Raw genomic sequence first — 54,806 nt, 5'->3', positions numbered from 1 at the left:
GCGGTTCAATCGTCAGTGTGCGCATGCTGGTCTTCTTTTCGTTGAGTTCTGTGTTGTTGGTTCTGCCGCCTTCGCGAGCAAGCCCGCTCCCACATTCGACCGCATTCCCCTGTGGGAGCGGGCTTGCTCGCGAAGGGCGCGCCGCTTATTTGGCGACCTTGCCCAAAACGCGCAGGCGGCTCACACCACCATCCGGGAACACGTTCAGGCGGATGTGGGTGATCGGGCCCAGTGCCTTGATCTGCTCGGCGAAGGTGTGTTCGGCGTGCATTTCCAGCTTCTGGCTTGGCAGCAGTTCGCGCCAGAACAGCGACTGGGTTTCGATCTGGCTGTCGGTACCGCCCTTCACGAACGCGCCCTGGATCGAGCAGCTGTCCGGGTAGTTGCCCTTGAAGTGCAGGGTGTCGACGACGACTTTCTCGACTTCACCGGCATGGCCCAGCGCGACGATCACCCAGTCATTGCCCGGGGTACGACGACGTGCGGTTTCCCAACCGTCGCCCATGTTGATGCCACGGCCCGGGTTGAGGATGTTGCTCATGCGGCCGAAGTGTTCGTCGGAGCAGGCGAGGGCGCGGCCGCCGTTGAGGGCTGCAGCCAGGTCGACTTGCTCGTTGTCGCCGATGGCCGACCAGTCGCGGAACGGCACGCCGTACACGCGCAGACGGGCCACGCCGCCATCCGGGTAGATGTTGAAGCGCAGGTGGCTGAAGGCCTGGTCGTTGCTGATTTCGTGGTAGTGGTGGCTGTTACCTTGCAGCTCGACGGCCGACAGCACTTCAGTCCACTGGGTGTTTTCGTCCGGCTCGCCCGAGGCCAGGAAGCAGGCTTCCAGGGAGGCCGACGGCGGGAAGTTGCCGGTGAAGAATGAAGTGTCGATGTCGACGCCCTTGATCGAACCGGGCACGCCCAGGCGAATCACTGCGCTGTCGAAGCCTTCGAAGCGCTTGCGACGCGATTCCCAGCCGTCCATCCACTTGCCGTTGTCATCGAACACGCCCTCCTTCCATACGGCCGGGGTCGGTTGGAACAGACGGTTGGCGTCTGCGAACCAGTCATCGGTGACCGAGATGATTTTGGTGCCCAGGCGGGCATCGGCCAGGTTGACGAACTTCTCGAAAGGTACGGCGTAAGCTTTCATTCTTCTTGTCTGCCTTTAAATAAGTGGCTTGGGATGCTCTCGGGGCCCTGGGCGTGTTCGGCGTTCTTGAGCGCGCTCGGGCCAGGATCGCTATAGGGTCAGTAATCGGAACAGGGCGATCTTGTTGATCTGCGCCAGCGCGCACTTGAACTCGGTGTCGACCGGGTTGTGGATGCGCGTTTCGAACGCTGCGAGGATCTGATGCCGGTTGCTGCCTTTTACCGCCATGATGAAGGGAAACTTGAACTTGGCCTTGTAGGCGTCGTTCAGCTCGGTGAAGCGAGAAAACTCTTCGGCCGTGCATTGGTGAATACCGGCGCCAGCCTGTTCATGGGTGCTGGCTTCGGTCAACTGGCCCTGGACGGCGGCTTTACCGGCCAGGTCCGGGTGAGCGTTGATCAGGGCCAGCTGGCTGGCGTGATCGGCGCTCAACAGGATGTCGCTCATGCGCTGGTGCAGGGTTTCGATCTCGTCGATCGAAGCGTCCTGGCCCAGGTCGAAGGCCTTCTCGGCCACCCATGGCGAATGTTCGTAGATGTCGGCGAAAGCGGCGACGAAAGCATCGCGGCTCAGGGTCGAGGGTTTGACGGTTTGAAAGGTGCTCATTTGGCAGCCCCTTGGTACGGGTGGGTTTCTTGCCAGTGGCGCGCGATGTCGACGCGACGGCTGAACCACACCTGTTCATGACTTTTAGCGTATTCGATAAAGCGCTTGAGCGAAGCCAGGCGCGCCGGACGGCCGATCAGGCGGCAGTGCAGACCGATCGACAGCATCTTTGGTGCTTCGGCGCCCTCGGCGTAGAGCACGTCGAACGCATCCTTGAGGTATTCGAAGAAGTCGTCGCCCTTGTTGAAGCCCTGGACTTGGGTGAAGCGCATGTCGTTGGTGTCCAGGGTGTACGGGATCACCAGGTGCGGCTTGCCGGTCGGGTTGTTCGGTTCCCAGTAGGGCAGGTCGTCGTCGTAGGTGTCGCTGTCGTAGAGGAAACCGCCTTCTTCCATCACCAGGCGACGGGTGTTCGGGCCGGTGCGGCCGGTGTACCAGCCCAGCGGGCGTTCACCGGTGATTTCGGTGAGGACGCGGATCGCTTCGAGCATGTGCTCGCGTTCCTGGGCCTCATCCATGTATTGGTAGTCGATCCAGCGATAGCCGTGGCTGCAGATCTCGTGGCCGGCATCGACCATGGCGCGGATCACGTCCGGGTGACGCTGGGCGGCCATGGCCACGGCGAAGATGGTCAGCGGAATGTCGAATTCCTTGAACAGCTTGAGGATCCGCCATACGCCGGCACGGCTGCCATACTCGTAAAGGGATTCCATGCTCATGTTGCGCGCGCCTTGCAGCGGTTGGGCAGAAACCATTTCCGAGAGGAACGCTTCGGACTCTTTGTCGCCGTGCAGGATGTTGCGCTCGCCACCTTCTTCGTAATTGAGTACGAACGACAGGGCAATGCGGGCATTGCCCGGCCAGTGTGGGTGCGGAGGGTTACTGCCGTAACCGACCAGTTCGCGTGGGTAGTCAGCGCTCACTGCGGGCTTCCTTCTTGTTCGATGATGACGGTGGGTGCGACGCAGCTGAAAATGGGTGGCAGGCTTGCGTCACAGCGATGGGCTGATTGTATACAACTTTATATTCACTTTGTAAGCCTGAATTTTCGCATTTTTCACCGACTGTCACCTTTTACTGCGATTGGCGTGCGTCTGCAAGAAATCTGCCTGATCGGTCAGTAATTTGGCGAGAGGGGCATAGGCTGTGCGGTTTGGCCGGAAATCGATGGCAAATTCGCTGGTGGCGGGGATTAAGCGAAAAATGTCGTTTTTATTGTGTACAATTTTTTTGAAAAGTGTCTTAATCAATCGCTCGCCGCAGCTTTTCGTGTTCCGAATCGGTGCGGTCTCCTTTTCAACTGACTTCGGGAGGCGCGAAGTCTGACTGCTCCATGCAGGCAGGCGCGCAGAATCAATGGGACGTTTGACTACACACGTTTTGGACGCAGCACACGGTTGCCCGGGCAGCTCGATCAAGGTCGAGTTGTACCGCGTTGAAGGTTCGCAGCTGGAATTGGTCGCCACTGCAGTCACCAACAGCGATGGCCGTGTCGATGCACCGCTGCTGCAAGGCGATGACTACCGCACCGGGGTCTATCAGGTTCAGTTTCATGCCGGCGATTACTACCGCGCCCGTGGCGTCAAGCTGCCGGAACCTGCCTTCCTGGATGTCGTGGTACTGCGTTTCGGCATCTCCGCCGAGCAGGATCACTACCATGTGCCGCTGCTGATTTCGCCTTACAGCTATTCGACATACCGCGGCAGCTGATCCCCCAAGCAGCTGCTGCACCCTGGAAGCGACTGCGCATATAGCTTCTTTGGTCTTTCGCCCGCTCACACTGCGGGCTTTTTTTCGTCTGTAGGAACAGCCGGTCGACGCTCGATTGCTCGCGATGGAGGTCCAGACAACGCGGTAATTCATATTGCACGCGTTATCGTTGACGACCATCGCGAGCAAGCTCGCTCCTACAGTTGTTAGCGGCTCAGCAGGGACGCAGCACCCGCACCACTGAACAACCCGGCACTGATCCGGTTGAACCAGCTCTGGCCCTTGCCGCTGCGCAGATACCGCGCCGCGCCATGGGCGCCGAGGCCATAGGCCAATTTGCACAGCAGGTCGAGGAGGGTCCAGGTCGCAATCATCACCAACAGTTGCGGCAGGAACGGCTGTTCGGCACTCAGGAACTGCGGCAGGAAGGCGGCGAAGAACAGAATGTCTTTCGGGTTGCTCGCGCCCAACATGAACGCACGCCCGAACAGTGCACGAAAGCGTGGCACCGCGGCTGCCTGTGGCACTTCGGCGCCGTGGGACGGCTGGCGCGACTGCTGCCAGCTCTGCCAGGCGAGGTAGAAGAGGTAAAGCGCGCCAAGGATCTTCAGGGCACTGAACAACTGTTCCGAGGCCAGCAACAACGCACCCAGGCCCAACGCTGAAGCGCTCAACAGGCAGATCGAGGCCGATACGCCGCCAAGAAAGGCCGGGTAAGAGCGGCGCAGGCCGTAATTCAGACTGTTGCTGATCATCAGCAACGACAGCGGCCCCGGGATCAGGATCACTATCAGCGCAGCGCCGCTGAACAGCAGCCAGGTTTCCAGACTCATCACTTTCCTCCATTTGCACAAAAGCCCCACCCGACGGGGTGAGGCTGTTTTCAAGCCTGTACGGCGTGTGGGTTTACAAGAAGATGAACTTGGCGATGAAGATCGCGCAGAGCACCCACAGGCTGGCCGAGATTTCCTTGTACTTGCCGGTGCCGGCCTTCAGCGCCACGTAGGTGATGAAGCCCAGCGCGATACCGTCGGCGACCGAGAAGGTCAGGGGCATCATGATTGCAGTGACGATCGCCGGAATGCTGTCGGTCGCTTCGTCCCATTCGATGTGGGCCATGCCGCCCATCATCAGCATTGCCACATAAATCAGAGCGCCAGCGGTGGCATAGGCGGGAATCATGCCAGCCAGTGGTGCGAAAAACATTGCTGCAATAAATAGCACACCGACGGTGACTGCGGTAAGACCAGTCCGACCACCAGCGGCCACACCGGCAGCACTTTCCACATAGCTTGTCACCGGTGGAACACCCACCACTGCGCCGAATACGCTGGAAGCACTGTCGGCTTTCATGGCGCGGGAAAGGTTTTCGATCCGGCCGTCAGCACCCACCAGGTTGGCGCGCTGGGCAACCCCCATCAAGGTGCCGGCGGTGTCGAACATGTGCACGAAAAGGAACGCCAGGACCACGCTGATCATGCTGACGTTGAACACGCCGGCGACGTTCATGGCCATGAAGGTCGGAGCCAGGCTCGGCGGGGCCGACATGATGCCCTCGTAGTGCACCAGCCCAAGACCCCAGCCAGCGAGGGTCACGGTGATGATGCTGATGAGGATCGCGCCGAACACCTTGTGGTAGCTGAGGATGGCGATCATCAGGAAGCACACGGCGGCGAGCAGCGGGCCGGGTTCGCGCAGGGAGCCGAGCTTGATCAGCGTGGCCGGGCTATCAACGACGATACCCGCGGTTTTCAGGCCGATCAGCCCCAGGAACAGCCCCACGCCGGCGCCCATGGCGAAGCGCAGGCTGACCGGGATGCTGTTGAGCAACCATTCACGGATCCGCGAGAAGGTCAGGATCATGAACAACACACCGGAAACGAACACCGCACCGAGGGCGGTTTCCCAGTTGTAGCCCATGGTGCCGACCACGGTGTAGGTGAAGAAGGCGTTCAGGCCCATGCCCGGTGCCAGGCCGACCGGCCAGTTGGCGTACAGGCCCATCAACAGGCAGCCGAGTGCGGCGGCGATGCAGGTGGCGACGAACGCGGCACCGTGATCGATCCCGGCGTCCGCCATGATGTTGGGGTTGACGAAAATGATGTAAGCCATCGTGATGAAGGTTGTCAGACCGGCAATCAGCTCGGTCTTCACCGTGGTGCCATGCAAGCTGAGTTTAAAGATGCGCTCCAGCCAGCCATTGCGTAAAGGCGGCGAGAGATCCAGCGTCGATGCTTCGGATTTGCGGCTTTCCACAGCGAGTACTCCTCAAGAGTTTTATTTTTATTTCCAGGGCCGGACCCATGAGGGTGGCAGCGGCCCTTTGAGGTACTTGCGAATTTGTTGACCGCTTGGTCAGGAACTCGCACGAAGTGGATTATGCTTTTGTATACAAAGAAAGCAAATAATGTTTTTGATTTTGTCGACGATTTTTTTGCAGAAGGGGATATATCGTCTATTCGGACGCCTTCGCGAGCAGGCTCGCTCCCACAGAGAAATGCGCTCAACTGTGGGAGCGAGCCTGCTCGCGAAGGTTTTGAGGTATCAGATTTTTTGTTGGTTCTCGCCTAGTGCCAGGTTCACCGCCAACCAGCCATTCACCGCCGTCTCCCCAGCCTCGGCGAACACCCGCTCCAGCAATTTCACCTGCTCATGGCGCAATGACTGTTCGAAACGGGCGCCGTCCTCGGTCAGCTCCAGCAGTCGCTTACGCTTGTCTGACGCGGAAGCGACGCTGTCCACCAGATGCATTTCCACCAACTGACGCAACGGCATGTTCAGTGCCTGCTTGCTCACCCCGAGCAATGCCAGCAGCTCCTTGACGCTCAGGTTCGGATAGCGGGCGATGAAAAACACGATGCGTTGATGCACCCGACTCAGGCCGCGACGTTCGAGCATTTCATCGGCCTTGGCGGTGAAGGCCTGGTAGCCGAAGAAAAACGCTTCCATGGCCTGTTGTTGGGAAAGTGGGCTTTTAAGGTCAAGCATATTGACGTATCCATTCGATCAGGCGTAATTTCGGTCAACAAGTTTGACTCATTTCCCTCATGCCTTGCTACCGGTGATCCCATGGCTTTTTCCGAACGTGTCTCGCGCCTTAAAAGTTCCTTGATCCGTGAAATCCTCGCCGCGGCCCAGCGCCCGCAGATGATGTCGTTTGCCGGAGGCCTGCCAGCCGAAGCGGTGTTGCCGAAGGTCGAATGGGCCGAGATGCCGTTGTCTATCGGCCAGTACGGCATGAGCGAAGGGGAACCGGCGCTGCGCGAAGCGTTGGCCGGCGAAGCGCGAGCGTTGGGTGTGCCGTGCGAGGCCAGCCAGGTGCTGGTGGTCAGCGGCTCACAGCAAACGCTCGATCTGGCGGCCAAGCTGTACATCGACAAAGGCACGCGGATCCTGCTCGAAGCGCCGACCTATCTTGCGGCGTTGCAGATCTTCCAGCTGTTTGGCGCCGATTGCCTGACCGTGCCACTGCAGGCTGATGGTCCAGATCTGGTGCAACTGCGTGCGCAACTGGAGCAACACCGCCCGGCATTCATTTACCTGATTCCAACGTTCCAGAACCCGTCAGCGGTGCGCTACAGCGAAGCCAGGCGCGATGCGGTGGCGGCGTTGCTGGATGAATTCGGCGTGACGCTGATTGAAGACGAGCCTTACCGCGAACTGACCTTCGACGGCGGCAGCGCCACGCCGATTGTCAGTCGCTTGAAAAAAGCCAGCTGGATCTACACCGGCACCGTGTCGAAAACCCTGCTGCCGGGGTTGCGCGTCGGCTTTCTGATCGCTAGCCCCGACCTGTTTCCCCACCTGTTGAAGCTCAAGCAATCGGCGGACCTGCATACCAATCGGGTTGGTCAGTGGCAGGCACTGCAATGGATCGGCAGCGAAAAGTACCGGCAACACCGCAGTGAGTTGCGCGACTTTTACCGTGGGCGTCGGGATGCGTTTCAGGCAGCACTGATCACGCATTTCTCCGATCTGGCGGACTGGAACGTGCCGCAGGGCGGGCTGTTTTTCTGGCTGAAACTCAAGCAGCCGCAGGACACCCGCACCTTGCTCGACGCCGCGCTGGCCAATGACGTGGCGTTCATGCCGGGCGAACCGTTCTTCCCCGAGCCGGATGAGCATCCGGGGTATCTGCGGTTGAACTTCAGCCACATCGATCCGGCACGGCTGGATGAGGGGCTCAAGCGGTTGGCGGCGGTGGTGCGTGCGGCCCAGGCTGTAAAGGCAGCCTAGAAACAAATAAACCGGCCAATGGGCCGGTTTATTTTTGTCTGAAGTTTGCGGTGCCTGTGCCGGCCTCTTCGCGAGCAAGCCCGCTCCCACAGTTGATCGCATTCCCCCTGTGGGAGCGGGCTTGCTCGCGAAAGCGTCCGTCAGAGCACTACATAACCATCAGGCTGCAGCGAAACGCTTATCCAGATAATCAATGATCACCTTGGACTCATACATCCAGGTGGTCTGGCCATTTTCTTCGATACGCAGGCACGGCACCTTGATCTTGCCGCCTTGCTCCAGCAGGGTCTGGCGATCCTGTTCGTTGTTCTTCGCATCGCGAAGGGCCACCGGCACATTCAGGCGGCGCAGGGTGCGGCGGGTCTTCACGCAGAACGGGCAGGCGTGGAATTGATACAGGGTCAGGCCCTTGGCGGCGGATTCGACCTGGGCCTGAGCGGCGGCAGGGCGCTTTTTCTTGCTCGGGCGCGTGATGAAGTCGATGAAGATGATCAGTTGGCCAAGGCCGACACGAAGCGCTTTTACGAACACGTTGAAAGCCTCACGGTGCAAATGAATAAGGGCGCGCAGCTTACCTGATTTTTTGCGGGCGAAAAAAAACCGGCGATGAACGCCGGTTTTCTTCGTGCCGCGAATTACTTGATGAGGCTGAGGAATTCGCTGCGGGTGGCTGCATTTTCGCGGAACTCACCGAGCATCACCGAGGTGATCATCGACGAATTCTGCTTTTCCACACCGCGCATCATCATGCACATGTGCTTGGCCTCGATCACCACTGCAACGCCCAGGGCGCCGGTGACTTGCTGGACCGCATCGGCGATCTGGCGGCTGAGGTTTTCCTGGATCTGCAGGCGACGGGCGTACATGTCGACGATGCGCGCCACCTTCGACAGGCCCAGGACCTTGCCGCTCGGGATGTAGGCGACGTGAGCCTTGCCGATGAACGGCAGCAGGTGGTGTTCGCACAACGAGTACAACTCGATGTCCTTGACCAGCACCATTTCGCTGTTGTCGGAGCTGAACAGGGCACCGTTGGTGACCTCTTCGAGTGTCTGTTCATAGCCGCGGCAGAGGTACTGCATGGCTTTGGCGGCACGCTTGGGCGTGTCGAGCAGGCCCTCGCGGGAGACGTCCTCGCCCAGTTGGCCAAGGATCGCGGTGTAATTCTGTTCCAGGGACATGAAACTACCTGTGGGATTTTACGCAAAGGGCAAGGGTACGGTGGCGGACACGACGCTGCAAGCGTGGCGCATCAGCTTTACTCGTCGCGACCTTCCATCATGGTGCGTTTGAGCATGACGTAAACCGCTCCGGCACCGCCGTGTTTCGCCTGGCAGGAGGTGAAGCCGAGCACTTGCGGATGCTGGCGCAGCCAGGTGTTGACGTGGCTCTTGATCATCGGCCGCTTGCCGTCCAGGCGTACCGCCTTGCCATGGGTGACGCGCACGCAGCGGATTTCGAAGCGGGTTGCCTCGGCCAGGAACGCCCAGAGGGTTTCCCGGGCCTTTTCCACGTTCATGCCGTGCAGGTCGAGGCTGCCTTCGAACGGAATCTGTCCGGTCTTGAGCTTGCGCATCTGGCTTTCCTGCACGCCATCACGGGCCCACATCAACTCGTCTTCAGGGCCGACGTCGATGACGAACTGATCGGACAGCCCGTCGACGGTGGTGGATTCGGTGCGCACAGTGGCCGCTAGACGCAGCTTGGCGATCTGCGCGCGGTCAGCCTTGGGTTTGCCGGTTTCGGCGCGATCGTGCTTGATCGGCTTGACGCCTTGGATCGCGCTTTTGAACAGGGAAAAATCGTCGTCTTGCATGTCAGCCTCCGCGAAGGGCGGCCAGTTTACCCAACTCGAAGCGAATCGGGCGCGACAAAAACGCGCGCGACACTTGGCTCAGTCGTGTTTTTTCATCAGGTGCGGGGACATGGCCAGTTCTTGCGACTGCCGCGAGCGACGACGGCAACGGCGCCATAGCCACACGCCGAGGTACAGCACGAACAGGCCAATCGCCAGAATCACTGCCGCGCCGGCCCGGTTGGTGTTCAACTCGCCCAGGGCAGGTGCATGGCCGAACAGGGCGGCGGCACCGGCCATGGCGAGCAGCACACCACTCATTGCCAGCAACGCAGCGAATGCGGCGCCGATTCTAAAACGCCAGTTGCGTTGGCCTTTGGGCCGCAAGCGGCGAGCGTCAAAACCATCGGATAACTTCATTCCGACCTTCCTCAATGGGTATCGGCCCTTCGACCGGGAGTTGACCGGGATGTTCCTGAGGCTATGACATTTACGGGGAATGAGAGGTTTTTGCGGATGAGCGGCGGTCTAGACCGCTCATTGAGCGTCGATCAGACCAGTTCGCGGGTCAGCGCGAGGGTGGCGAAGTTGTCGCCCATGATCGCCATTTCGGTCTGGTGAACGTGCGCGGCGCTCAGGACTCCGCCCTTGTAGGGCAAGTCGCGTGTGGCGCAGGCATCTTCAATAAGTGTGCATCGGAAACCCAGGTTCTTCGCTGCGCGCACCGTGGTGCTGACACTGGAGTGGCTCATGAAGCCACAGACGATCAGGTCGAGGGCGCCGAGGTCTTCCAGGCGTTTGGCCAGTTCGGTGCCGTGGAACGCGCTTGGCAGCAATTTGCCGATGACGGTTTCGTCGCTCTGTGGCTCCAGGCCCGGGATGAATTCACCACCGACGCCTTGCGGGTTGAACATCCCACCGAGCGTTCCGAGGTGACGCACATGCACGATCGGCCGGCCAGCGGCACGGGCGGCGGCGAGTAACTGCTTGATGTTCGCGACGGCCTCATCCATGCCGCTGAGGGCCAGCGGCCCGCTCAAATACTCTTTCTGGGCATCGATGATGATAAGGGTCGCTTGACTCAGTTTGGCTGCCGGATAACCGCGGCCGCTGAGTTGAAACATCGTTTTTGGAACGGACATTCTGGGGCTCCTTGGAGTGGGGCTTTTGCGACATTGTCCTCTGGCTGAGCGGTTCTGTGAATCGCTACGATCGTAGGTGCCGTCGTTGCTGGCCTGTAGCCTTGTCAATAGTCGCATTTTGTTCAATAGCCTGGCGAAAAAACGGATAACTCCTACATTTGCATCGGTAGTTTTCCCGCGTCGTCGTGGCGTCGTTTGACTGGTAGAATCCCCCGTCGATTTTTCTGGAGTTTGCCGTCGTGATCACTTCCCGCCTTCGCACCCTGCGTGACCATATCCGTTGGGCTGTCAGCCGCTTCCATGGGGAGGATCTGTTTTTTGGCCATGGTACCGACAACGCCTGGGACGAAGCCCGTCAACTGGTGTTGGGTGCGTTGCACTTGCCTTGGGAAATCGCCGACAGTTACCTCGACTGCAATCTGGAAGACGACGAACTGGTCCACCTGCAGAACTTGCTCAAACGCCGTATCGAAGAACGGGTGCCTACCGCGTATCTGCTGGGCGAGGCCTGGTTCTGTGGCATGTCGTTCATCGTCGATGAGCGCGTGCTGATCCCGCGCTCACCCATTGGCGAACTGATCGAAAATCGTTTTACGCCGTGGCTGGCTGCCGAGCCGGCGCGGATTCTCGACCTGTGCACCGGTTCCGGTTGCATCGGCATCGCCTGCGCCTACGAGTTCCAGCATGCCGAGGTGGTGTTGGCGGACCTGTCGTTCGAAGCGCTGGAAGTGGCTAACCAGAACATTGAGCGCCACGGCGTCGATCAGCGCGTGTACACGGTGCAGGGCGACGGTTTCGACGGCTTGCCGGGGCAACGTTTCGACTTGATCGTGTCGAACCCGCCCTACGTCGATGCCGAAGATTTCGCCGACATGCCGGACGAGTACCAGCACGAACCGGAACTGGGCCTGGCCTGTGGTGACGACGGTTTGAACCTGGTGCGGCGCATGCTTGCCGAAGCGGCGGATCATCTGACCGAGAAGGGCCTGCTGATTGTCGAAGTGGGCAACAGCCAGGTGCACGTCGAGGCGTTGTACCCGGAAGTCGACTTTGCCTGGCTGGAGTTCGAGCGTGGCGGTCATGGTGTGTTCATGCTGTCAGCCGAACAGTGCCGCGTTCATCAGGCTCTATTCGCCTCCCGCGTCTGACCGTCAAAAACTTCGCGAGCAGGCTCGCTCCCACAGAGGATTTGTGGCGTTCACAAAACCTGTGGGAGCGAGCCTGCTCGCGAATGGTGGCGACTCGGTCTCAAGCCTTCAACGATGCGTGGCAATCCAGATCAGCAACCCCGCCTGAAACACCGCAAATGCCACCAGGCAAGTAATGGTGAAACGCAGCCCGGCGTCTTCGCGTTTGTATTTGCTGACTTTCTCTTCGTGTTTCTTGAGTTTGACTTCCTGCTCGGCCAGGTTCTGCTCGGCTTGCTGGAGCATCTGCGCCGCCTCGAGAATTTCCACGACCTGCAGTTTTTCGCTGTTCCAGTCGCCGGTAAGGTCGCCGACCTGGACCGGCTTGACGCTGCCTTTCAAATGCTGGGCATCGGCATACACCACGTCAAAACCGTGCACGCGTAAAAAATGATCGCGGCGCAGGCGGGTGTCTTCGTTCAGCGCATCCTTGTTGTTCAGGTCAAAGCCGTCGACGGTGTAGGTCGGCCAGCGCTTTTTCGCCCAGTTGATGCCCTGGGCCGCCATGAATCGGCCGATGCCACGGTTCAGCGGCTCAACCTGCAAACCGCTTTGCGGGCCAAAATGCACGCACTTGTCGGCGTGGTCGACCCACACGTCCAGTTGGTTCTGTTCCTTGCGCACGCGCTGGCCGGGCAGGGTGATGCTCATGCGCATCAGGCTGCGTTCCTTGTCGTTGCGCTCGGCATAACCGAACTCGACAAAGCGCAATGGGCGCCCGCCTGTGTTGCGGTCAGTCTGCAACGGCGCCAGACGGAGCATCTTGTGGTGCTCGACGTGGACGTCCGCCCAGGGCAGCTCGACCGCTGGCGGTGCGTCTTTTTCAGCGGTGGTGTCGGGTGAAGTCTGGGTGTCTGTCATAACGGCAAGATCCTGTCCAAGCTCAGCTTGTCGCCAGCCAATGTGGCGGCGACAAAGGCTTATCGGCCGTTTTTTTCAGGACTGGAGGGCTGGGGGGCGTGAAAACTGGTTGAGAGCACCCCCAACAGCGCTTAACGGGTGCGAAGTCCGTCAATAAACCCGAGGATTCGTGTGCCCAGTTCCGCCGCCAGGGGCAATTGCGGATCCTTATAGGAGGCCAGTTGGCGTTTGACGTCGTTGGGCACGATGCGCATGACGTGGTTCATGCCCTCGATCAGTGCCAGTTCGGCGTCCGGTTTGGCCGCCTTGAGCAGTCTTGCGTCATTGACGCCGACCTGGATGTCGTTGCTGCCCTGGATGATCAGCGCCGGCATCTTCAGCCTGGCAAACGCGGCGGCCGGATCCTGGCGGAACAGGGAAATCAGGTACGGCTGCACGCTCGGGCGGAAAATGCCCTGCAACGGTGGCGGCACGTTGTCGTCGGGTTTCCCGGCCTTGAGGCTGTCGAGCAACTCATTGCTGCGTAGCATCAGCGGCGCTGGCAGGCGATTGCCCAGCTGCTGGCGGATGACCTGATCGACCGGTCTGGCGCTGCCGGAGACAGAAATCACCGCGTCGGCATCGATGCCCGGCGCTGCGAGGCTGGCAATCAAGGCACCCTCGCTGTGACCCAGCACAATCAGCTTGCCGAAACGCGGATCGGTCTTGAGCTTGTGGCCCCAGGCTTGGGCGTCGGCGACATAGGCGTCCACCGTCAGGTTGCGTTCGTCCGGCGTGGCGGCCAGGCTCGCGGCCACGCCGCGTTTGTCGTAGCGCACACTGGCGATGTTGTGTTTGGCCAGCACCCAGGCCAGCCGCTTGAGGCTGTCATTGCGCCCGCCGTCGGCGTTGTTTCCGTCACGATCCGTAGGGCCGGAGCCGGAAATGATCAGGACAACCGGTACCGGGTCGTCGGATTTTGGCAGCAACAGCGAGCCGAAAAGCTCGCCAGTGCCGGTATCCAGTGAGATAGGTCGTTGCAGGACGGTCGCCTGGGCGAAGCCGGAAATCAGGGTAAGGCTCAAGGCTAAAACTCGCAGCATCATCGCGCCATTATCAAGAAGATGCCGGTTGGACTCACAGGCACCCATAAGGTTCGAGGATGAACTACTTGGGTAGCCTGCGTATACTGGCGCGCATTACGTATTCAGGTTCATTTCACGGAGCGTCCTGCATGTCCGGCAATACCTACGGCAAGCTGTTCACTGTCACCACCGCGGGCGAAAGCCATGGTCCGGCGTTGGTCGCCATTGTCGATGGCTGCCCGCCGGGCCTGGAGATATCCCTGGAGGATCTGCAGCGTGACCTCGACCGTCGCAAGCCCGGCACCAGCCGCCACACCACCCAGCGCCAGGAAGCCGACGAAGTCGAAATCCTCTCTGGCGTGTTCGAAGGCCGCACCACCGGTTGCGCCATCGGCCTGCTGATCCGCAACACCGACCAGAAGTCCAAGGACTACTCGGCGATCAAGGATCTGTTCCGCCCGGCCCACGCCGACTACACCTACCACCACAAGTACGGTGAGCGCGACTACCGTGGCGGCGGTCGCAGCTCGGCCCGTGAAACGGCGATGCGCGTGGCGGCGGGCGCAATTGCGAAAAAGTACCTGGCGAGCCAGGGCATCGTCATTCGCGGCTACATGAGCCAGCTCGGGCCGATTGAAATCCCGTTCAAGACCTGGGAGTCGGTCGAGCAGAACGCCTTCTTCAGCCCGGATCCGGACAAGGTGCCGGAACTGGAAGCCTACATGGACCAGTTGCGCCGCGACCAGGATTCGGTCGGCGCGAAAATCACCGTGGTCGCCGAAGGCGTGATGCCGGGCCTGGGCGAGCCGATCTTCGACCGCCTGGATGCCGAACTGGCCCATGCGCTGATGAGCATCAACGCGGTCAAGGGCGTGGAGATCGGCGCCGGTTTCGCCAGCGTCGCCCAGCGTGGCACCGAGCATCGCGATGAAATGACCCCGCAAGGTTTCCTCAGCAATAACGCGGGCGGCATTCTCGGCGGTATCTCCTCCGGTCAGCCGATCGTTGCGCACCTGGCGCTGAAGCCGACGTCGAGCATCACCACGCCGGGCCGTTCCATCGACATCCATGGCAACCCGGTGGAAGTGATCACCAAGGGGCGTCACGACCCGTGCGTCGGCATCCGCGCCACGCCGATCGCCGAGGCGATGATGGCCATCGTGCTGATGGATCACCTGCTGCGTCACCGCGGGCAGAACGCCGATGTGCGTGTGAGCACGCCGGTGCTGGGTCAGCTCTGAATGGCTGACTTCACAGCCGCAGCCGTCTGATGGCGACTGCGGCGCTCCCGTACTGGCGGCTCTCCAGTTTCTATCTGTTCTATTTCGCCTTGCTCGGTTCGACAGCGCCGTTTCTGGCGCTGTACTTCGATCACCTCGGATTCAGTGCCGCGCGCATCGGCGAACTGGTGGCGATCCCGATGCTGATGCGCTGCGTGGCGCCGAACATCTGGGGCTGGCTGGGCGACTACACCGGTCGACGGCTGGCCATCGTGCGCTTCGGCGCGGTGTGCACGCTGCTGACCTTTTCGCTGATTTTCGTCAGCAAGACCTACGCCTGGCTGGCGATGGTCATGGCCTTGCATGCGTTCTTCTGGCATGCGGTGTTGCCACAGTTCGAAGTCATCACCCTCGCGCATTTGCAAGGGCAGACCTCGCGCTACAGCCAGATTCGCCTGTGGGGCTCGATCGGTTTCATCATCACCGTGGTCGCGCTGGGCCGGCTGTTCGAATGGCTGAGCCTGGACATCTACCCGGCGGCGCTGGTGCTGATCATGGCCGGTATCGTGCTCAGCAGCCTGTGGGTGCCCAATGCCCAACCGGCGCCGGGCAACCGGGTGGCGGGGGAAGGATTCCTCAGGCAATTGCGCAGCCCCGGCGTATTGGCCTTTTACGCCTGCGTGGCGCTGATGCAGATGAGCCACGGGCCGTATTACACCTTTCTGACCCTGCACCTTGAGCGACTGGGATACAGCCGTGGCGTGATCGGCATGCTCTGGGCCGTCGGCGTGGTGGCTGAAGTGCTGATGTTTCTGGCCATGAGCCGGATCCTCGCGCGCGTTTCGCTGCGCCGGGTGCTGATGGCCAGTTTTCTGCTGGCGGCGTTGCGTTGGCTGCTGCTCGGTTCGCTGGCGGAATTTCTCTGGGTGCTGTTGTTCGCCCAGGTCCTGCACGCAGCGACATTCGGCAGCTTTCACGCCGCTGCCATTTCCTTCGTGCAACGTAGCTTCGGTGCGCGCCAGCAAGGCCAGGGCCAGGCGCTGTACGCCGCACTGGCCGGCACCGGCGGTGCACTGGGCGCGTTGTATTCCGGCTACAGCTGGAACGCCCTCGGCGCGGCATGGACCTTTAGTATTGCCAGTCTCGCAGCCGTCGCGGCTGCCGTTATCATTGCCACATGTATGCAAGAGGACAGGCCATGAGCCTTACCCGTGAACACCTCGCCCAGGAAATCATCGATGCCGGGCGTTTCCTGTATGGCCGCGGCTGGTCGCCGGCCACCAGCAGCAATTACTCGACCCGCCTGTCGCCGACCGAAGCCTTGCTGACCGTGTCCGGCAAGCACAAGGGGCAACTCGGCATGGACGATGTGCTGGCCACTGACCTTGCCGGCAACAGTCTGGAACCGGGCAAGAAACCGTCCGCCGAAACCCTGTTGCACACCCAGCTCTACACCTGGCGCCCGGAGATTGGTGCGGTGCTGCACACCCACTCGGTGAATGCCACCGTGCTGTCGCGCCTGACGCCGGAAGATTTCATCGAATTCGAAGACTACGAGCTGCAAAAAGCCTTCAGCGGCGTGACGACCCACGAATCCCGGGTGCGCGTGCCGATTTTCGAAAACGACCAGGACATTGCGCGCCTGGCCGCCAAGGTGCAGCCTTGGCTCGACGCCCATCCCGATTGCGTGGGCTACCTGATCCGCGGTCATGGCCTGTACACCTGGGGCGCGCGCATGAGTGACGCTTTGCGACAGATCGAGGCCTTTGAATTCTTGTTCGAGTGCGAGCTGAAGACGCGCTCGCTCTTTAACCGTAACGCATGAACCGTTAAGGAGTTGCCACGATGAGCAGCCTGTCCGTTTATCACGTCTCCAGCCCTGAAATTCCCAACAAGGTGCTGACCCATTTCGAAGACATCGCCTCGACCCTGGCCGAGCAGGGCGTGCGCTTCGACCGCTGGCAAGCAGCGGCGAAGATCCAGCCGGGCGCCACTCAGGAAGAAGTGATTGCCGCCTACCAGCAGCAGATCGACAAGCTGATGACCGAACGCGGTTACGTTACCGTCGATGTGATCAGCCTCAACAGCGATCACCCGCAAAAAGTCGAACTGCGCGCCAAGTTCCTCGACGAACATCGCCACGGCGAAGACGAAGTACGATTTTTCGTTGCCGGCCGTGGCTTGTTTACCCTGCACATCGACGATTACGTCTACGCGGTCCTGTGCGAGAAAAACGACCTGATCTCGGTACCGGCCGGTACCAAGCACTGGTTCGACATGGGCGAACATCCGCATTTCGTTGCGATCCGACTGTTCAACAATCCGGAGGGCTGGGTGGCCAATTTCACCGGCGAAGACATCGCCAGCCAATTCCCGCGTCTTGAGGACTGAGTCGATGCCGATCAAAGCGATTCTCACCGACATCGAAGGCACCACCAGCGCGGTGAGTTTTGTGTTCGACGTATTGTTTCCTTATGCCGCCAAACACCTGCCGGCGTTTGTTCGCCAGCACGCCGAGCGCGCCGACGTGGCAGTACAACTGGCTGCCGTGCGCCGCGACAGCAACGAACCGAATGCTGACGTCGAACGGGTCGTCGAGATCCTGTTGGGCTGGATTGCCGAAGACCGCAAGGCCACGCCATTGAAAGCCTTGCAGGGAATGGTCTGGGAGCAGGGCTACCAGGCCGGGCAACTGAAAGGCCACGTCTACCTCGACGCCGTCGAAGCGCTCAAGCAATGGCACCAGAACGGCTATCGACTGTTCGTTTATTCCTCGGGCTCGATCCAGGCGCAGAAGTTGATCTTCGGCTGCTCGGAGGCGGGGGATTTGACGCCGCTGTTCAGCGGCTACTTCGATACGACGTCAGGGCCAAAACGCGAGGCGCAGTCCTACGCCAACATCACCCAGGCTATCCAGGTCGAAGCGGAGCACATTCTGTTTTTGTCGGACATCGTCGAAGAACTCGACGCAGCACGTGCGGCGGGTATGGCCACTTGCGGCCTGGCCCGTGAGGGCGGGGAACTGGCAGGGCATGTCACCGTGGACAGCTTTGCGCGGATAAATCCGTCAGCCTTCTAAACATCGCTCGAAAATCGCTGTAAAAACTGTGGGAGCGGGCTTGCTCGCGAAAGCGGAGTGTCATCCAACGTTGTTGTTGACTGACACACCCTCTTCGCGAGCAGGCCCGCTCCCACATTGGTTTTTTACAGCGAGTGATAGGTCGGCAAGGCAAACCGTTGCTGGCTCTGCAGCATGGAAATCTGCGGCAGCTCACTGGCTTGTTCGGCAAGATCGCGGCGGATCGCACTGATGGCCCACATCAGTTGGTCGCCATTGTGCAATTGCTGGTAAGAGATCGAGCGCTTGAATTCTCTGCCGTCGTCGCTGCACAGGGTCAGCAGGATCCCGCCGTCAGGGCGGTCCTGGGTAGTGACTGCGAAGTTGCAGAACAGGGACGAAAATTTTTCCTGGATAAGGCTCATGTCGTTCAGCTCCGTGATGACTTGAATGGCAAGCATGGGGAGACTGTTGCAGCCTTTGTGCCAGTCATTTCAGCTGAACAATATTGATAAAAATCAAGATGTTAGGTTTTTTGATGATTTTTGCTTTCGTGCAATCTGCATGAATGGCCATCGTGCATCCTGCATTTTGCAGGTATGTCGGCGGCTCGATGGAACCCATTGGCGTGCACGGGATCACCTTCGCGCAGCGCGTCGCGGATCAAGATCGCCGATCAAGCCCGCCGATCAAGATCGTAGATCAAGATCGCGGATACAAAACATTTCAAAAACCGCGTGTACAGCTCAAGAACCGTTGACGTATTTTCGGGCTCAGTCATCGCCGCCCGACAATAAAAAAACATCGAACGGGAGCCTTCATGAGCCGTACGTCGAACGACACGATTACCTGGGGCATGATGCTCCGCAAGCTGCCTTCCATTGCCAAAGCCATCCCCCGGGTGGTGAAAGGCATGAAGGTCGCCAACGTCAAGGACCCGACCCAGGCGTGTGGTTTGGGCTGGTGTTTCGAGCAAGCCGCGTTGCGCAACCCGGATGGCCCGGCGCTGATGCAAGGCGACGTGACGCTCGGTTACGCCGAGGTCAACCAATGGGCCAACCGCATCGCCCATCACCTGATCGGCCAAGGCATCGGCAAGGGGGATGTGGTGGCAGTCTTCATCGAGAACCGCCCGGAACTGCTGGTGACGATTCTGGCGGTGGCCAAGGTCGGCGCGGTCAGTGCGCTGCTCAATACCTCGCAGACCCGCGACACCCTGGTGCACAGTGTGAACCTGGTGTCTCCGGTGGCGATCATTGTCGGTGAGGAGTTGGTCCCGGCCTACCTGGCGGTTCGTGATCGGGTGTCGATCAAGGCTGACCGGACCTGGTTCGTCGCCGATCAGGACACTTCACGCCAACCGGGGATCGCGCCTGAAGGTTTCATCAACCTGATGACTGTCAGTCTCGATGACGCCAGCGACAACCCGGCCAGCAGCCAGCAGATTTTCTTCGACGATCCCTGCTTTTATATCTACACCTCGGGCACCACGGGGCTGCCCAAGGCCGGCGTGTTCAAGCATGGCCGCTGGATGCGCAGCTCGGCGAGTTTCGGCATGATCGCCCTGGACATGCGCCCGGACGATGTCGTCTATTGCACTTTGCCGCTGTACCACGCCACGGGACTTTGCGTGTGCTGGGGGGCGGCTGTCAGCGGTGCCAGCGGGTTCGCCATCCGCCGCAAATTCAGCGCCAGCCAGTTCTGGAACGATGTGCGCAAGTACCGGGCGACCACCATCGGTTATGTCGGTGAACTGTGCCGCTACCTGGTCGATCAACCGCCCAGTGTCGACGACAGCCGGCATGACGTGAAGAAGATGATCGGCAACGGCCTGCGTCCCGGCGCCTGGAACGAGTTCAAGACCCGCTTTGCGGTGAATCACATCTGTGAGCTGTACGCCGCCAGCGACGGCAATATCGGGTTCACCAACATTCTGAATTTCGACAACACCATCGGTTTTTCCCTGATGACCTGGGAACTGGTGGCGTACGACCACGACAGCGGCGCGCCGATTCGCGGGGCCAACGGCCTGATGCGCAAGGTCGCCAAGGGCGAGCAGGGGCTGTTGCTGGCAAAGATCTACGACAAGGCACCGCTGGACGGCTACACCGATCCGCAGAAAACCGCCAAGGTCGTGCTCCAGGATGTATTCGAGCAGGGCGACCGCTACTACAACACCGGCGATCTGTTGCGCAACATCGGCTTTGGTCATGCACAGTTTGTCGACCGCCTGGGTGATACGTACCGCTGGAAGGGTGAAAACGTGTCGACCACGGAGGTGGAAAACATCCTCCTGAAACACCCGAGCATTTCCGAAGCGGTGGCCTATGGCGTGGAAATCCGCAACACCAATGGCCGGGCCGGGATGGCGGCGATTACCCCCGCCGAATCCCTGGCCACCCTGGACTTCAGCGAACTGCTGGCCTTCGCCCGTGAGCAAATGCCGGCTTATGCGGTGCCGTTGTTCCTGCGGGTGAAAGTGAAAATGGAAACCACCGGGACTTTCAAGTATCAGAAGACCCGGCTCAAGGACGAGGCCTTCGACCCGGGTAAAACCGGTGATGATCCGATCTATGCCTGGCTGCCGGGGACCCAGACGTATGTGCAGGTTACGGAGCAGCTGTTGTCTGATATTCAGGGCGGCAAGTACCGCTATTGAATCTGGCTATGGCGGCCCATGAGAAAAAACAAGTGACAGTGCCGGGGTGGCTCGGGAAACTGTCGGCTTTTACGAATGACAGAGAAGGGAGTGCCCAATGTCAGACAAAAGCCGCCAGATGACCCCCGAAGAAGCCGCTGAATTTGCCGAACAGGTATTCAACAAGGCACGGGAGGGCGATGCGGCGATGATGGCCGCGCTGCTGACCAAGGGGTTGCCGCCAAACCTGCGTAACCACAAGGGCGATACCTTGCTGATGCTGGCCGCGTACCACGGGCATGTGGACACGGTAAAAGTCCTGCTCGAGCACAAGGCCGATCCGGAGATCCGCAACGACAACGGCCAGAGCCCGATTGCCGGCGCCGCCTTCAAGGGCGACCTGGCGGTGATCAAGGCCTTGGTCGACGGCGGCGCGCAGGTTGAAGGCTCGTCCTTTGATGGCCGCACGGCGCTGATGATGGCGGCGATGTTCAACCGCGTCGAAGTGGTCGATTACCTGATCAGCAAGGGCGCTGACCCGAAAGCCAAGGACGCCAATGGCATCACCGCGCTGGAGGCGGCCAGGACCATGGGCGCTTCCGATGCCGTTGCGCACCTGGAAAAACTACTGGGCTGATGCCAAGCCTTGTGGCGAGGGGGCTTGCCCCCGTTCGGCTGCGAAGCAGTCGCAAATCCATTCAGCGCGGTCTGTCTGACAAATCGCATCGTCTGATTATTGGGCCGCTTCGCGACCCAACGGGGGCAAGCCCCCTCGCCACAAGGTCCGCAGCGTCTGCTTAATGCGCTATCCTTCGCGCCCTCAACATTCCCCTCGCTACAGGATCCGCCCCATGAAAGCCGCACTCGTCGAACTCATCAGCAAAATCAGCTCCGGGTGCATGGGCGAAGACGAAATCCTCAAGGTTGCAGACGAGGCGGCACAGGCCTACGCCGATCCGCAGGCTTTTCTGACCGCCAATCCGGACATCAACTACGACGACAGCTTCCCGATCCCGCTGGGTGAGTGGGTAGTGGTCGGCAGCCTGCCGGAAACGGTACTGTTCCAGGCTGACACCTACATGGACCTGTTCGCTCAAATCGTCGCCTCGTTCGGCCCGGGTGTGGAGTTCAATCTCAAGGCCAAGCAACTGGCCAAGACCGAAGCCCTGACCGCGCTCAACCGTATCCAGGTGCAGATGAGCAGCCTGAACAAGGAAAACGGTGGCTACACGCTGATGAACTTCAGCCAGCTGCTCGATGACGAGTTACAGGTGGTGCTGGTCTACGGCAATGACGTGCCACGCGTGCTGGAGTTGTGCGCAGAAGTCGGCATCGCCGCCGCGCCATCCCTGGAAGCCCTGAAAGTGGCGATCCACATCTGATAGCCAAACACTGTCAATAAAACGGAGCCCTCGCGACGACCGTCTATCCTGAGAGGGCAAATCACTCTTCAGGAGCGTCACCATGGGTTCCACGTTCAACAGCCTGGTTGCCTTGATCATTTTTGTCCTGGACATCTGGGCCATCATCAACGTATTCAAAAGTAGCGCCGAGACCGGGATGAAAATCCTCTGGGTACTGTTGATCGCGCTGTTGCCGGTGCTGGGACTGATCATCTGGGCCATCGCCGGGCCGCGGGGCAATGTCAAATTCTGACGGATTTCCCACAGACAACTGCGACCCTGTGGGAGCGGGCTTGCTCGCGAAGAACGATTACGCGGTTCGACGACAAACCGAGTTGCCTACTTCGCGAGCAAGCCCGCTCCCACAGGATTGTGGCAAGTCGAACAAGTGAGGTTCGACCTGTCATGTTCGGCAACGTAGAATGCGCGCCTTTCCCGGTCAATCGAGATGATCGACTGGCCATCATGGGCGGGTAACCGTCCGTTGCCACCCGCATTCATCGGAGCACTTCCCATGAGCAACACCCCGACCAGCGACTACCTGGAAACCCTCTACGAAGGCTACGGCCAGCGTTTTCGCATGGAAAAACTGCTGCACGAAGTGCGCACCGAACACCAGCACCTGGTGATCTTCGAGAACCCGCGCATGGGCCGGGTGATGGCGCTGGACGGTGTGATCCAGACCACCGAAGCCGACGAGTTCATCTACCACGAAATGCTCACCCACGTGCCGATCCTCGCCCATGGCACTGCCAGGCGCGTGCTGATCATCGGCGGCGGCGACGGTGGCATGTTGCGTGAAGTGGCCAAGCACCGCAGTGTCGAGCACATTACCATGGTCGAGATCGACGGCACCGTGGTCGACATGTGCAAGGAGTTCCTGCCGAACCACTCCAAGGGAGCATTCGATGATCCACGCCTGAACCTGGTGATCGACGACGGCATGCGTTTCGTCGCCACCACCACCGAAAAGTTCGACGTGATCATTTCCGACTCCACCGACCCGATCGGACCCGGGGAAGTACTGTTCTCGGAAAACTTCTACCAAGCCTGCCACCGCTGCCTGAACGAAGGCGGCATTCTGGTGACCCAGAACGGCACGCCGTTCATGCAGATCGAAGAAGTGAAGACCACCGCCGGTCGCCTGCGCAGCCTGTTCCCGGACTGGCACTTCTACCAGGCCGCGGTGCCGACCTATATCGGTGGCTCGATGACTTTCGCCTGGGGAGCGACCAATACCGCTTATCGCAAATTGTCCCGCGAAACCCTGCAACAGCGCTTCACGGGCAGCGGCATCATCACTCGCTACTACAATCCTGAAATCCACATCGGTGCCTTTGCCTTGCCGCAATATGTGTTGCAGGCAGTGAACAAGCCAAGCAACGACTGATGGATTGAAACGAAGACCTGTAGGAGCGAGCCTGCTCGCGATGGAAGTGAACGATGACGCGGGATGTCTGATTTAACGCGGCGTTCTCAAGTTTTTCGCGAGCAGGCTCGCTCCTACAGAGATTTGCGATGGGTGCAGATCCACCGGAACAATTAGCCAGCTAACGAGGTCGAGATAGAGGTGAACCCATGCATGGGTTTTATCGAGGAGGCACCAATGCAAAAGTGGAAAGTCACTTTCGTGGATGATCATGGCGAAACCATCAACGAGGTCTTTGAGTGCCCCGAGCGCCCGGACTACGAGCGTGCCGCCAAGCTCATCAAGGCCCGGCTTCTTCCTGTTGCTGCCGCCCTGGACCTGAACGATCTGGAAGGGCGGACCGCCGATGCGGGCGTCAAGGAACTCAAGGCGCAGAACAGCATTCAAATCCTCAGCATCGCTCCAATCTGAACGACACCTGTCACATTCAAATCCAGACCTTGGCAGCGGCTCTATCTTGGGGCTACTCTGCAAGCGAGATCAGCGAATGGATCGCTAAGGTCTGGTCTTGTCAGCTCCATGCTTGTTTCCCGCCGGCACATTGGTTGCCGTCGCTCGCGCTGTTCGGTTGCGGGTGAGGGAGTACGGAAAGTCTATCCATCGTTTTGAGGAGGACGTTTCATGAGCACAGCCTATCAAGAAGACATCAGCAGCAGCGTGCTGCGCCGCATGAAAGAAGGCGGTTTTGACTTTTCACGGTTTCATCCCATCGAGTTCTACGCCATTTTCCCGGATGAGGAGCGGGCACGCAGGGCGGCAGGTCATTTCCACCGTGGTGAATCCCTGGATGCGCAAGTCAGTGTGCGCGACGACGGCGCCTGGGCGCTGGAACTGTGCAAAGTCATGTATGCCACCTACGACGACATCGGCGATTTCGAACAGGGTTTCGAGGCCGTGGTCGAGCCGTTGGGCGGCATCATCGAAGGCTGGGGTGTGAAACAGGAGGTACGAGGGCGACTCGCATAACCTTATGAGCAGTGACAACGGGCATTGACGGCTGACCTTCGGGTTGGCCGTTTTCATTTGTGGGCATTGAACACCGGCAAAAAAAAGCCGCCTGGGCAGGCGGCTAAAAGGGAAGTCCGGTGAGCTTTTCAGCGAATGCCCGGATTATCCCGCAGCCGTTGCCGGGCGGTGAAATCATCTCTGACTATGCTGGTGATAGGCGATCACAGCGCCTTGCAATGAAGCGGGGGGCGATCAGGTTGGGGCATTTACCGCACAGGATTGGTGCGGTGCGTGCGCATAGATTATCCAACTGATTGATATCAAAGCGTTTCTGCCGCTGGCACGGGCCTTGCGAAGGTCCGAGGGTCCGAGTGACAAGGAGTACGGCATGATTCGCACCTGTTTTGATGAAATGTACGATGCCGGCGGTCTGGTCCGCCCGCATTATCGGGAGTTTGCCCGTTGGCTGGCCGAGACACCTGACGAGCTTCTGGCGCAACGGCGACGCGAGGCCGATCTGTTGTTTCATCGTGCCGGGATAACCTTCACGCTCTACGGGGACGAGCAGGGCACTGAGCGCCTGATTCCCTTCGACACCATCCCGCGCAGCATTCCCGCCAGTGAATGGCGGGTCGTCGAGCGCGGCTGCATCCAGCGGGTCAAGGCGTTGAACATGTTCCTCGCCGACCTTTACCACGAGCAGCGCATCATCAAGGCCGGCATCATTCCGGCCGAACAGGTGCTGGCCAACGAGCAGTACCAGTTGGCGATGCAGGGCCTGGACCTGCACCGCGATATCTACTCGCACATCTCCGGGGTCGACCTGGTGCGTGACGGCGACGGCACCTACTACGTGCTCGAAGACAATCTGCGCACACCCAGCGGCGTCAGCTACATGCTTGAAGACCGCAAGATGATGATGCGTCTGTTCCCCGAACTGTTCGCGGCGCAACGCATCGCGCCCATCGACCACTACCCGAACCTGCTGCTCGACACCCTGAAAAGCTCAAGCCCCATCGACAACCCGAGCGTGGTGGTGCTGACACCCGGGCGCTTCAACAGCGCGTTCTTCGAACATGCGTTCCTGGCGCGGGAAATGGGCGTGGAGCTGGTGGAAGGCGCGGATCTGTTCGTGCGTGACGACAAGGTCTACATGCGCACCACCGACGGGCCGAAAGCGGTCGACGTGATTTATCGTCGCCTCGACGACGCCTTCCTCGATCCGCTGGCGTTCAACCCGGAATCGATGCTCGGCGTGCCGGGGCTGCTGTCGTCCTACCGCTCCGGCAACGTGGTGCTGGCCAATGCCATCGGCACGGGGGTGGCGGACGACAAGTCGGTGTACCCGTTCGTTACCGACATGATCCGTTTCTACCTCGACGAAGAGCCGATCCTGAAGAACGTGCCGACCTGGCAATGCCGTAACCCTTCTGAACTTTCCCACGTGCTGGCCAATCTTCCGGAGCTGGTGGTCAAGGAAACCCAGGGCTCCGGCGGGTACGGAATGCTGGTGGGGCCGGCGGCGACGGCGGCGGAAATCGAAGCCTTCCGCGCGCGGATCATCGCCAAGCCCCATGCGTATATCGCGCAACCGACGCTGTCGCTGTCGACCTGTCCGACCTTTGTCGAAAACGGCATTGCGCCACGCCATATCGACTTGCGGCCGTTTGTCCTGTCGGGTCGCGAAACCCGGGTCGTGCCCGGCGGCTTGACCCGTGTCGCCCTGCGCGAAGGCTCCCTGGTGGTCAACTCCTCCCAGGGTGGCGGAACCAAGGACACCTGGGTGGTCGAGGATTAAAGGAAGCCTGCCATGTTAAGTAGAACTGCCTCGGATTTGTATTGGATGTCGCGTTACCTGGAGCGGGCGGAAAACCTCGCACGGATGCTCGACATCAGCTATTCGCTGTCGCTGATGCCGCAAGACGGTCGGGGCGACGGTTTGCACGAACTGGCCATGCCGCTGTTGATCACCGGCACCCTGGACGATTACCTGGAGCGCCATGGCGAACTGCATGCCGAACGGCTGCTGCATTTCTTCGCCCTGGATGCGGCCAACCCGGCGAGCATCTACAGCTGTCTCGGTGCGGCACGGGCCAGTGCCCATGCGGTGCGTGGGCGCATCACCGCCGACATGTGGGAAAACATCAACGCCACCTGGCTGGAAATTCGCGGTATTGCCGAGCAGGGCCTCAGTCGCTACGGCATGAGCCGTTTTTGCGAGTGGATCAAGGAGCGTTCCCACCTGTTCCGGGGCGCGTCATACGGCACCATCATGCGTAACGATGCGTTTCGTTTCATTCGCCTGGGGACTTTTATCGAACGCGCCGACAACACCTTGCGCCTGCTCGATGCCCGTTACGAAATGGCCGGCGATCAGGCCGAGGCGGTCAGCGATGGCACCGCTCACGCGTATTACCAATGGAGCGCGTTGTTGCGGGCGTTGTCGTCGTTCGAGGCCTACACGGAAATCTATCGCGACGCCCCCGGCGCCCGGCATGTCGCCGAACTGCTGTTGCTGCGGGCCGATGTACCGCGATCCCTGCGCGCCTGCACCGAAGAAATCGACCAGATCCTCGCGCAATTGCCAGGGGCCAATGGTCGTCCCGCACAGCGTCTGGCGGCAGAAATGGACGCGCGCCTGCGCTACACCGGTATCCATGAAATTCTCGAGGAAGGCCTGCACGCCTGGCTGACCGAGTTCATCCCGCTGGTGCGCCAGTTGGGTAACGCGATACACAGTTCCTATCTGGAGGCCGCATGAGACTTTCCATTAGCCACGAGACCACCTATCACTACGAAGACAAGGTGCGGGCGAGCATCCAGTACCTGCGGCTGACGCCCCACGACAGCGAGCGCCAGCACGTGCTCAGCTGGCAACTCGACCTGCCGCGTCCGGTGCGGGCGCAACTCGATCCGTTCGGCAACATCCTGCATGTGCTGACCATGGACGAGCCGCACGAGGCGATCATCATCGGCGCCCGTGGCCAGGTCGATATCGACGAATTGCGTGAGGCCGAACACGAGAGCCAGTCGGCATTGCCGTTTCTGCGTTTCACCCGATTGACTGAAGCCGACGCCGCCCTGCGTGCGTTTGCCGAGAAGGCGTGCAAGCAGCGCCGCGATCGCACGGCGTTGATCGACCTGATGCATGGGCTCAACCAGCATATGACCTACACGCCGGGCTCCACGGAAGTGGATACCTGTGCGGCCCAGGCCTTTGCCGGGCGCTCCGGTGTGTGCCAGGACCATACCCATGCGTTCCTTGCCTGCGCGCGCAGCCTGGGCATTGCGGCGCGTTATGTGTCGGGTTATCTGTACAGCGAGAGCAGCGAACACCTGGCCAGCCACGCCTGGGCCGAAGCCTGGCTGGATGATGCCTGGTACAGCTTCGATGTGACCAACGAACTGGCCCGGCCGGAACGTCATTTGAAACTGGCGGTGGGCCTGGATTACCTGGATGCCTGCCCGGTGCGCGGGATGCGCCGGGGCGGCGGGTGTGAGCAGATGCACGCCAAGGTGCTGGTTTCACCGACGCCGGCGCCGGTGATCTCAGTGCAGCAGCAGTAGGCGAGACACTACGGAACCCTGTGGGAGCGGGCTTGCCCGCGAAAGCGATATTGCAGATACGGATGCAGTGACTGGAAAAACGCCATCGTCGGATCGCCGCCCGGACCAAGCCCGCTCCCACAGGTACGATGGAGTTACGGCTTAACCTTGCGCCCAACCATATGCTGCAAATACCCCACCAGCATCCCCAGATCCCCATCCGGCAATACCTCGGTCGAGAACCCGGGCATCTTCGCCTGCGGCCAATGGCGCAAGCCCTGTGGATCGCGAATATAGCGCTTGAGGAAGTCCACGCCGAAATACTCGGTGGGGTTGTACGGAATATTCAGGTCCGGCCCGAACTGCGAGTCGCCGGCGCCATTGAGTCGATGGCAGGCCAGGCAGTTTTTCTGGAACAACGCAAACCCCTTGTTCACCGGATCATCCGCCTTCAAGGCCGGATCGGGCAGCAGGGCTGGGAAGCGCTCGGCCACGGGCGCCAGGCGTTTGATGCTCGCGACCTGGAACGGCCATTGTTCGGGGCTGATGTTGCCGGCCTGCGGGTTGGTCCAGACCAGATAGAACGGCCCGGCGCCCGGTTTACCTTCGGCTAGCGGTGGCCAGGGCTTGGCCGGGTCTTCAATCGCCAGCCACGCCTGTGCACCCTGGGTTTTGAGCAACGGCGCTGCGGCCATTTCGGCGGCAAAGCCATCCAGGGCCACGGCTTGCAGGTGGTCGTCGGGCTTGATGCCGGTCAGCAGCGCGGACAGAGGCACGGCGCGGTAGCTCATGTCCTGCTTGTAGGAAACGTCGTTGCTGATGTTGATGGTTTGAACCTGAGGATGCTTGAGCAATTCCTCGGTTTGCCAGGTGCGACTGTTCGCGCCCAGCTCCAGGTTCAGCTGTGCGGCATACAGGGGCGAGCCGAACAGCAGGGCCCCGAGCAGAATGAGCATTTTCAAGTGATCGCCGTCCATGTCGTGCAAGTGCCGTCAAGGTTGGCACAGCCACGCTGGCCCGGGTAGCGGGCCAGTCACATTTTGATAGTGGCAATTCAAAAACCGTGACGCCGTATCTTTCAGACGCGACTAGCCGATCACCTTGGTCAGGTTCGGCAATATCAACAACAGTGTGGTGGCGAAAAGGATGAGCCCGGCTTGTCGTACTTTCGATTGTTTGAACATGGCTTGACCGCCTTTATTGTTATTTCCTGATGCCTGCCTGCATTGCTCCATGACGGCAGGTGCACTTCCTGTAGCGACGAGCGCCTCGGCAAAACCCGACGACGACTTCGTACAAGTTCACCTTAGAGCCCGTGCTGCGCTTGGCTTAGATCCATTTCATATGGAATTGTTGCGATTCGCTTTAAAAACGGCATGAGGCCTATTGCCAGCTTCTTCGCCGCCCGTTGGCTAGACAGCTTGGCGTCTGGAATCGGTAAATCCGGTAGCTCACTACCGTCCGTCTGAGCGTGAGCGTCAACGTCTGTGAGCGCTGCGGTCATTGAATCAAACGCGGCTCGGGCCAAGAGTGAGCACTCGATATTCATCCACCCGCACTGTGGTTCGAGGACGTCATGACCCAAGCATTGATTTTCGACGCGTTACGCACGCCCCGTGGCAAAGGCAAGGCCGACGGCGCCTTGCACAGTGTCAAGCCGGTGGATCTTGTTGCCGGTTTGCTCACCGCACTGCAACAGCGCACGGCGCTGGACACCAGCCAGGTCGATGACGTTGTGCTCGGCTGCGTGACCCCGATTGGCGATCAAGGTTCTGACATTGCCAAGACCGCCGCTCAGGTGGCCGATTGGGATGTCAGCGTGGCGGGGGTACAGATCAACCGTTTCTGTGCGTCGGGGCTGGAAGCGGTCAACCTCGGCGCAATGAAAGTGCGTTCGGGCTTCGAGGACCTGGTGGTGGTCGGTGGTGTCGAGTCGATGTCCCGGGTGCCGATGGGCAGCGATGGCGGGGCCTGGGCGCTGGACCCGGCGACCAACCTGCACAGTCACTTCACGCCACAGGGCGTGGGCGCGGACCTGATCGCCACCCTTGAAGGCTTCAGCCGCCAGGATGTCGATGCCTACGCACTGCATTCCCAGCAAAAGGCTGCGCGGGCGCGGGCCGACGGTTCATTCAGCAAGTCGCTGGTGCCGGTGCAGGATCAGAACGGCATCATCCTGCTCGATCACGATGAGTTCATCCGCGCCGATTCGACCCTCGAAGGCCTGGGCAAGCTCAAGCCGAGTTTCGAGATGATGGGGCAGATGGGTTTCGATGCCACCGCGCTGCGGGTCTATAGCCATGTCGAACGGATCAATCATGTTCACACCCCTGGCAACAGCTCCGGAATCGTCGATGGCGCGGCACTGATGCTCATCGGCTCCGAAGCCAAGGGCCGGGCGCTGGGCCTGCAGCCACGGGCGCGGATTGTCGCCACGGCGGTCACCAGCACCGATCCGACCATCATGCTCACCGGTCCCGCGCCAGCGACGCGCAAGGCGTTGGCCAAGGCCGGGCTGCGGGTCGAAGACATCGATCTGTTCGAGGTCAACGAAGCGTTCGCTTCCGTGGTGTTGAAATTCATCAAGGACATGGCCGTCGATCCGGACAAGGTCAATGTCAACGGCGGTTCCATCGCCATGGGTCACCCGCTGGGCGCCACTGGCTGCGCCATTCTCGGCACGCTGCTCGATGAACTGGAAGCCCGACGCCTGCGCTATGGCCTCGCGACCCTGTGTGTCGGCGGCGGCATGGGCATTGCCACCATCATCGAACGCCTCTGAGCCCGGACTTCAAGGAATCCAGTTATGAACGAAGCCATTCGTTACGAAAAAGGCCAGGACCAAATCGTCGTCCTGACCATCGACCTGCCGGGCCAGAGCGCCAATACCATGAATGCGCTGTACCGCGAGGCCATGGCCGGCTGCGTCGCGCGCCTGGTGGCCGACAAGGACAGCATCGCCGGTGTGGTCATCACCTCGGCCAAGAAAACCTTCTTTGCCGGCGGCGACCTCAATGAACTGATCAAGGTCGGCAAGCCCGAAGCCAAAGCCTTCTACGACATGGTGCTGACCCTCAAGGGCCAATTGCGCACCCTGGAAACCCTCGGTAAACCGGTGGTTGCGGCGATCAACGGCGCGGCACTCGGCGGCGGCTGGGAAATCTGCCTGGCCTGCCATCATCGCGTGGCGCTGGACAACCCGTCGGTGCAACTCGGCCTGCCGGAAGTTACCCTCGGCCTGTTGCCGGGCGGCGGTGGCGTAGTGCGCATGGTGCGCATGCTCGGGATCGAAAAGGCCCTGCCATATCTGCTCGAAGGCCAGAAAGTTCGCCCGCAACAGGCATTGCAGGCGGGATTGATCGACGAACTCGCGGCAGATCCCGAAGAGCTGATGGCCAAGGCGAAGGCATGGATTCTCGCCAACCCGACAGCGGTACAACGCTGGGATGTGAAGGGCTACCAGATTCCGGGCGGGACGCCGTCAAACCCGAGAGTCGCGCAGATGCTGGCGATTGCACCGTCGATTCTGCGCAACAAAACCCAGGGCACGATGCCCGCACCGGAGAAGATCCTGTGTGCGGCGGTCGAGGGCGCCCAGGTGGATTTCGACACGGCGCACCTGATTGAAACCCGCTACTTCACTGAGCTGACCACCGGCCAGGTGTCGAAAAACCTGATTGGCACGTTCTGGTTCCAGCTCAATGAAATCAATGCCGGCGGCTCGCGGCCTCAAGGCTTTGCACCTTATGTCACCCGCAAGGTCGGGGTGCTCGGCGCCGGGATGATGGGCGCAGGTATTGCGTTTGTCAGCGCATCGGCCGGTATCGAGGTGGTGCTCAAGGACATCAACATCGCCGCGGCGGACAAGGGCAAGGCGCATTCGGCGGCGCTGCTGGACAAGAAAGTCGCTCGCGGACAAATGAGCATCGAGCAGCGCGACACCGTGCTGGCGCGCATTCAAACCACAGCAAGCGATGCCGACCTGGCCGGTTGCGACCTGATCATCGAGGCCGTGTTCGAGGATCGTGACTTGAAGGCCAAGGTCTCGCTGGCGGCGCAGAAGGTCGTCGGCGCGGACGCCGTGATCGCCTCCAACACCTCGACCTTGCCGATCAGCGGCCTGGCGTGCGCCGTGCCCGATCAGAGCAAGTTCATCGGCCTGCATTTTTTCAGCCCCGTGGAAAAAATGCCGCTGGTGGAAATCATCAAGGGCGCCAATACCAGCGATGAAACCCTGGCTCGCGGGTTCGATTACGTCCTGCAAATCCGGAAAACCCCGATTGTGGTCAATGACAGTCGTGGTTTCTTCACTTCAAGGGTGTTCGGCACCTTCACCAACGAAGGCATTGCCATGCTGGGTGAAGGCGTGAACGCGGCGATGATCGAGACTGAAGCACGCAAGGCCGGCATGCCTGTAGGGCCGCTGGCGATCTCTGACGAAGTTTCCCTCAGCCTGATGAACCATATCCGTCTGCAAACGGCCAAGGACCTGCAGGCAGAAGGCAAACCGCTGAAAGAGCATCCGGCGTTCGCCGTGATTGACCTGCTGCTCAATGAATACAAACGTCCGGGCAAGGCTGCCGGGGGCGGTTTCTACGAGTATCCGGCGGGCGGCCAGAAACACCTGTGGCCGCAATTGAAAACCCGCTTCGAGAAAACCGACGGGCAGATTTCGCCTAAGGATGTGAGAGATCGCCTGCTGTTCGTGCAGGCCATCGAAACCGTGCGCTGTGTGGAGGAGGGCGTGTTGACCTCGACGGCGGATGCCAACGTTGGTTCGATCTTCGGCATCGGTTTCGCCGCGTGGACCGGCGGTGCGCTGCAGTTCATCAACCAGTACGGCGTGCAGGACTTTGTCGCCCGCGCCCAGTACCTGGCCAAGCAATATGGCGAGCGGTTTGCGCCACCCGCGTTGCTGCTGGAAAAAGCAGCCAAAGGGGAGGCATTCTAAGGGCGCGGTGACGCATTTCGGGGCTTGCCTTGTCACGGTGTTTCAGGGCAGGCTCTGGGGTGTGCATTATTCCCATCACGTGTCAGGTATTTTTTATGTCGTTACGCATCTGCATTCTGGAAACCGACCACCTGCGTCCGGAATTGGTTGACCAATATCAGGGCTACGGGCAGATGTTCAAACACCTGTTTTCGCAGCAGCCGATTGCCGCCGAGTTCACGGTCTACAACGTGGTGCAGGGTGAATACCCAAGCGACGACCTGACATTCGACGCCTACCTGGTAACGGGCAGCAAGGCCGATTCCTTCGGCACCGACCCGTGGATCGAGACCCTCAAGAAATACCTGCTGACCCGCTACGAGCGCGGCGACAAGTTGCTCGGTGTCTGCTTTGGTCATCAGTTGCTGGCCTTGCTGCTCGGCGGCAAGAGCGAGCGTGCGACCCAGGGCTGGGGCGTTGGCACGCACAAATACAAACTCGCCGCCAAGGCGCCGTGGATGAGCCCGGTGCGCGAGGAACTGACGCTGCTGATCAGCCACCAGGACCAGGTCACGTCGCTGCCGGAGAACGCCACGGTCATTGCTTCCAGCGATTTCTGCCCGTATGCCGCCTACCACATCAACGACCAGGTGCTGTGCTTCCAGGGGCATCCGGAGTTCATCCACGACTACTCCCGTGCCCTGCTGGACATTCGTCAGGAGGCGCTGGGCGAACAGGTCTACAGCAAAGGCATTGCGAGCCTGGAGCAGGAGCACCAAGGCACTACGGTTGCCGAGTGGATGATGCGGTTTGTCGCGCACAAGCCCAAAGCTGTTTAAAACCTGTAGGAGCGAGCCCTGCTCGCGATGGTCGTGAACGATAACGCGCCAAATCTGATAGCCCACGGTGCTTCCAGGTTTTTCGCGAGCGAGCTCGCTCCTACAACCACCCCGACTTCTTGAAGCTCGCCCACAACCCCAGGCAACCCACCGTAATAAACCCCAGCACCCCGAAATAGCCGTAGCGCCAATTCAACTCCGGCATGTTCTGGAAGTTCATCCCGTAGATTCCCGCCACCGCCGTCGGGAAGGCCAGAATCGCCGCCCAGGCCGCAAACTTGCGCTGCACCACGCTCTGGCGAGAGGCCTCCAGCAGCACCCCGACCTCAATCGTCTGGCTGGCAATATCCGCCAGGGTCGTCAGGTCCTCCATTTGCCGGGTTACGTGGATCTGCACGTCGCGAAAGTACGGGCGCATGTTTTTATCGATAAACGGGAAACTCAGCCGCTGCAATTCCTCACCGATCTCGATCATCGGTGCCACATAACGACGCAGGCGCAAAACATCACGACGCAGGCCATGCAGCTTCTGGATATCGTAGTCATTCAACACGCCGCATAACACGTTGCGCTCCAGCTCATCGATTTCCGCGTGAATGACTTCGCCCATCGGCTGGTAGTTTTCGATCACAAAATTGAGGATGGCATAGAGAACGAAATCTTCCCCGTGCTCAAGCAATAGCGGACGCGCCTCACAGCGTTGTCGGACATGGGCGTAGGACGCCGAGTGACCGTTGCGTGCAGTAATGATGTAGCCATTGCCGGCAAAGATATGCGTCTCGATGAATTCAAGTTTGCCTTCATGGCGGATGGGCGAATACGTCACGATGAACAGCGCATCGCCGAAGGTTTCCAGCTTTGGCCGGCTGTGCTTTTCCAGGGCGTCTTCAATGGCCAGTTCGTGCAGGTTGAACTGGCGTTGCAGGTTGTAGAGTTCCTCGGCATTCGGCTCCTCGAGGCCGATCCAGACAAAGTGCCCGGGTTTGGCAGCCCAGGCTGCGCCTTCGTCGAGGGTGATATTGGTGACTCTCTTACCGGCGCTATAAACCGCAGCAGCAACAACTCTACCCATGATGGTGGTTCACTTCTTATTGGCAGCTTTCAATTGGCAGCAAATGCAATGGTTGTGTTGATCAGCTTAGCCTTGCAGTGTTTGAGAGTCAGTTAAATCTGTCGAGTTCGCCGGTAAAGTCTTGCAGGCAAAAGAAAACCCGCACCAGGCGGGTTTTCTTGTTCAGGCGGCTTGCAGTTGCCGGTCCATCGAATCGATGCACTCACGCATCTGCTCGCGGCACTGGGCAATCAGCATGGGCATGTCGTCCAGGCTCAGTCCGGCGGTGGGAATCGCCGGCAACGAACGGATCAGGATTTTCCCGCTGCGCCAGCGGTTCAGTCGCATGTGTTTGACGTAACTGCTGACACACACCGGCACGATCGGCACCCCGGCGGCAATGGCCATCTGGAAGGCGCCTTTCTTGAAGGGCAGCAAGTCCTCACCCAGGTTGCGCGTGCCCTCCGGGAAGACCCAGATCGAGGTGTCCTTGTTTTGCAGGGTGTGGGTGGTGGTCAGCATCGACTGGCGCGCCTTGTGCGCATTGCCACGGTCGATCAGCACATTGCCGGCCAGCCAGAACAACTGCCCGAACAGCGGCACCCATTTCAGGCTCTTTTTGCCGATGCACACGGTACGGCGGGGCACCACGTTGCCAAACACAAACAGGTCGTAGTTGGACTGGTGATTGGCGATGATCACGCAACTGTCAGGTTTATCCATCAATGGCCCGACTTCGGCCTTCACCCGCAAACGCAAGATACACATGGCCGGCCACGCGTACAGGCGTGCGCACAGACGGCTGTTGTCCGGGTTGAACGGCCGGCACAGGCCGAGAATCACACCCAACACACCCGCCACGATAAAATGCAGGCCCATCAATGACATACGCAACAAGAACAGCATTTACAGGCCCCACCGGGACAAAAGGTGGCGCAGTGTACGGATGTGCACTGTTTTCGGCAATTGCTGCCAGAGTAGTGGGAGATAGCCGATGTTTGTGCTGATGTTTCCGACCAACTGGTCAGATGCTGTCTAGAGCGGTTACAGACGTTTAACTGAGAGATGTATGAAAAAGCCCGACACGACGGTCGGGCTTTTCGTTGTAGCCAATCCAGGCTTAACCCAAATGCTCCTGGTCCTGGATGATCGCGTTGTCCAGGGTCTCCAGCAGCGCTTTGCGCACTTTCAATTTGGTGTTCTTGTGCGCGGTCATGTTGATCTTCTTCAACTGGCGAGCCGCCGCCAGTGCCGCGCCTTGCAGTTCTTCAGCCGACACCACGACATCAAGGAAACCGGCAGCCACGGCGCCCTGTGGAGTGAACATCTCACCGTTGACCACCGAACGCTGCAGCGCGACTTTGTTCAGGCGGTCACGGGCGATCTCGATGCCGGCGTGGTGCATGGTCATGCCGATCTGCACTTCGTTCAGGCCAATGCTGAACGGGCCGTCGACGCCGATGCGATAGTCGGCCGACAACAGCAGAAACGCGCCCTTGGCCACAGCATGCCCCGGGCACGCAACGATCACCGGGAAGGGGTGCGACAGCAGGCGGCGGGCCAGTGTCGAACCGGAGGTCACCAGTGCCACGGCTTCTTTAGGGCCGGCCGTCATCACCTTCAAGTCATAACCGCCGGAGAGAATGCCCGGCTGGCCGGTAATGATCACTACCGCACGATCAGTCACCGCCTGATCCAGCGCAGCGTTGAACGCGGCAATCACATCCGGGGAAATGGCATTGACCTTGCCATTGCTCAAGGTCAGGGTCGCGATACCGTCTTCGAGATGGTAGGAAATCAACTCACTCATGACGCTATTCCTTTCAATAAAGATGGGCAGACGTTACCCACCGCCGCAGGCCAGGTAAAGCGCTGTGACTGACCCGCCAGTCACCCTTTCCTTGCCCACCAGGCGTAGCCCGCCATGCCTGCCGCACATTCCCCTCTATATAGAAGAGGGGGCGAAGCCGGAGATTGGCCGGTTTGCCATGGCCCGGAACGACCGGAAACACTGAATCGCGTTAACCGCATGAAAATTCTGAAAAAAATGTTTGCCATCGGAAAAGCTTTCGACTACATTAGCGCGCCTCGACAGACAGAACTTGTTTGAAGAGATACGGTGAAGTGTCCGAGTGGCTTAAGGAGCACGCCTGGAAAGTGTGTATACAGGAAACTGTATCGAGAGTTCGAATCTCTCCTTCACCGCCAAATTCGATGTAGACAAAACCCCTGGTTTCGAAAGAAGCCGGGGGTTTTTCGTTTCAGTGATGCGCTTTTCATCAGGGTGGTCGGCTCTGTGTGATTTCGATCCGCGCTCGCTTTCAACACGCCCAAGGTGTAGCAAAAAATTGCGCGCCGATGGGGTGGCAATTTGCCTTGGCGTGATACATTAGGGCGCTTGTGTCTCTTGGGCCAAAGTTCATTAGTTGATCTCCAGAATGGAATCAATACGACTTTCGTCTGAATTGCCTCACAACATGGACGTACACGCGCTAAAGGGAGAAGCGCCAGGGCAATATCAAGGTTTCTCCTTTTTTGTGCGTTTACCTGGCCTGGACCTGGCTTGCCTGGGAAAGCTTTGAAGGTGCACCTGTTTCTATGCGAAATGTTTATTTGATCAGCAACGTCAATAATGGCGGGAAGACCTATCTCGAATATTTGTTGCCGGCGCTCAACGCTCTACGCAGTCAATACAACTGTATAGTGGTTCAGACAAATACTACGGGACTCAGTAAGGTTGAAGCGGAGCAGTTTCTAGGTTATCCAGTTACAGAGGTGGGGCTGGATTTTTTCTTGAGCCTTAAGTCTGAAATAGTCATATCAAACGATGCCTGGGTCGGACGACTGCTTGATGAGTCAAACTTTGGTATTTTTATTGCGCATGGCAATGTCGGCATGCCACTTAGGGACAAGTATTATTGTTCCGAACTGATGTCCTATTGGGATGCAATTGTTTCCTCATCGCGGTCGCTGTTCGATCTGATCAAGACCGGTCTTAAACTTTACAGGCAAGACAGGCATTCATTGCTTCTTACCAACGAATTCAGTACGTCGCGTACGGATCTTCGAAAAACAAGTGCCATTTCCATTCGGCCCGTAAAGACTCCCGAAACTTTCAGTTCTCCTCCGGGTTTTCTGCGCGCGCCCGGGGTGTACGTGGTAGGTCTTCTGCCAACCCAGATAGGGATTTGCGCAAGTGGCGCTTCTCTATTTGAAAACATGGCGGTGGTCATTAATTCGGTCAAGTCGCAGATTCCTCATGCGAGGTTTATTCTGCGCCCTTATATGACTGATTTTGAACGTCCGTTTGTAAGGGAGGTGTGTGACCAGCTTGCTCAATACTCATGGATTACGATTGATGAGACCGAGCAAAGCAGCAAGGACTTCTATCGTCAATGTGACACGGTCATCACCGACGCTTCAAGTGGTGGTGTTTCCTTTATGCTGAACACTTGCAGGCTACCCATTTACTATGTTCCGAATGCCAATGATGACCATCCGATCGTCAGTGCCTGGCTGGATCAAATGGGGGGGTTACTGCCGATCGCCAATACGGGTGAAGTGCTGAAGGCCATGGTTGGTGAAATTCAATCGCTGCCGCCTGAAGCACATTTTCTTATGTATAAGGACTTCTGTGAAAAAGAGTACGGCGAGTTGCATCACCCGGATCAGGTGTTTCAGGAACTGGTTCAAAACCAGCATGAATCGCGTTATCGCTACTGCGTGATTGGTTCCGCCGGGGAAGTCGGCACGGCTTTGATCAAAGATCAACCAAGTGTGCAGCAATGATCGACTTTCAAGCGAAATTGGAAGTTTCGTCCTGCCTATGAATACGAATCAAATGAACGGCGATATCGCCGGGCAGGTTGTGTGGATTACCGGGCTCTCGGGTGCCGGCAAGTCAACGTTGGCCCGTGAGTTCGTTGCGCGGCTTCGCGGCCAGGGCCATTCGGTGGTCTTGCTGGATGGGGATGAACTGCGTGATGTCTTTGGCGCAGCGACGGCCAACGTGCAAAACCACGGTCGTGAGGGGCGGTTGGCGCTGGCGATGCAATATGCGCATCTTTGCAAAGTGATTGCCGCGCAAGGGCACACCGTCGTGATCGCAACGATTTCGCTGTTCCGTGAAGTTCACGTTTGGAACCGCGCTCATTTACCCGGTTACTTCGAGGTTTATCTGAAAGTGCCGGTGCAAGAGTTACGCCGCCGAGACCCCAAGGGCATATACCGGCGGTTCGATGCGGGCGAGCTGCACAATGTCGCAGGGCTGGATTTATTGATAGATGAACCGGACGCGGCGGACTGGGTGGTGGAGTTTGAAGCTCACCGCTGCGTACAAATATTGACTGATAACTTGCTAGATCGATTTTATAAAAGGAATTTCATATGAAAACCGAATGGGATTACACAACGCTGGCCGATGCTTATCTGAAGCGTCCCGATTACGCCGATGCTGCAATCGACGCGATGCTCTCAATTGCAGGCGCCGAGAAAGGTGACAAGTTTTGCGATGTTGGCGCCGGTGTTGCGCACCTGACGTTGATGCTGGCCGCTCGTGACCTGGATGTCGTGGCCGTGGAACCCAATGATGCGATGCGAGGCAATGGCATAAAGCGTACGGCCGACCTGGCCAACGTCACTTGGCATGAAGGAACCGGCGAAGTCACGGGGCAGGTTTCCGGCGCCTTCGATATGGTCACCTTTGGCAGTTCCTTCAACGTCTGCGACCGCCAGTTGGCTCTCAAGGAGACCGCACGCATTCTCAAGCCTCGGGGCTGGTTCGCCTGCATGTGGAATCATCGTCACCTTGACGACCCGATTCAGGCTCGGATCGAAGCCATCATCAAGGAGCGGGTGAAGGATTACGGCTATGGCACCCGCCGTGAAGATCAAACGGCTGTCATCGATGCCAGTGCGCTTTTCGGGCCTGTCGTTCATCTGGACGCGCGTGTCATGCACGAACAGACCATCGAAGAATGTCTCGAAGCCTGGCGTTCTCACGCGACGCTGGAGCGCCAGGCCGGTGCGAAATTCCATGAAGTCATCAGTGCCATCGATGACTACCTGCAAAGCCTTGGTACGGCCTCGATCCAGATTCCGTACTCGACCAATATCTGGGTTGCTCAGTTGAGATAATGCCGATGGCGCTGCATTTCTCGACCAAGGCTGGCACCTTGGCCAGCCTGCAACAGCGGCTCAAGTCGGCGCGTATTGCGCCGTTGTTGTCGTTCACCGTGGGTGACTGGCAACTCGGTGGGGAGGCCTGTTTTCGTGACATCCAGGGGCAATTGGGGATTGGCCCCTGGATCGTACGGTCCAGTTGTCTGCGTGAGGATGGAGAGCAAGCCTCCTGCGCGGGGGCCTTTCTTTCGATCCCAGACGTCAATGAAGCGGGGTTGGTATCGGCTGTTGAAAGAGTCATCGCCAGCTACGGTGAGGTCAATCCGATAGACGAGGTGCTGATTCAGCCGATGCTGGGCAACGTGGTTCGTTCCGGTGTGGCCTTTTCCCACGATCCGAATACCTGTGCACCCTACCGGGTGGTGAACTGGTCGGAAGGCAGTGACACGGCATCGGTCACCAGCGGTATGGGCGGGCGGCTGTGGCAGCAGGCGGCACACAGTCAGGTACCGCCACCGCCCGGCATCGCCCCGATGATTGCCTTGCTCGAAGAGCTGCTGGCGCTGTTTGACGATACGCCGGTCGATTGCGAGTTCGCCGTTACGGGCGAAGGAGGGGGCGAAGTCTTGTGGCTGCTGCAGGCGCGCCCGTTGATTTTGCCAACCTCTCCGGAGTCGGGAGCCGCGCAGGCCGCCAGTCTGGAAAGCATCCAGCGCAAGGTGGCGCGAGGCATGCGCCCGCATCCCTTCCTGATGGGGCAACGTACCGTCTATGGCGTGATGCCGGACTGGAACCCCGCGGAGATTATCGGCATCCGCCCCAAACCGCTGGCACTGTCGCTCTATCGCGACCTGGTGACTGACTCGATCTGGGCCTACCAACGCCACAACTACGGCTACCGCAACTTGCGCAGTTTCCCGCTGATGCCACATTTCATCGGGCTGCCCTATATCGATGTGCGTTTGTCGTTCAACTCGTTCATTCCGGCGGATCTCGATGAAGGATTGGCCGGGCGTTTGGTCGATCACTATATCGATCGCCTGCTGGCTGAGCCGACGCTGCACGACAAGGTGGAGTTCGAGATTGTGTTCTCGTGCTACACGCTGGACCTGTCCCGGCGACTCGAGCGATTGGCCAGTGCCGGTTTCCAGGAACACGAACTGGAGGCCATCAGTACCAGTCTGCGCAAGCTGACCAACCGCATTGTTCATCCCAAGGACGGCTTGTGGCGCGCCGATGCCAACAAGCTGGACATGCTCAACGCTCGACGTGAAGCATTGCTGGCATCCAACGCCGACCCGCTGGAACGCATCTATTGGTTACTGGAAGATGCCAAGCGCTACGGCACCTTGCCATTCGCCGGTCTGGCGCGTGCCGGTTTCGTTGCGGTGCAAATGCTCAAGTCCCTGGTGTCGGTGGGGGTGTTCTCGCAGGCTGACTACGATGGCTTCATGGCGGGTGTCTCGACCGTCAGCGGCCAGTTGGCACGTGACCGCGCGCTTCTGGACAAGGCGACGTTCCTGGCACGCTACGGCCATTTGCGCCCGGGTACCTACGACATCCTTTCGCCTCGGTACGATGAAGCGCCGGAGCTCTACTTCGACTGGACCCAGCGGCCATCCGCTCCGGAGCCGCTCCAGCCGTTTTCACTGACCCTCCCGCAGATGCGCGAAATCGTGAAACAACTGGAGGCCCACGGTTTGCAGCCGGACCCCGTGGGGTTGCTGGACTTCATGCAGGCCGGTATCGAACTGCGCGAACTGGCCAAATTCCATTTCAGCCGCAACCTCTCGGATGCCCTGTCATTGATTGCCGAGGTCGGCGCCCAGCAGGGTATCGGGCGCGAGGACATGGCTTATTGCGACATCAGTGTCTTCAAGGAGCTGCATGTCGCCGCCACAGACCCCAAAGATGTGATCTTGCGCAGCATTGAACAAGGCAAGGCGCGCTACGAAAAGACCCTCAGGATATCGCTGCCGCCGGTGATCACCCGGCCCGAGGATGTCTGGTCCTTCGAATGGCCGGAAACAGCTCCCAACTTCATTACTCAGAAACAGGTAACTGCACCGGTGGTCAGCAGTGATGACCGAGACAGGCTGGCGGGAGCGATTGTGTGCATTGCCAATGCGGACCCAGGGTTTGACTGGCTGTTCGCCTACCCGATTGCCGGGTTGATAACCGCTTGGGGCGGGGCCAACTCGCACATGGCGATCCGGGCCGGCGAACTCGGCCTGCCAGCGGTCATCGGTGCCGGTGAAGTGTTGTACCGTCGATGGTCGGCGGCTCAACGCCTGCATCTGAACTGCCCCGGACGCTGGGTGGAGATACTGCTATGAAGGTGGTTGCCATCAGCCAGCGTGTGGACGTGTTGCCTGAACGGGGTGAAAGCCGTGATGCGCTCGACCAGCAGATGGTCGCCTTTCTTTTGGCGGCCGGATGCATGCCCGTGCCGGTACCCAACGGGTTATGCCAGCAAACGCTCGGTGCAGGGCTGACGGATGATGCCCTGCAAGTCTGGCTGAACGCGGTGGGACCACAGGCGATCGTATTGTCGGGAGGCAATGACATTGGCCAGTGCCCGGCACGCGACCGGACCGAGGCCGTGTTGCTAGAGCATGCACGCTCTGAACACCTGCCGGTACTCGGGATTTGCCGGGGAATGCAGATGATTGCGCACTGGTCAGGCGCCGAGCTCAAGCCGGTGACAGGCCATGTGCGAGTCCGGCACAGATTGTCGGGGACGATTGCCGCCCTGGTGAACAGTTATCACGGTTTTTCGCTTGTCGATTGTCCGGACGATTTTACAGTCATGGCGCGCAGTGAAGATGGAGAAATCGAAGCCATCCGGCATGTCAGCCTGCCTTGGGAAGGCTGGATGTGGCACCCCGAGCGTGAGGGCGTTTTTGCATCGCATGACCTTCTGCGATTGAAGAGGTTGTTCCGGGTATGAATTTCTCCATCAGGCCGTTCGGGTCAAGTAGCCCGGTGAGGCAGGGCTGGAGCCCGACTTGCCGAGGCGATTTTCTTTCGAAAACTCATGAGGTGGAACGGTTGTGAAAGCCATTGTCCTGGCTGCCGGGCGCGGCAGTCGCATGAAAAGTCTTACCGATGAACGCCCGAAATGCATGGTCGAGTTGCGCGGCAGGACATTGCTGGAGTGGCAACTCGAAGCACTGCGCGGTGCAGGCATCCGGGAGATAGCCATCGTCACTGGCTACAAGCGCGAACTTCTGGCGGATCAAGGGTTGATCGAGTTTCACAACCCGCGTTGGGCACAAACCAATATGGTGTCGTCGTTGGCGTGTGCCGAAGCCTGGCTCGAGGACTCCCCCTGCATCGTGAGTTATTCCGACATCTTCTACAGCCCTGCGGCCGTCCGGTCGTTGATGGCCAGCGAAGCCTCCCTGGCCGTCACCTACGATCCGAACTGGCTGGCACTCTGGACGCAACGTTTTGGCGATCCGCTGCTGGACGCCGAGACTTTCCGTCTGACATCAGCCGGTACCCTGGCCGAAATCGGCAACAAACCGAAATCAGTGGACGATGTTCAAGGCCAGTACATGGGGCTATTGCGTTTCACGCCACAGGGCTGGGCGGAAGTCGTACGGCTACTGTCGGAGCGAACGCCGGAGCAACGTGACAAAGTGCATATGACCCACACACTTCAGCAGGTCATCGAGGCGGGACGGGTTCCGATTCAGGCCTGCGCCTATGCCGGGGAATGGGGCGAGGTGGATTCGTCTGAGGATCTGGCCTTGTACCAATGATCGGCAGGTCAGAGTCGGTTAACGCCGGCGTTCGATGCGTTGGCTGAATATCTGAACAGAAAGGAACAGCAATGATCACCACCACTACCCATTCCATTGAAGGTCGGCAAATTACCGCCTATCTGGACATCGTCAGCGCCGAGTCGGTGCAAGGGATCAACGTCGTCCGTGATGTGTTTGCCGGGATGCGCGACTTTTTCGGCGGGCGCTCCCAGACACTGGAGCGAGCGTTGAAGGAAGCGCGCATGCAGGCCACCGATGAGATCAAGGAGCGGGCGCAGGCGCTTGGGGCGGACGCGGTGGTCGGGCTTGATTATGAGATCAGCATGCCAGCCGGCAAAGGCGGGATGGTCGTGGTGTTTGTGACCGGGACGGCGGTCAAGTTGCGGTGAAGGAACGAGGCCATTCGTCGGTCACGGGGAAATCCGAACGGCAAGTCCATTAGTGACCGGCTAGTCTGAAAAACCTTGGCGATCGATATTTTTTCGGCGAAAGGGTTTGCCGGTGTCGATCCCGCTTTTTTGAAAGGGGTGATGAGATGGCTGATCCGTATCTCGAGGACGATGGCGCAGAGTTTCCGATCAACAATTCCGTACGGTGTGGCCAGACCCAATATGTGGCCAGTTTTGGCGAGGACCAGGCCGAGGTCGACAAGATCAAGACCAGGGCGTGCCGGGTGCAGAAGGGCAAATTCCTGCCCAAGGTGAGCGCACCGGTCAGGAAGTAGACGAATGCCAGAAGACCCCGTCATTGGGCGGGGTTTTTGATGACTGAAGAGGGGCATGACAATATTTTTAAGTGGCTGATCTTTCACAAACTTTTCACAGCACCCTCCGTAGTCTCGACTCATCCGTTAGAAAGCAACACCTGGCCCGTCTCCCCAGCGGGCTTTTTTTTGTCCGTCATAAAACCTTTTTCAAAAACGCTGTCCAATCGTCGCCAATCGCGAAGTTGGACCGGTGTGCTGGACTTTATCCGCGCAAAAGCATTCAATCTCGCCCCCATTTTGTGTACCCCTATTTTTTGAGGTTTTTGTCATGCGTTTAACACTGCCCGCTCTGGTTCTGGGGCTTCTGGTTGCTCAAGGTGCAATGGCTGGTGACGGCACTGCCGCGCTGGGCGGTGGCTTGGGCGGCGCATTGGGTAACGTGGTCGGCCAGAAGATGGGCGGCAGCACTGGCGCAGCGATTGGTGCCGGCGTTGCTGGCGCGGCGGGCAGCGCAGTTGCCGCCAAAAAAGGTCATCGCACCAGTGCTGCTATCGGTGGCGGTGTCGGTGCGGCCGGTGGTTCGGTGATCGGTAACAGCCTCGGCGGCAAATCCGGTGCCACCATCGGCGCGGGCCTGGGCGGTGCATTGGGCGGCGGCGTAGGCAGCAACCTGGCCAATGGTCACAAGCGTCACTGATCCTGATCCAGATTTGAAAAAAACCCGGCTGATGCCGTAATGCTGTTCATTTAAGCGTGAATGATNACCGTCATCCTGACACGGGACGAAACCAAAGGCTGGTCGTGCAGAAGCACCGTTTCCCATGATTACTTGCCGAAAGGGTGTTCCGGTTCCGCGACATGAATAGCTGAATCAAATCCCCGCCATTGCTCCAATGCTGTTGAGTCAAGGATTCTGTAGGAGCGAGCTTGCTCGCGATGGTCGTTAACGATGCCGCGTGTTTACTGACTAAACGCAGCGCTCTTGAGTCCATCGCGAGCAAGCTCGCTCCTACAGAGTCCTTAAATGAACAGCATTACGGCCGATGCCGGGTTTTTTCATTTATGAACGTTTCACGCCGCAGCGGCTCAAATCTTCCATACCCCTGAAGAATGCGAGGCGTGCCATGAACCTGAAAACCGACGGCAATAAAACCGCAAGCCTGTGTGCTGCGATTGTTTTTGGATTGTTGGTCTCTCAAGTGGCGCTGGCGGGAGGCAATGGAGATGCCGCGGTGGGCGGTGGCCTGGGTGGCGTGTTGGGCAACGTTGTCGGCGGCCAGGTGGGCGGCAGTACTGGCGCTGCGATTGGTGCGGGTGTCGGCGGCGCGGCCGGTAGTGCCATTGGCGCACCCAAGCACAGTCGCACCGAGGCGGCGGTAGGCGGTGGTTTGGGTGCGGCCGGTGGTTCGGTGATCGGCAACAGTCTGGGCGGCTCGACCGGCTCGGCCATCGGCGCGGGTCTTGGTGGTGCGGCGGGTGGCGCGGTCGGTAATGATCTGGGGAGTGACGGCGGCCATTCCCATTCCGGCGGCGGGCATAAACACTCGAACAAGCACCACCATAAGCATCACTAGTTAAGCGAGGCATGCCATGGCTGCGCAAACCAAAGGCAAGAAAGAAAAAGGCCCGAGCGAACAGCCGTTTATCAACGATCCCGGCAATGAAGATCCGGGATCGTTGATGGACGATGCGACAGTGCCGCTCAACGATGCTGATGATGCGGGCGATGTGGGCAATATTGATTTTGAAGATGAGGAAGAAGACGAAGATTGATCTGGTCCGGTGACGCTCGCTATGCTGCTGAATCCTTTAATCCATCCGGGCATCAGGCCATACCTGAACTGCCCCGGATGCCTCGGAAAATGGATCAGCTGCGATGAATGCATCACTGAAGGCATTCGGCCCGATCAAGGCCGTGATTTTCGATATGGATGGCTTGTTGCTGGACACAGAGGGCATCTACACCGAAGTCACGTCTATCATCGCCGCTCGGTACGGTCGAACGTTCGACTGGAGCATCAAACAGAACATCATTGGCCGGGGCGCAGGCGATCTGGCGCGCTATGTGGTTCAAGCGCTGGACTTGCCGATTACCGCAGATGAGTTTCTGGTGATCCGCGAGCCGCTGATGCGCGAGCGTTTTCCGGGTGCACAGGCAATGCCTGGCGCGCAGGAGCTGGTACGGCACCTGAAGGCCAACAACATTCCCATTGCCGTCGGCACCAGCTCTTCGAGCCAGTCGTTCGGCCAGAAAACCACCTTGCACCGCGACTGGTTCGCCTTGTTCGACTTCATCGTCACCGCCGATGACCCCGAGGTGGGCGCGGCCAAACCGGCACCGGATATTTTCCTGACGGCAGCGCGGCGTCTGGGCGTGGCGCCCGAGGATTGCCTGGTGTTCGAGGATTCGCCCTTTGGCGTCACCGCCGCGAAGGCGGCGGGGATGACGGCGATTGCTATTCCGGATGCGGCAATGGCCGACGCCAGGTACGCACATGCCGATGGCATTCTTCGTACGTTGAAGGCGTTTGTGCCGGGTGCTTTTGGTTTGCCTGCGCTGGAATGGACCTAGCTGAAAAGACTGCTCGACACTGGCAAATGTGGGAGCGAGCCTGCTCGCTCCCACATTTTTTTGCGTTTAGTGCGTCAGGCGCCGAAGCCGCCGTCGATGCTCAGGCTGGCCCCTGTGATGTAGCCGGCTTCCGGGCCGACGAGGTAGGCGACGAAGCTGGCGATCTCTTCGGCCTTGCCGTAACGGCCCACGGCCATCATCGGGATCAGGCTTTCCGCGAAGTCACCGTGTGCCGGGTTCATGTCGGTGTCGACCGGCCCTGGCTGAACGTTATTGATGGTGATGCCTAGCGGGCCGAGATCGCGGGCCAGGCCTTTGGTCAGGCCGACCAGTGCCGACTTGCTCATGGCGTACGGGCCGCCACCGGCGAAGGGCATGCGGTCGGCGTTGGTGCTGCCGATGTTGATGATGCGACCGCCGTCGGTCATGTATCTGGCGGCAGCCTGGGTGGCGATGAATACGCTGCGCACGTTGATGGCCAGGGTCTGGTCGAAGTCTTCGAGTTTAAACTCGGCCAGCGGCGCGACGGCCAGTACCCCCGCATTGTTGACCAGGATATCCAGGCGACCGAAGGCCTCTACCGTGGCGGACACGGCGCCGCGGATCGCCTCGGCGTCGGCGCTGTCAGCCTTGATGGCCAGGGCCTTGCCGCCCTTGGCGATGATGCTGTCTCGCAGTTCTTCGGCCTTGGCCGTCGAGCTGACATAAGTGAAGGCAACGGTTGCGCCTTCAGCAGCCAGGCGCTTGACGATGGCTGCGCCGATGCCACGGGAACCACCTTGAATCAATGCCACTTTGCCGCTGAGGTTCTGAATAGTCATGTCGATCTCCAAGTCCCGAGGCGAGATGTCCCGGTTGATGGAGCCTAGTATCGATTCAGGATTACACGCTGTGTAGACCATAATTACGATAGTCTGTGTAAACCAGAAGTTTATAGTGACGGCTATGGAAACCTTCAGCAGTATCGAATGCTTTGTGCGCAGTGCCGAGGTCGGCAGTTTTGCCGAAGCGGCGCGACGCTTGAGCCTGACCCCGGCGGCGGTGGGCAAGAGCGTCGCCAAGCTCGAGGCACGCCTGGGCGTCAGGTTGTTTCAGCGCAGCACCCGCCGCCTGACCCTGACGGAGGCTGGTCAGCTGTTTCTCGGCGAAGTCAGCGGCAGCCTGCACACGATCCAGAATGCCGTGGCCAATCTCGCCAGTGCCGGTGGGCAGCCGGCGGGTACTTTGAAAGTCAGCATGGGGACGGTATTCGGCTGCCTGTACATTGTGCCGATGCTGGGCGAATTTCTGCGGCGATTCCCGGCGATCAACCCGGACTGGCACTTCGACAATCGCCAGGTCGATTTGATCGGACAGGGCTTCGACGCGGCAATCGGCGGCGGCTTCGAATTACCCCAGGGCGTGGTGGCGCGCAGGTTGAGCCCGGCGCATCGGGTGTTGGTGGCTTCGCAGGCTTACCTGGAGGCTCATGCGTCGATCAGCGAGCCGGATGACCTCAAGGACCATGACGGGATTCTGATCCGCTCGCCACAGACCGGTCGTGTGCGCTCCTGGCAGTTGACCCATCGCAACCAGCAGCACAGCCCGTTGACGCTCAAGGCGCGGATGACCATGAGCGATTCCGAAGCGGCCTGCGCCACGGCCGCGCAGGGGCTGGGCGTTGCGCTGGTGAGCATGCCGTTTGCGGCGGGTTATCTGGAGTCGGGCAGGTTACAGCGGGTGTTGCCGGACTGGTACATCGACGACGGCTACACCTCCATCTATTACGCCGAACACAAACTGTTGCCCGGCAAGACCCGGGCGTTTGTCGATTTCATCATTGAGCAGTTTGCCGAACGGGGGTTGGGGCGCAGGTTCAGTGCTGTTTGAGTCGGGCTTAAGACCGAGGTGTTGCCATCGCGGGCAAGCCCGCTCCCACAGATTTCGCATTGTTTATATCATCGTGGTACGGCGCAAAACCCTGTGGGAGCGGGCTTGCCCGCGATGAACGATAACGCGGTCTACCGGGCAAACCGCGCCGGCCAGCCAATGATGTTCTTCGGCCGCGGTGTCGCGTAAGTCCGCACCTTCGAAGTCGACAACCCCAGGCGCACCAGCGATTCGGCTATGGTCACCGCCGCCGTCACACCATCCACTACCGGCACACCGGTGCGCCGGCGAATCTGCTCATCCAGCCCCGCCATGCCGCCGCAGCCCAGGCAAATCACTTCGGCCTTGTCCTGGGTCACCGCCAGTTCGGCCTGATGCACGATGGCCTCCAGTGCACGCTGCGGCTCGTGCTCCAGTTCCAGCACCGCCAGGCCACTGGCCCGAACGGAGGCGCAACGGTCCCAGAGGCCGGAGAGCTTGAGGCGATCCTCGATCAGCGGCACCGTACGGTCGAGAGTGGTGACCACGGAATAGGCGTGACCGAGGAACATCGCCGTGCTGGCGGCGGCGTCGGTGATATCCACCACCGGCACGTTGAGCAGTTCCTGCAGGCCTTCACGACCGTGTTCGCCGTAGCCGGCCTGGATCACCGCATCGAAGGGCTGGTCGTAGGACATCACCCGGTCCATGACCGCGATGGCCGCCAGGTAGCTTTCGAAATTGCCCTCGATGGAGTCGGCACCGAAATGCGGGGTGAGGCCGACGATTTCCGTGCCGGGCGAGGCGACGGCTTGCGCCGAGCGGGCGATGGCCTGGGTGATGGATTCGGTGGTGTTGACGTTGACCACGAGAATGCGCATGGGGAGTCCTTATTGCAGGTGGTTCCGCAGCCCGACAACGGCGGGCCGCGACAGGATTAATGGCTGACGTTGTCGACCGCGATTGATTCGCCGCTGACATCGGCATAGTGCGGTTGGCGTTTGGCGATGATCAGGTAGAGCATTCCGGCGATCCCGGCACCGATCAGCCAGGAGAACGGCGACACGCTGTGGAAGCCCGGTACCAATGCCAGGACGATGGCGATCAAGGCTGCAGGAATGAACGCCGCCACCGCGCGCAAATTGACGCCACGGCTGTAGTAATACGCACCGTTGGGGTCTTCGCTGTACAACTGCGGCACGTTGATCCGGCCTTTTCGCACCAGCCAGTAGTCGACCATGATCACGCCGTACAACGGGCCGAGCAGGGCGCCGAGGCCGGACAGGAAGTACACGATCACCAGCGGGCTGTTATAGAGGTTCCACGGCAGGATCAGCACGGCGATGGTCGCGCTGATCAGCCCGGCGCGGCGGAAGGTCAGGTATTTCGGCGCCAGGTTGCTCAGTACAAACGCCGGGGCGACGAAGTTGGCCATGATGTTCACCGCCACGGTGACGATCAGGAACGCCAGGCAACCGAGCACCAGGAAAAAGGTGTTGGGGATCGAGGCAATGATTTCAGTCGGGCTTTCGATGATCCGGCCATTGATCTGGAATTGCGCGCCGCACAACAGGACGGTGATGGCGGCAAACACCAGGATGTTCACCGGCAGGCCCCAGAAGTTGCCGACCTTGATGGTCTTGCGGCACGGCGAAGAGCGGGCGAAATCGCAGAAGTTGAGGATCAACGTACCGTAGATCGCCAGCCATAGTGCACCGCCAGCAAAAATGTTGCGCCACATCTCACCACCCGTCAGCGGCTCGCGGATCGACCAGGCGATGGTCGCGTCGGCCTGGGTGTACATCCAGGCGGCGAGGGAGGCGACAGTCAGCAAAATCACCGGGCCGGCAAACGCCTCGTAGCGCCGCACCATCTCCATGCCATAGGCGAGGATCGCCAGTTGCACGAACCAGATCGCGACGAAACACACCCAGCCCAGGGTCGACAGGCCCAGGATCGAGTTGTGGTCGTAGTCGGCGAACCCGGGATGGACCGCTGTCAACAACACGCGAAAGACCACGGACGCCAGGTACGTCTGGATACCGAACCAGGCGATGGCGATCACGGCGCGAATCAACGCAGGAATCTGCGCCCCATGAATGCCGAAGCTGATGCGGCTGATGACCGGAAACGGCACCCCGGTCTTTTGCCCCATGTAGCCGGACAGGTTCATGAAGCAATACACCAGCGCCGCACCAATCCCCAGGGACAACAGGATCTGCCAGCCGCCCAAGCCCAGGGCATACAGACCGATGGCGAAGGAGTAGTTGGCAATGTTGTGAACGTCGTTGGTCCACAGGGCAAAGATGCTGTAGCGGCCCCAGCGCCGGCCTTCGGCCTTGGTCGGTGCCAGGTCTTTGTTGTGCAGCCGGGGGCTGAGCACGACAGGACAGTAGTGCGCCTGATTGTCGGCGATGTGGGTGGAATGGGGGGAGGGTAGATCCAGCGCGATGTTGTTATTGGAGAGACTAGTACGCATTCCGGCAGGCTCCTGATGTTCGACATCGCGATGACTGTGCATGAGCGTCGGCTCGACAAATCTTCGTCGCGGGTGGCGAATATCATTGGTTTCGGGGCATCTGCAGCCTGTACGGGATAGGGCGCTTCAGGCTTGCGGATCTAAAGTGTGTGTATGTTTTGGATTGATTGTATACAAAACATGTATGCACTTAAGCCAGATCCATGCCAGTCGGGAGATCTATGAAACGCGCTGCTCATTTCGTTTTGTTATGGCGTTTAGCCAAGTTGCTGAAAAATAGAAAATATAAATTGACTGTTTGATCAGGTATTTATTTTGCAAAGGGGATTCAGGAGGGCATGGCGGTGCACGTCAGGCGAGGGGATGTAACTTTTGGGGGCGTAGAAACGAAAAGTGCACACATAAATGGCACCGATGGTGACATTCCTGTGTACACATTTAGGGGTATTACGAAAACCCTGTAGGAGCGAGCTTGCTCGCGAAAAACTCTGGATAACGCGGGCACTCAGGCAGCACGCGTTATCGTTGACGTCCATCGCGAGCAGGCTCGCTCCTACAGAAGGGGGGTATCACATGGCTCGGGATCAGGCTTTGGACTTGCTGATGATATTCCCCGCATGCAACCCGCATTCCTTCTGCGTCGCTTCTTCCCACCACCAGCGGCCTTCGCGCTCATGCTGGTTCGGCAGTACCGGGCGGGTGCAGGGTTCGCAGCCGATGCTGATGAAGCCGCGTTCGTGCAGGCTGTTGTAAGGCAGTTCCAGCATGCGGATATAGCCCCAGATCTCTTCGCTGGTCATTTGCGCCAGCGGGTTGAACTTGTACAGGGTGCGTTCCGGCGTGGAGAACGCGGTGTCGATCTCCATCACCGCGACTGCGCTGCGGGTGCCGGGGCTCTGGTCCCGACGCTGGCCGGTGGCCCAGGCTTTCACGTCGGACAGCTTGCGGCGCAGCGGTTCGATCTTGCGGATGCCGCAGCATTCGCCATGGCCGTCCTTGTAGAAGCTGAACAGGCCCTTTTCCTTCACGAAGGGTTCGAGTTTGGTGTGGTCTGGCGACACCAGCTCGATGTCGATCTTGTAGTGTTCGCGCACCTGATCGATGAAGCGGTAGGTCTCGGGGTGCAAGCGGCCGGTATCGAGGCTGAACACCTTGACGTTCTTGTTCAGCTTCCAGGCCATGTCCACCAGCACCACGTCCTCGGCACCGCTGAAAGATATCCACAGGTCATCGCCGAACTCGGCAAACGCGAGTTTCAGGATGTCCTGGGCGGATTTGTTGGCATAGGTCGTGGCGAGTTCCACGACGTCGAACGTTGGGCTCATCAGGGCGGCTTCCTACAGGTCGGTGGCGCTGGGCGCTCTATATGGGGCCGATGGTAACAAAAAGCGGCACGGGCCGGGGCATCCTCTGCGTTGCGCAGGCAGGCCCGAGTCGCTAGAGTTCGGCAGTCCTTTTGCTCGCTCGACTCAATAATCAATACAAATGGGAGTGTCTTGTGGAAATTGCCTGTCTGGATCTTGAAGGTGTGCTGGTCCCGGAAATCTGGATCGCCTTCGCCGAAAAAACCGGGATCGAGTCCCTCAGGGCCACCACCCGGGACATTCCCGACTACGACGTGCTGATGAAGCAGCGCCTGCGGATTCTCGACGAGCACGGCCTGAAGCTCGCCGACATTCAGGAAGTGATCGCCACGCTCAAGCCGCTGGACGGCGCCATCGAGTTCGTCGACTGGCTGCGCGAGCGTTTCCAGGTGGTGATCCTGTCAGACACCTTCTACGAGTTCTCCCAGCCGTTGATGCGCCAACTGGGCTTCCCGACCTTGCTCTGCCATCGTCTGATTACTGACGACAGCGGGCGAGTCACCGGCTATCAACTGCGTCAGAAAGATCCCAAGCGTCAGTCGGTCCTGGCCTTCAAGAGCCTCTACTACCGGGTGATCGCGGCCGGGGACTCCTACAACGACACCACGATGCTGGGCGAGGCCGATGCCGGGATTCTGTTCCACGCGCCGGACAATGTGATTCGCGAGTTCCCGCAATTCCCGGCGGTGCACACGTTTGAGGATTTGAAGCAGGAGTTCATCAAGGCCTCCAACCGGACCTTGAGCCTGTAATCACATCCCCTGTAGGAGCGAGCCTGCTCGCGATGGTCGTCAACGATAACGCGGCAAGACTGACACCCCGCGGCGTTTTCAAGTTCATCGCGAGCAAGCTCGCTCCTACAGGGATGGGTGTGATCAGAGGTTTTGCAGTGTTTCCAGCAGAATTTTTACCTTGGTGATCGACTCCTGGTATTCGGCCTGCCATTCGGAGTCCGCGACAATCCCGCCGCCGCCCCAGCAGCACACCTGCCCGTCCTTGACCAGCAAGCTACGGATGGCGATGGAGCTGTCCATCTCGCCGCGCACGTCCAGGTAAAGCAACGAACCGCAATACAGTCCGCGCCGGGTGGGCTCCAGCTCATCGATGATCTGCATGGCGCGAATCTTTGGCGCGCCGGTGATCGAGCCGCCGGGGAAACTGCCGGCGATCAGGTCCAGGGCGTCGCGGTCATCCGCCAGTTCACCGGTGACGCTGCTCACCAGGTGATGCACGTTCGGGTAACTTTCCAGGCTGAACAATTCCGGCACCCGGACCGAACCGGTGCGGCAGGTCCGGCCGAGGTCATTGCGCAGCAGGTCGACGATCATCAGGTTTTCCGCGCGGTCCTTGGGGCTGGCCAGCAGTTCGGCAGCGTTCGCAGCGTCCTGCTCGGGCGTCAGGCCCCGAGGTCGAGTACCCTTGATCGGGCGGGTTTCGACGTGGCGCTGGCTGACTTTGACGAAACGTTCCGGTGACAGGCTGAGTACGGCATCGCCGTCGGGCAAGCTCTGGAAACCGGAAAAAGGCGTCGGGCACGCTGCGCGCAGTGCGCAGTAAGCGGCCCACGGATCTCCCAGACAGGGCGCGCGAAACCGCTGGGCGAAGTTGACCTGATAACAGTCGCCGGCCTGAATGTATTGCTGGATGCGTTCGATTGCCTGCTGGTACTCGTCAGCGCTCAAGTCGGCAGCCATCGGAGTGAGTAGTTTGAATGGTGCGACCACCTCCGTTGCAGGCTGGCTGAACAGGTCGATCAGGCGCTGACATTCGCTGTCGGGCAGCGTCGGGTGGAACACCAGCTGGCTGGTCTGCAAAAGGTGATCGCTGATCAATGCCCAGCCATACAGGCCGAAACGCGCGTCAGGCAGTTGCAGGTCGTCTCGCGCCTGGCTCGGCAGGCGCTCCAGATGCCGGCCGAAATCGTAACTCAGGTAGCCGATCAATCCACCGGCAAATGGCAACTCATAAGGTGCTGGCAGAGTGGCTTCGCCCAGGTGTGTCAGGTTGTCGCGCAGGCGTTCCAGGAAGGCGTCGCCACTTTCGTCGGGCGATACCGTCAGTTGTTCCAGTGGCCAGGCGCTGAGCAGGTCATAACGACCGCGGTCGGCGCTGGGGCGGCCACTGTCGAGCAGCACGGCACCG

At 59.6% G+C, this 54,806-nt stretch carries 60 protein-coding genes and 1 tRNA gene (2 of these 61 running past the window's edge); 37 read left to right on the top strand and 24 right to left on the bottom strand.

Annotated elements, in window-relative coordinates:
- From ACLD1X_RS16395 to puuE, 4 genes are all read right to left on the bottom strand, one after another.
- A protein-coding gene (locus tag ACLD1X_RS16395; protein WP_175392019.1) for an ureidoglycolate lyase crosses the window boundary here: on the bottom strand, positions 1–25 show its 5' portion. Its footprint begins 479 nt before the window's first position; 25 of the gene's 504 nt are visible here — the first part of the coding sequence; it begins with the start codon at positions 23–25; the stop codon falls past the left edge of the window.
- 120 nt (positions 26–145) lie between these two features.
- Positions 146–1,141 carry an allantoicase gene (alc, locus tag ACLD1X_RS16390; protein ID WP_429369349.1) on the bottom strand — a complete coding sequence of 332 codons (996 nt, stop codon included), beginning with the start codon at positions 1,139–1,141 and terminating at the stop codon, positions 146–148.
- A gap of 90 nt (positions 1,142–1,231) precedes the next feature.
- Entirely contained in the window at positions 1,232–1,747 is a 516-nt protein-coding gene (uraD, locus tag ACLD1X_RS16385; protein WP_429369347.1) for a 2-oxo-4-hydroxy-4-carboxy-5-ureidoimidazoline decarboxylase, read from the bottom strand.
- Positions 1,744–2,670 (bottom strand): allantoinase PuuE, encoded by a 927-nt coding sequence (puuE, locus tag ACLD1X_RS16380; RefSeq protein ID WP_429369345.1) that lies wholly within the window; start codon positions 2,668–2,670, stop codon positions 1,744–1,746. The genes uraD and puuE overlap by 4 nt, the downstream gene beginning before the upstream one ends.
- A 433-nt stretch (positions 2,671–3,103) precedes the next feature.
- Between puuE and uraH the strand changes: the two genes are divergently transcribed.
- The gene (gene uraH / locus ACLD1X_RS16375; RefSeq protein WP_008017679.1) at positions 3,104–3,457 is read left to right on the top strand and encodes a hydroxyisourate hydrolase; all 354 of its coding nucleotides are present in this window, start codon (positions 3,104–3,106) and stop codon (positions 3,455–3,457) included.
- A 206-nt stretch (positions 3,458–3,663) separates the two neighbouring features.
- Here uraH and ACLD1X_RS16370 read toward each other — a convergent pair whose 3' ends face one another.
- The 3 genes from ACLD1X_RS16370 to ACLD1X_RS16360 all read right to left on the bottom strand — a co-directional run bounded on the left by ACLD1X_RS16370 (position 3,664) and on the right by ACLD1X_RS16360 (position 6,445).
- Positions 3,664–4,290: a LysE family translocator gene (locus ACLD1X_RS16370; RefSeq protein ID WP_429369343.1), complete on the bottom strand. Its 627-nt coding sequence runs from the start codon at positions 4,288–4,290 to the stop codon at positions 3,664–3,666.
- A 73-nt stretch (positions 4,291–4,363) separates the two neighbouring features.
- Positions 4,364–5,713: an NCS2 family permease gene (locus ACLD1X_RS16365; protein WP_429369341.1), complete on the bottom strand. Its 1,350-nt coding sequence runs from the start codon at positions 5,711–5,713 to the stop codon at positions 4,364–4,366.
- 288 nt (positions 5,714–6,001) lie between these two features.
- A complete protein-coding gene (locus ACLD1X_RS16360; RefSeq protein ID WP_429369339.1) occupies positions 6,002–6,445 on the bottom strand; it encodes a MarR family winged helix-turn-helix transcriptional regulator in 444 nt (147 codons plus the stop codon).
- A gap of 81 nt (positions 6,446–6,526) precedes the next feature.
- Between ACLD1X_RS16360 and ACLD1X_RS16355 the strand changes: the two genes are divergently transcribed.
- Positions 6,527–7,693, top strand: coding sequence for a PLP-dependent aminotransferase family protein (locus ACLD1X_RS16355; RefSeq protein WP_429369337.1), 1,167 nt, complete (start codon positions 6,527–6,529; stop codon positions 7,691–7,693).
- 159 nt (positions 7,694–7,852) lie between these two features.
- On the opposite strand, the gene ACLD1X_RS16350 is transcribed toward ACLD1X_RS16355, so the two are convergent.
- From ACLD1X_RS16350 to ACLD1X_RS16330, 5 genes are all read right to left on the bottom strand, one after another.
- Positions 7,853–8,224: a glutathione S-transferase N-terminal domain-containing protein gene (locus tag ACLD1X_RS16350; RefSeq protein WP_150724597.1), complete on the bottom strand. Its 372-nt coding sequence runs from the start codon at positions 8,222–8,224 to the stop codon at positions 7,853–7,855.
- Positions 8,225–8,328: 104 nt separating this feature from the next.
- The gene (folE, locus tag ACLD1X_RS16345; protein WP_003204506.1) at positions 8,329–8,874 is read right to left on the bottom strand and encodes a GTP cyclohydrolase I FolE; all 546 of its coding nucleotides are present in this window, start codon (positions 8,872–8,874) and stop codon (positions 8,329–8,331) included.
- Positions 8,875–8,951: 77 nt separating this feature from the next.
- Entirely contained in the window at positions 8,952–9,509 is a 558-nt protein-coding gene (locus tag ACLD1X_RS16340) for a Smr/MutS family protein (protein WP_429369334.1), read from the bottom strand.
- 78 nt (positions 9,510–9,587) lie between these two features.
- Entirely contained in the window at positions 9,588–9,908 is a 321-nt protein-coding gene (locus tag ACLD1X_RS16335; protein WP_429369332.1) for a hypothetical protein, read from the bottom strand.
- Between the two features lie 131 nt (positions 9,909–10,039).
- Complete coding sequence (locus ACLD1X_RS16330; protein ID WP_429369330.1) at positions 10,040–10,630, bottom strand: cysteine hydrolase family protein; 591 nt, start codon at positions 10,628–10,630, stop codon at positions 10,040–10,042.
- Between the two features lie 239 nt (positions 10,631–10,869).
- On the opposite strand from ACLD1X_RS16330, the gene prmB reads away from it, so the two are divergent.
- Positions 10,870–11,778 (top strand): 50S ribosomal protein L3 N(5)-glutamine methyltransferase, encoded by a 909-nt coding sequence (prmB, locus tag ACLD1X_RS16325; RefSeq protein WP_429369328.1) that lies wholly within the window; start codon positions 10,870–10,872, stop codon positions 11,776–11,778.
- Positions 11,779–11,886: 108 nt separating this feature from the next.
- On the opposite strand, the gene ACLD1X_RS16320 is transcribed toward prmB, so the two are convergent.
- Both ACLD1X_RS16320 and ACLD1X_RS16315 read right to left on the bottom strand, forming a co-directional pair.
- Positions 11,887–12,678: a hypothetical protein gene (locus tag ACLD1X_RS16320; RefSeq protein WP_429369326.1), complete on the bottom strand. Its 792-nt coding sequence runs from the start codon at positions 12,676–12,678 to the stop codon at positions 11,887–11,889.
- 131 nt (positions 12,679–12,809) lie between these two features.
- Positions 12,810–13,808: an alpha/beta hydrolase gene (locus ACLD1X_RS16315; RefSeq protein WP_429369324.1), complete on the bottom strand. Its 999-nt coding sequence runs from the start codon at positions 13,806–13,808 to the stop codon at positions 12,810–12,812.
- Between the two features lie 83 nt (positions 13,809–13,891).
- On the opposite strand from ACLD1X_RS16315, the gene aroC reads away from it, so the two are divergent.
- The 5 genes from aroC to mtnC are packed head-to-tail and all read left to right on the top strand — an operon-like array spanning position 13,892 to position 18,041.
- Complete coding sequence (aroC, locus tag ACLD1X_RS16310; protein ID WP_085716874.1) at positions 13,892–14,983, top strand: chorismate synthase; 1,092 nt, start codon at positions 13,892–13,894, stop codon at positions 14,981–14,983.
- Positions 14,984–15,012: 29 nt separating this feature from the next.
- A complete protein-coding gene (locus ACLD1X_RS16305; protein ID WP_429369322.1) occupies positions 15,013–16,164 on the top strand; it encodes an MFS transporter in 1,152 nt (383 codons plus the stop codon).
- On the top strand, positions 16,161–16,787 hold the full coding sequence (locus ACLD1X_RS16300) for a methylthioribulose 1-phosphate dehydratase (protein ID WP_429369320.1): 627 nt from the start codon (positions 16,161–16,163) through the stop codon (positions 16,785–16,787). Before ACLD1X_RS16305 ends, ACLD1X_RS16300 begins: the two co-directional genes overlap by 4 nt.
- A 20-nt stretch (positions 16,788–16,807) precedes the next feature.
- Positions 16,808–17,353: a 1,2-dihydroxy-3-keto-5-methylthiopentene dioxygenase gene (locus ACLD1X_RS16295; RefSeq protein WP_429369318.1), complete on the top strand. Its 546-nt coding sequence runs from the start codon at positions 16,808–16,810 to the stop codon at positions 17,351–17,353.
- Positions 17,354–17,357: 4 nt separating this feature from the next.
- Positions 17,358–18,041, top strand: a complete 684-nt coding sequence (gene mtnC, locus ACLD1X_RS16290) for an acireductone synthase (protein WP_429369316.1) — start codon at positions 17,358–17,360, stop codon at positions 18,039–18,041.
- A 125-nt stretch (positions 18,042–18,166) separates the two neighbouring features.
- On the opposite strand, the gene ACLD1X_RS16285 is transcribed toward mtnC, so the two are convergent.
- Positions 18,167–18,445, bottom strand: a complete 279-nt coding sequence (locus ACLD1X_RS16285; protein WP_429369437.1) for a DUF3509 domain-containing protein — start codon at positions 18,443–18,445, stop codon at positions 18,167–18,169.
- A 395-nt stretch (positions 18,446–18,840) separates the two neighbouring features.
- On the opposite strand from ACLD1X_RS16285, the gene ACLD1X_RS16280 reads away from it, so the two are divergent.
- From ACLD1X_RS16280 to ACLD1X_RS16235, 10 genes are all read left to right on the top strand, one after another.
- Positions 18,841–20,679 carry a long-chain-acyl-CoA synthetase gene (locus ACLD1X_RS16280; RefSeq protein WP_429369314.1) on the top strand — a complete coding sequence of 613 codons (1,839 nt, stop codon included), beginning with the start codon at positions 18,841–18,843 and terminating at the stop codon, positions 20,677–20,679.
- 97 nt (positions 20,680–20,776) lie between these two features.
- Positions 20,777–21,295 carry an ankyrin repeat domain-containing protein gene (locus tag ACLD1X_RS16275; protein ID WP_429369312.1) on the top strand — a complete coding sequence of 173 codons (519 nt, stop codon included), beginning with the start codon at positions 20,777–20,779 and terminating at the stop codon, positions 21,293–21,295.
- 214 nt (positions 21,296–21,509) lie between these two features.
- Positions 21,510–22,040 (top strand): hypothetical protein, encoded by a 531-nt coding sequence (locus ACLD1X_RS16270; RefSeq protein ID WP_429369310.1) that lies wholly within the window; start codon positions 21,510–21,512, stop codon positions 22,038–22,040.
- Between the two features lie 82 nt (positions 22,041–22,122).
- Positions 22,123–22,314, top strand: a complete 192-nt coding sequence (locus ACLD1X_RS16265) for a PLD nuclease N-terminal domain-containing protein (protein WP_085716868.1) — start codon at positions 22,123–22,125, stop codon at positions 22,312–22,314.
- Positions 22,315–22,575: 261 nt separating this feature from the next.
- The gene (speE, locus tag ACLD1X_RS16260; RefSeq protein ID WP_429369308.1) at positions 22,576–23,451 is read left to right on the top strand and encodes a polyamine aminopropyltransferase; all 876 of its coding nucleotides are present in this window, start codon (positions 22,576–22,578) and stop codon (positions 23,449–23,451) included.
- Between the two features lie 216 nt (positions 23,452–23,667).
- Positions 23,668–23,901 (top strand): hypothetical protein, encoded by a 234-nt coding sequence (locus tag ACLD1X_RS16255; RefSeq protein WP_429369435.1) that lies wholly within the window; start codon positions 23,668–23,670, stop codon positions 23,899–23,901.
- Between the two features lie 210 nt (positions 23,902–24,111).
- The gene (locus tag ACLD1X_RS16250; RefSeq protein ID WP_007971898.1) at positions 24,112–24,456 is read left to right on the top strand and encodes a ribonuclease E inhibitor RraB; all 345 of its coding nucleotides are present in this window, start codon (positions 24,112–24,114) and stop codon (positions 24,454–24,456) included.
- A gap of 370 nt (positions 24,457–24,826) precedes the next feature.
- Positions 24,827–26,236, top strand: coding sequence for a circularly permuted type 2 ATP-grasp protein (locus ACLD1X_RS16245; protein WP_429369306.1), 1,410 nt, complete (start codon positions 24,827–24,829; stop codon positions 26,234–26,236).
- A gap of 12 nt (positions 26,237–26,248) precedes the next feature.
- Positions 26,249–27,199, top strand: coding sequence for an alpha-E domain-containing protein (locus ACLD1X_RS16240; RefSeq protein WP_007971901.1), 951 nt, complete (start codon positions 26,249–26,251; stop codon positions 27,197–27,199).
- Positions 27,196–28,005, top strand: a complete 810-nt coding sequence (locus tag ACLD1X_RS16235; RefSeq protein ID WP_429369303.1) for a transglutaminase family protein — start codon at positions 27,196–27,198, stop codon at positions 28,003–28,005. The genes ACLD1X_RS16240 and ACLD1X_RS16235 overlap by 4 nt, the downstream gene beginning before the upstream one ends.
- A gap of 134 nt (positions 28,006–28,139) precedes the next feature.
- On the opposite strand, the gene ACLD1X_RS16230 is transcribed toward ACLD1X_RS16235, so the two are convergent.
- Complete coding sequence (locus ACLD1X_RS16230) at positions 28,140–28,961, bottom strand: c-type cytochrome (RefSeq protein WP_429369301.1); 822 nt, start codon at positions 28,959–28,961, stop codon at positions 28,140–28,142.
- Positions 28,962–29,560: 599 nt separating this feature from the next.
- On the opposite strand from ACLD1X_RS16230, the gene ACLD1X_RS16225 reads away from it, so the two are divergent.
- The 3 genes from ACLD1X_RS16225 (at position 29,561) to ACLD1X_RS16215 (ending at position 33,753) form a co-directional block, all read left to right on the top strand.
- Positions 29,561–30,766: an acetyl-CoA C-acetyltransferase gene (locus tag ACLD1X_RS16225; RefSeq protein ID WP_429369299.1), complete on the top strand. Its 1,206-nt coding sequence runs from the start codon at positions 29,561–29,563 to the stop codon at positions 30,764–30,766.
- A gap of 24 nt (positions 30,767–30,790) precedes the next feature.
- Positions 30,791–32,935, top strand: a complete 2,145-nt coding sequence (locus ACLD1X_RS16220; protein WP_429369297.1) for a 3-hydroxyacyl-CoA dehydrogenase NAD-binding domain-containing protein — start codon at positions 30,791–30,793, stop codon at positions 32,933–32,935.
- A 95-nt stretch (positions 32,936–33,030) separates the two neighbouring features.
- Positions 33,031–33,753, top strand: coding sequence for an amidotransferase (locus ACLD1X_RS16215; protein ID WP_429369295.1), 723 nt, complete (start codon positions 33,031–33,033; stop codon positions 33,751–33,753).
- Between the two features lie 100 nt (positions 33,754–33,853).
- On the opposite strand, the gene ACLD1X_RS16210 is transcribed toward ACLD1X_RS16215, so the two are convergent.
- From ACLD1X_RS16210 to ACLD1X_RS16200, 3 genes are all read right to left on the bottom strand, one after another.
- Positions 33,854–34,825 (bottom strand): magnesium and cobalt transport protein CorA, encoded by a 972-nt coding sequence (locus tag ACLD1X_RS16210; protein ID WP_429369293.1) that lies wholly within the window; start codon positions 34,823–34,825, stop codon positions 33,854–33,856.
- Positions 34,826–34,987: 162 nt separating this feature from the next.
- Positions 34,988–35,710, bottom strand: a complete 723-nt coding sequence (locus ACLD1X_RS16205) for a lysophospholipid acyltransferase family protein (RefSeq protein WP_429369291.1) — start codon at positions 35,708–35,710, stop codon at positions 34,988–34,990.
- A gap of 214 nt (positions 35,711–35,924) precedes the next feature.
- On the bottom strand, positions 35,925–36,614 hold the full coding sequence (locus ACLD1X_RS16200; RefSeq protein ID WP_429369289.1) for a crotonase/enoyl-CoA hydratase family protein: 690 nt from the start codon (positions 36,612–36,614) through the stop codon (positions 35,925–35,927).
- Between the two features lie 308 nt (positions 36,615–36,922).
- Between ACLD1X_RS16200 and ACLD1X_RS16195 the strand changes: the two genes are divergently transcribed.
- From ACLD1X_RS16195 to ACLD1X_RS16130, 14 genes are all read left to right on the top strand, one after another.
- Positions 36,923–37,012, top strand: a tRNA-Ser gene (locus ACLD1X_RS16195).
- Between the two features lie 327 nt (positions 37,013–37,339).
- A complete protein-coding gene (locus ACLD1X_RS16190) occupies positions 37,340–38,593 on the top strand; it encodes a hypothetical protein (protein ID WP_429369287.1) in 1,254 nt (417 codons plus the stop codon).
- A gap of 52 nt (positions 38,594–38,645) precedes the next feature.
- Entirely contained in the window at positions 38,646–39,194 is a 549-nt protein-coding gene (locus ACLD1X_RS16185; RefSeq protein WP_429369285.1) for an adenylyl-sulfate kinase, read from the top strand.
- Positions 39,191–39,940 carry a class I SAM-dependent methyltransferase gene (locus tag ACLD1X_RS16180; protein ID WP_429369283.1) on the top strand — a complete coding sequence of 250 codons (750 nt, stop codon included), beginning with the start codon at positions 39,191–39,193 and terminating at the stop codon, positions 39,938–39,940. Before ACLD1X_RS16185 ends, ACLD1X_RS16180 begins: the two co-directional genes overlap by 4 nt.
- A gap of 5 nt (positions 39,941–39,945) precedes the next feature.
- Complete coding sequence (locus ACLD1X_RS16175) at positions 39,946–42,261, top strand: PEP-utilizing enzyme (RefSeq protein WP_429369281.1); 2,316 nt, start codon at positions 39,946–39,948, stop codon at positions 42,259–42,261.
- On the top strand, positions 42,258–42,875 hold the full coding sequence (locus ACLD1X_RS16170; RefSeq protein ID WP_429369279.1) for a gamma-glutamyl-gamma-aminobutyrate hydrolase family protein: 618 nt from the start codon (positions 42,258–42,260) through the stop codon (positions 42,873–42,875). The genes ACLD1X_RS16175 and ACLD1X_RS16170 overlap by 4 nt, the downstream gene beginning before the upstream one ends.
- A gap of 103 nt (positions 42,876–42,978) precedes the next feature.
- Positions 42,979–43,692, top strand: a complete 714-nt coding sequence (locus ACLD1X_RS16165) for a phosphocholine cytidylyltransferase family protein (protein ID WP_429369277.1) — start codon at positions 42,979–42,981, stop codon at positions 43,690–43,692.
- A 71-nt stretch (positions 43,693–43,763) separates the two neighbouring features.
- A complete protein-coding gene (locus ACLD1X_RS16160; RefSeq protein WP_429369275.1) occupies positions 43,764–44,084 on the top strand; it encodes a YbjQ family protein in 321 nt (106 codons plus the stop codon).
- Positions 44,085–44,230: 146 nt separating this feature from the next.
- Entirely contained in the window at positions 44,231–44,419 is a 189-nt protein-coding gene (locus tag ACLD1X_RS16155; RefSeq protein ID WP_429369273.1) for a hypothetical protein, read from the top strand.
- 310 nt (positions 44,420–44,729) lie between these two features.
- Positions 44,730–45,098: a hypothetical protein gene (locus ACLD1X_RS16150; RefSeq protein ID WP_007988063.1), complete on the top strand. Its 369-nt coding sequence runs from the start codon at positions 44,730–44,732 to the stop codon at positions 45,096–45,098.
- Between the two features lie 60 nt (positions 45,099–45,158).
- Entirely contained in the window at positions 45,159–45,263 is a 105-nt protein-coding gene (locus ACLD1X_RS16145) for a pilin (protein ID WP_429369271.1), read from the top strand.
- Positions 45,264–45,525: 262 nt separating this feature from the next.
- A complete protein-coding gene (locus tag ACLD1X_RS16140) occupies positions 45,526–45,975 on the top strand; it encodes a glycine zipper domain-containing protein (protein ID WP_429369269.1) in 450 nt (149 codons plus the stop codon).
- Positions 45,976–45,991: 16 nt separating this feature from the next.
- Positions 45,992–46,174: a hypothetical protein gene (locus ACLD1X_RS16135; RefSeq protein ID WP_429369267.1), complete on the top strand. Its 183-nt coding sequence runs from the start codon at positions 45,992–45,994 to the stop codon at positions 46,172–46,174.
- 103 nt (positions 46,175–46,277) lie between these two features.
- On the top strand, positions 46,278–46,973 hold the full coding sequence (locus ACLD1X_RS16130; RefSeq protein WP_429369265.1) for an HAD-IA family hydrolase: 696 nt from the start codon (positions 46,278–46,280) through the stop codon (positions 46,971–46,973).
- A 74-nt stretch (positions 46,974–47,047) separates the two neighbouring features.
- Here ACLD1X_RS16130 and ACLD1X_RS16125 read toward each other — a convergent pair whose 3' ends face one another.
- The gene (locus ACLD1X_RS16125) at positions 47,048–47,794 is read right to left on the bottom strand and encodes a 3-oxoacyl-ACP reductase family protein (RefSeq protein ID WP_429369263.1); all 747 of its coding nucleotides are present in this window, start codon (positions 47,792–47,794) and stop codon (positions 47,048–47,050) included.
- 124 nt (positions 47,795–47,918) lie between these two features.
- Between ACLD1X_RS16125 and ACLD1X_RS16120 the strand changes: the two genes are divergently transcribed.
- Positions 47,919–48,842, top strand: coding sequence for a LysR family transcriptional regulator (locus tag ACLD1X_RS16120; RefSeq protein ID WP_429369433.1), 924 nt, complete (start codon positions 47,919–47,921; stop codon positions 48,840–48,842).
- Between the two features lie 131 nt (positions 48,843–48,973).
- On the opposite strand, the gene ACLD1X_RS16115 is transcribed toward ACLD1X_RS16120, so the two are convergent.
- The 3 genes from ACLD1X_RS16115 to ACLD1X_RS16105 all read right to left on the bottom strand — a co-directional run bounded on the left by ACLD1X_RS16115 (position 48,974) and on the right by ACLD1X_RS16105 (position 52,625).
- Positions 48,974–49,702, bottom strand: a complete 729-nt coding sequence (locus tag ACLD1X_RS16115) for an aspartate/glutamate racemase family protein (RefSeq protein WP_008017624.1) — start codon at positions 49,700–49,702, stop codon at positions 48,974–48,976.
- Between the two features lie 56 nt (positions 49,703–49,758).
- Positions 49,759–51,300: an NCS1 family nucleobase:cation symporter-1 gene (locus ACLD1X_RS16110; protein WP_429369261.1), complete on the bottom strand. Its 1,542-nt coding sequence runs from the start codon at positions 51,298–51,300 to the stop codon at positions 49,759–49,761.
- A gap of 584 nt (positions 51,301–51,884) precedes the next feature.
- On the bottom strand, positions 51,885–52,625 hold the full coding sequence (locus tag ACLD1X_RS16105) for a phosphoadenylyl-sulfate reductase (RefSeq protein WP_429369259.1): 741 nt from the start codon (positions 52,623–52,625) through the stop codon (positions 51,885–51,887).
- A gap of 173 nt (positions 52,626–52,798) precedes the next feature.
- Here ACLD1X_RS16105 and thrH point away from each other — a divergent pair, with 173 nt between their 5' ends.
- A complete protein-coding gene (thrH, locus tag ACLD1X_RS16100) occupies positions 52,799–53,416 on the top strand; it encodes a bifunctional phosphoserine phosphatase/homoserine phosphotransferase ThrH (protein ID WP_429369257.1) in 618 nt (205 codons plus the stop codon).
- A 123-nt stretch (positions 53,417–53,539) separates the two neighbouring features.
- Here thrH and pabB read toward each other — a convergent pair whose 3' ends face one another.
- Positions 53,540–54,806 carry the 3' portion of an aminodeoxychorismate synthase component I gene (gene pabB, locus ACLD1X_RS16095; protein WP_429369255.1) on the bottom strand. It continues 77 nt past the right edge of the window, so only the last 1,267 of its 1,344 coding nucleotides appear in the window; the start codon falls outside the window, past its right edge; its stop codon occupies positions 53,540–53,542.

The organism is Pseudomonas sp. 18173, from assembly GCF_050432945.1.
GTDB lineage: Bacteria > Pseudomonadota > Gammaproteobacteria > Pseudomonadales > Pseudomonadaceae > Aquipseudomonas.
This window is presented reverse-complemented; position numbering and strand designations above follow the sequence as displayed.

What these genes read in the sequence shown, in the direction of transcription:
- ACLD1X_RS16285 (WP_429369437.1), bottom strand. Translation starts at nt 18,445, where the DNA reads ATGAGCCTTATCCAGGAAAAATTTTCGTCCCTGTTCTGCAACTTCGCA.
- aroC (WP_085716874.1), top strand. Translation starts at nt 13,892, where the DNA reads ATGTCCGGCAATACCTACGGCAAGCTGTTCACTGTCACCACCGCGGGC.
- ACLD1X_RS16315 (WP_429369324.1), bottom strand. Translation starts at nt 13,808, where the DNA reads ATGGGTGCCTGTGAGTCCAACCGGCATCTTCTTGATAATGGCGCGATG.
- ACLD1X_RS16140 (WP_429369269.1), top strand. Translation starts at nt 45,526, where the DNA reads ATGAACCTGAAAACCGACGGCAATAAAACCGCAAGCCTGTGTGCTGCG.
- speE (WP_429369308.1), top strand. Translation starts at nt 22,576, where the DNA reads ATGAGCAACACCCCGACCAGCGACTACCTGGAAACCCTCTACGAAGGC.
- ACLD1X_RS16120 (WP_429369433.1), top strand. Translation starts at nt 47,919, where the DNA reads ATGGAAACCTTCAGCAGTATCGAATGCTTTGTGCGCAGTGCCGAGGTC.
- ACLD1X_RS16275 (WP_429369312.1), top strand. Translation starts at nt 20,777, where the DNA reads ATGTCAGACAAAAGCCGCCAGATGACCCCCGAAGAAGCCGCTGAATTT.
- ACLD1X_RS16170 (WP_429369279.1), top strand. Translation starts at nt 42,258, where the DNA reads ATGAAGGTGGTTGCCATCAGCCAGCGTGTGGACGTGTTGCCTGAACGG.
- ACLD1X_RS16205 (WP_429369291.1), bottom strand. Translation starts at nt 35,710, where the DNA reads ATGCTGTTCTTGTTGCGTATGTCATTGATGGGCCTGCATTTTATCGTG.
- ACLD1X_RS16280 (WP_429369314.1), top strand. Translation starts at nt 18,841, where the DNA reads ATGAGCCGTACGTCGAACGACACGATTACCTGGGGCATGATGCTCCGC.
- folE (WP_003204506.1), bottom strand. Translation starts at nt 8,874, where the DNA reads ATGTCCCTGGAACAGAATTACACCGCGATCCTTGGCCAACTGGGCGAG.
- ACLD1X_RS16135 (WP_429369267.1), top strand. Translation starts at nt 45,992, where the DNA reads ATGGCTGCGCAAACCAAAGGCAAGAAAGAAAAAGGCCCGAGCGAACAG.
- uraH (WP_008017679.1), top strand. Translation starts at nt 3,104, where the DNA reads ATGGGACGTTTGACTACACACGTTTTGGACGCAGCACACGGTTGCCCG.
- ACLD1X_RS16330 (WP_429369330.1), bottom strand. Translation starts at nt 10,630, where the DNA reads ATGTCCGTTCCAAAAACGATGTTTCAACTCAGCGGCCGCGGTTATCCG.
- ACLD1X_RS16155 (WP_429369273.1), top strand. Translation starts at nt 44,231, where the DNA reads ATGGCTGATCCGTATCTCGAGGACGATGGCGCAGAGTTTCCGATCAAC.
- ACLD1X_RS16125 (WP_429369263.1), bottom strand. Translation starts at nt 47,794, where the DNA reads ATGACTATTCAGAACCTCAGCGGCAAAGTGGCATTGATTCAAGGTGGT.
- ACLD1X_RS16210 (WP_429369293.1), bottom strand. Translation starts at nt 34,825, where the DNA reads ATGGGTAGAGTTGTTGCTGCTGCGGTTTATAGCGCCGGTAAGAGAGTC.
- ACLD1X_RS16220 (WP_429369297.1), top strand. Translation starts at nt 30,791, where the DNA reads ATGAACGAAGCCATTCGTTACGAAAAAGGCCAGGACCAAATCGTCGTC.
- ACLD1X_RS16305 (WP_429369322.1), top strand. Translation starts at nt 15,013, where the DNA reads ATGGCGACTGCGGCGCTCCCGTACTGGCGGCTCTCCAGTTTCTATCTG.
- mtnC (WP_429369316.1), top strand. Translation starts at nt 17,358, where the DNA reads ATGCCGATCAAAGCGATTCTCACCGACATCGAAGGCACCACCAGCGCG.
- ACLD1X_RS16360 (WP_429369339.1), bottom strand. Translation starts at nt 6,445, where the DNA reads ATGCTTGACCTTAAAAGCCCACTTTCCCAACAACAGGCCATGGAAGCG.
- ACLD1X_RS16180 (WP_429369283.1), top strand. Translation starts at nt 39,191, where the DNA reads ATGAAAACCGAATGGGATTACACAACGCTGGCCGATGCTTATCTGAAG.
- ACLD1X_RS16245 (WP_429369306.1), top strand. Translation starts at nt 24,827, where the DNA reads ATGATTCGCACCTGTTTTGATGAAATGTACGATGCCGGCGGTCTGGTC.
- ACLD1X_RS16185 (WP_429369285.1), top strand. Translation starts at nt 38,646, where the DNA reads ATGAACGGCGATATCGCCGGGCAGGTTGTGTGGATTACCGGGCTCTCG.
- ACLD1X_RS16150 (WP_007988063.1), top strand. Translation starts at nt 44,730, where the DNA reads ATGCGTTTAACACTGCCCGCTCTGGTTCTGGGGCTTCTGGTTGCTCAA.
- ACLD1X_RS16105 (WP_429369259.1), bottom strand. Translation starts at nt 52,625, where the DNA reads ATGAGCCCAACGTTCGACGTCGTGGAACTCGCCACGACCTATGCCAAC.
- ACLD1X_RS16300 (WP_429369320.1), top strand. Translation starts at nt 16,161, where the DNA reads ATGAGCCTTACCCGTGAACACCTCGCCCAGGAAATCATCGATGCCGGG.
- ACLD1X_RS16200 (WP_429369289.1), bottom strand. Translation starts at nt 36,614, where the DNA reads ATGAGTGAGTTGATTTCCTACCATCTCGAAGACGGTATCGCGACCCTG.
- ACLD1X_RS16255 (WP_429369435.1), top strand. Translation starts at nt 23,668, where the DNA reads ATGCAAAAGTGGAAAGTCACTTTCGTGGATGATCATGGCGAAACCATC.
- ACLD1X_RS16295 (WP_429369318.1), top strand. Translation starts at nt 16,808, where the DNA reads ATGAGCAGCCTGTCCGTTTATCACGTCTCCAGCCCTGAAATTCCCAAC.
- ACLD1X_RS16265 (WP_085716868.1), top strand. Translation starts at nt 22,123, where the DNA reads ATGGGTTCCACGTTCAACAGCCTGGTTGCCTTGATCATTTTTGTCCTG.
- uraD (WP_429369347.1), bottom strand. Translation starts at nt 1,747, where the DNA reads ATGAGCACCTTTCAAACCGTCAAACCCTCGACCCTGAGCCGCGATGCT.
- ACLD1X_RS16175 (WP_429369281.1), top strand. Translation starts at nt 39,946, where the DNA reads ATGGCGCTGCATTTCTCGACCAAGGCTGGCACCTTGGCCAGCCTGCAA.
- ACLD1X_RS16235 (WP_429369303.1), top strand. Translation starts at nt 27,196, where the DNA reads ATGAGACTTTCCATTAGCCACGAGACCACCTATCACTACGAAGACAAG.
- ACLD1X_RS16215 (WP_429369295.1), top strand. Translation starts at nt 33,031, where the DNA reads ATGTCGTTACGCATCTGCATTCTGGAAACCGACCACCTGCGTCCGGAA.
- ACLD1X_RS16270 (WP_429369310.1), top strand. Translation starts at nt 21,510, where the DNA reads ATGAAAGCCGCACTCGTCGAACTCATCAGCAAAATCAGCTCCGGGTGC.
- ACLD1X_RS16370 (WP_429369343.1), bottom strand. Translation starts at nt 4,290, where the DNA reads ATGAGTCTGGAAACCTGGCTGCTGTTCAGCGGCGCTGCGCTGATAGTG.
- ACLD1X_RS16225 (WP_429369299.1), top strand. Translation starts at nt 29,561, where the DNA reads ATGACCCAAGCATTGATTTTCGACGCGTTACGCACGCCCCGTGGCAAA.
- alc (WP_429369349.1), bottom strand. Translation starts at nt 1,141, where the DNA reads ATGAAAGCTTACGCCGTACCTTTCGAGAAGTTCGTCAACCTGGCCGAT.
- ACLD1X_RS16355 (WP_429369337.1), top strand. Translation starts at nt 6,527, where the DNA reads ATGGCTTTTTCCGAACGTGTCTCGCGCCTTAAAAGTTCCTTGATCCGT.
- ACLD1X_RS16320 (WP_429369326.1), bottom strand. Translation starts at nt 12,678, where the DNA reads ATGACAGACACCCAGACTTCACCCGACACCACCGCTGAAAAAGACGCA.
- ACLD1X_RS16240 (WP_007971901.1), top strand. Translation starts at nt 26,249, where the DNA reads ATGTTAAGTAGAACTGCCTCGGATTTGTATTGGATGTCGCGTTACCTG.
- ACLD1X_RS16335 (WP_429369332.1), bottom strand. Translation starts at nt 9,908, where the DNA reads ATGAAGTTATCCGATGGTTTTGACGCTCGCCGCTTGCGGCCCAAAGGC.
- ACLD1X_RS16230 (WP_429369301.1), bottom strand. Translation starts at nt 28,961, where the DNA reads ATGGACGGCGATCACTTGAAAATGCTCATTCTGCTCGGGGCCCTGCTG.
- ACLD1X_RS16340 (WP_429369334.1), bottom strand. Translation starts at nt 9,509, where the DNA reads ATGCAAGACGACGATTTTTCCCTGTTCAAAAGCGCGATCCAAGGCGTC.
- ACLD1X_RS16160 (WP_429369275.1), top strand. Translation starts at nt 43,764, where the DNA reads ATGATCACCACCACTACCCATTCCATTGAAGGTCGGCAAATTACCGCC.
- ACLD1X_RS16250 (WP_007971898.1), top strand. Translation starts at nt 24,112, where the DNA reads ATGAGCACAGCCTATCAAGAAGACATCAGCAGCAGCGTGCTGCGCCGC.
- ACLD1X_RS16130 (WP_429369265.1), top strand. Translation starts at nt 46,278, where the DNA reads ATGAATGCATCACTGAAGGCATTCGGCCCGATCAAGGCCGTGATTTTC.
- ACLD1X_RS16115 (WP_008017624.1), bottom strand. Translation starts at nt 49,702, where the DNA reads ATGCGCATTCTCGTGGTCAACGTCAACACCACCGAATCCATCACCCAG.
- ACLD1X_RS16110 (WP_429369261.1), bottom strand. Translation starts at nt 51,300, where the DNA reads ATGCGTACTAGTCTCTCCAATAACAACATCGCGCTGGATCTACCCTCC.